Annotated in this window: 39 protein-coding genes, 1 pseudogene and 1 riboswitch; of the genes and pseudogenes, 30 read left to right on the forward strand and 10 right to left on the reverse strand. The window is 34.4% G+C overall.

Annotated elements, in window-relative coordinates:
• Positions 1 to 280: 280 nt before the first annotated feature.
• Positions 281 to 1,165 carry a beta-galactosidase trimerization domain-containing protein gene (locus J2S19_RS20685; protein WP_307345870.1) on the forward strand — a complete coding sequence of 295 codons (885 nt, stop codon included), beginning with the start codon at positions 281 to 283 and terminating at the stop codon, positions 1,163 to 1,165.
• A gap of 505 nt (positions 1,166 to 1,670) precedes the next feature.
• On the opposite strand, the gene J2S19_RS20690 is transcribed toward J2S19_RS20685, so the two are convergent.
• From J2S19_RS20690 to J2S19_RS20700, 3 genes are all read right to left on the reverse strand, one after another.
• The gene (locus J2S19_RS20690; RefSeq protein ID WP_307345873.1) at positions 1,671 to 2,108 is read right to left on the reverse strand and encodes a PIN domain-containing protein; all 438 of its coding nucleotides are present in this window, start codon (positions 2,106 to 2,108) and stop codon (positions 1,671 to 1,673) included.
• 161 nt (positions 2,109 to 2,269) lie between these two features.
• Positions 2,270 to 2,401 (reverse strand): hypothetical protein, encoded by a 132-nt coding sequence (locus J2S19_RS20695; protein ID WP_307345876.1) that lies wholly within the window; start codon positions 2,399 to 2,401, stop codon positions 2,270 to 2,272.
• A complete protein-coding gene (locus J2S19_RS20700) occupies positions 2,401 to 2,604 on the reverse strand; it encodes a hypothetical protein (RefSeq protein ID WP_307345879.1) in 204 nt (67 codons plus the stop codon). The genes J2S19_RS20695 and J2S19_RS20700 overlap by 1 nt, the downstream gene beginning before the upstream one ends.
• A 492-nt stretch (positions 2,605 to 3,096) precedes the next feature.
• On the opposite strand from J2S19_RS20700, the gene J2S19_RS20705 reads away from it, so the two are divergent.
• The 5 genes from J2S19_RS20705 (at position 3,097) to J2S19_RS20725 (ending at position 5,984) form a co-directional block, all read left to right on the forward strand.
• Positions 3,097 to 3,828 carry a nucleotidyltransferase gene (locus J2S19_RS20705; protein WP_307345883.1) on the forward strand — a complete coding sequence of 244 codons (732 nt, stop codon included), beginning with the start codon at positions 3,097 to 3,099 and terminating at the stop codon, positions 3,826 to 3,828.
• A gap of 448 nt (positions 3,829 to 4,276) precedes the next feature.
• The gene (locus tag J2S19_RS20710; protein WP_307345886.1) at positions 4,277 to 4,432 is read left to right on the forward strand and encodes a hypothetical protein; all 156 of its coding nucleotides are present in this window, start codon (positions 4,277 to 4,279) and stop codon (positions 4,430 to 4,432) included.
• A gap of 137 nt (positions 4,433 to 4,569) precedes the next feature.
• On the forward strand, positions 4,570 to 4,731 hold the full coding sequence (locus J2S19_RS20715) for a hypothetical protein (protein ID WP_307345888.1): 162 nt from the start codon (positions 4,570 to 4,572) through the stop codon (positions 4,729 to 4,731).
• A gap of 15 nt (positions 4,732 to 4,746) precedes the next feature.
• The gene (locus J2S19_RS20720) at positions 4,747 to 5,034 is read left to right on the forward strand and encodes a type II toxin-antitoxin system PemK/MazF family toxin (RefSeq protein ID WP_307345968.1); all 288 of its coding nucleotides are present in this window, start codon (positions 4,747 to 4,749) and stop codon (positions 5,032 to 5,034) included.
• Between the two features lie 230 nt (positions 5,035 to 5,264).
• Entirely contained in the window at positions 5,265 to 5,984 is a 720-nt protein-coding gene (locus J2S19_RS20725; RefSeq protein WP_307345891.1) for a GNAT family N-acetyltransferase, read from the forward strand.
• A 264-nt stretch (positions 5,985 to 6,248) separates the two neighbouring features.
• Here the strand turns inward: J2S19_RS20725 and J2S19_RS20730 are convergent, their stop codons facing one another.
• Positions 6,249 to 7,010, reverse strand: coding sequence for a peptidoglycan recognition protein family protein (locus J2S19_RS20730; RefSeq protein ID WP_307345893.1), 762 nt, complete (start codon positions 7,008 to 7,010; stop codon positions 6,249 to 6,251).
• Positions 7,011 to 7,446: 436 nt separating this feature from the next.
• Here J2S19_RS20730 and J2S19_RS20735 point away from each other — a divergent pair.
• Positions 7,447 to 8,157: pseudogene (locus J2S19_RS20735) on the forward strand (PTS transporter subunit EIIC); the annotation flags it as partial.
• A 6-nt stretch (positions 8,158 to 8,163) separates the two neighbouring features.
• On the opposite strand, the gene J2S19_RS23765 reads toward J2S19_RS20735, so the two are convergent.
• Positions 8,164 to 8,373 (reverse strand): excalibur calcium-binding domain-containing protein, encoded by a 210-nt coding sequence (locus J2S19_RS23765; RefSeq protein ID WP_370875187.1) that lies wholly within the window; start codon positions 8,371 to 8,373, stop codon positions 8,164 to 8,166.
• Positions 8,374 to 8,568: 195 nt separating this feature from the next.
• Here J2S19_RS23765 and J2S19_RS20740 point away from each other — a divergent pair, with 195 nt between their 5' ends.
• From J2S19_RS20740 to J2S19_RS20805, 14 genes are all read left to right on the forward strand, one after another.
• On the forward strand, positions 8,569 to 8,724 hold the full coding sequence (locus tag J2S19_RS20740; RefSeq protein ID WP_307345897.1) for a hypothetical protein: 156 nt from the start codon (positions 8,569 to 8,571) through the stop codon (positions 8,722 to 8,724).
• 208 nt (positions 8,725 to 8,932) lie between these two features.
• Positions 8,933 to 9,280 carry a type II toxin-antitoxin system PemK/MazF family toxin gene (locus tag J2S19_RS20745; RefSeq protein ID WP_307345900.1) on the forward strand — a complete coding sequence of 116 codons (348 nt, stop codon included), beginning with the start codon at positions 8,933 to 8,935 and terminating at the stop codon, positions 9,278 to 9,280.
• Positions 9,281 to 10,174: 894 nt separating this feature from the next.
• Positions 10,175 to 11,146 (forward strand): LacI family DNA-binding transcriptional regulator, encoded by a 972-nt coding sequence (locus tag J2S19_RS20750; RefSeq protein ID WP_307345903.1) that lies wholly within the window; start codon positions 10,175 to 10,177, stop codon positions 11,144 to 11,146.
• A gap of 303 nt (positions 11,147 to 11,449) precedes the next feature.
• Positions 11,450 to 12,373 (forward strand): ABC transporter permease, encoded by a 924-nt coding sequence (locus J2S19_RS20755; RefSeq protein WP_307345972.1) that lies wholly within the window; start codon positions 11,450 to 11,452, stop codon positions 12,371 to 12,373.
• Positions 12,374 to 12,389: 16 nt separating this feature from the next.
• The gene (locus J2S19_RS20760) at positions 12,390 to 13,268 is read left to right on the forward strand and encodes a carbohydrate ABC transporter permease (protein WP_307345906.1); all 879 of its coding nucleotides are present in this window, start codon (positions 12,390 to 12,392) and stop codon (positions 13,266 to 13,268) included.
• Between the two features lie 22 nt (positions 13,269 to 13,290).
• Complete coding sequence (locus tag J2S19_RS20765) at positions 13,291 to 14,904, forward strand: ABC transporter substrate-binding protein (RefSeq protein WP_307345909.1); 1,614 nt, start codon at positions 13,291 to 13,293, stop codon at positions 14,902 to 14,904.
• 11 nt (positions 14,905 to 14,915) lie between these two features.
• Positions 14,916 to 16,370 (forward strand): glycoside hydrolase family 32 protein, encoded by a 1,455-nt coding sequence (locus J2S19_RS20770; RefSeq protein WP_307345911.1) that lies wholly within the window; start codon positions 14,916 to 14,918, stop codon positions 16,368 to 16,370.
• A gap of 85 nt (positions 16,371 to 16,455) precedes the next feature.
• Entirely contained in the window at positions 16,456 to 17,424 is a 969-nt protein-coding gene (locus J2S19_RS20775; RefSeq protein ID WP_307345913.1) for a carbohydrate kinase family protein, read from the forward strand.
• Positions 17,425 to 18,119: 695 nt separating this feature from the next.
• Complete coding sequence (locus tag J2S19_RS20780; protein ID WP_307345914.1) at positions 18,120 to 19,175, forward strand: hypothetical protein; 1,056 nt, start codon at positions 18,120 to 18,122, stop codon at positions 19,173 to 19,175.
• A 595-nt stretch (positions 19,176 to 19,770) separates the two neighbouring features.
• On the forward strand, positions 19,771 to 21,543 hold the full coding sequence (locus J2S19_RS20785; protein WP_307345917.1) for an ATP-dependent nuclease: 1,773 nt from the start codon (positions 19,771 to 19,773) through the stop codon (positions 21,541 to 21,543).
• Positions 21,536 to 23,182, forward strand: coding sequence for a UvrD-helicase domain-containing protein (locus J2S19_RS20790; protein ID WP_307345920.1), 1,647 nt, complete (start codon positions 21,536 to 21,538; stop codon positions 23,180 to 23,182). The genes J2S19_RS20785 and J2S19_RS20790 overlap by 8 nt, the downstream gene beginning before the upstream one ends.
• A gap of 954 nt (positions 23,183 to 24,136) precedes the next feature.
• Positions 24,137 to 24,589 carry a YaiI/YqxD family protein gene (locus J2S19_RS20795; protein WP_307345924.1) on the forward strand — a complete coding sequence of 151 codons (453 nt, stop codon included), beginning with the start codon at positions 24,137 to 24,139 and terminating at the stop codon, positions 24,587 to 24,589.
• A gap of 28 nt (positions 24,590 to 24,617) precedes the next feature.
• Positions 24,618 to 24,809 (forward strand): hypothetical protein, encoded by a 192-nt coding sequence (locus J2S19_RS20800; RefSeq protein WP_307345926.1) that lies wholly within the window; start codon positions 24,618 to 24,620, stop codon positions 24,807 to 24,809.
• 309 nt (positions 24,810 to 25,118) lie between these two features.
• A riboswitch (cyclic di-GMP riboswitch) is annotated at positions 25,119 to 25,204 on the forward strand.
• Between the two features lie 84 nt (positions 25,205 to 25,288).
• Positions 25,289 to 26,830: a DUF5667 domain-containing protein gene (locus J2S19_RS20805; protein WP_307345928.1), complete on the forward strand. Its 1,542-nt coding sequence runs from the start codon at positions 25,289 to 25,291 to the stop codon at positions 26,828 to 26,830.
• Between the two features lie 469 nt (positions 26,831 to 27,299).
• Here the strand turns inward: J2S19_RS20805 and J2S19_RS20810 are convergent, their stop codons facing one another.
• The 4 genes from J2S19_RS20810 to J2S19_RS20825 all read right to left on the reverse strand — a co-directional run bounded on the left by J2S19_RS20810 (position 27,300) and on the right by J2S19_RS20825 (position 29,079).
• Complete coding sequence (locus tag J2S19_RS20810; RefSeq protein ID WP_307345932.1) at positions 27,300 to 27,755, reverse strand: DUF3278 domain-containing protein; 456 nt, start codon at positions 27,753 to 27,755, stop codon at positions 27,300 to 27,302.
• On the reverse strand, positions 27,755 to 27,952 hold the full coding sequence (locus J2S19_RS20815; RefSeq protein WP_307345935.1) for a helix-turn-helix transcriptional regulator: 198 nt from the start codon (positions 27,950 to 27,952) through the stop codon (positions 27,755 to 27,757). Before J2S19_RS20815 ends, J2S19_RS20810 begins: the two co-directional genes overlap by 1 nt.
• A 308-nt stretch (positions 27,953 to 28,260) precedes the next feature.
• Positions 28,261 to 28,674: a DUF3139 domain-containing protein gene (locus J2S19_RS20820; protein ID WP_307345938.1), complete on the reverse strand. Its 414-nt coding sequence runs from the start codon at positions 28,672 to 28,674 to the stop codon at positions 28,261 to 28,263.
• A gap of 162 nt (positions 28,675 to 28,836) precedes the next feature.
• Entirely contained in the window at positions 28,837 to 29,079 is a 243-nt protein-coding gene (locus J2S19_RS20825; protein WP_307345940.1) for a hypothetical protein, read from the reverse strand.
• Between the two features lie 630 nt (positions 29,080 to 29,709).
• Here J2S19_RS20825 and J2S19_RS20830 point away from each other — a divergent pair.
• The 9 genes from J2S19_RS20830 (at position 29,710) to J2S19_RS20875 (ending at position 44,486) form a co-directional block, all read left to right on the forward strand.
• Positions 29,710 to 31,008 (forward strand): DUF262 domain-containing protein, encoded by a 1,299-nt coding sequence (locus tag J2S19_RS20830; RefSeq protein WP_307345942.1) that lies wholly within the window; start codon positions 29,710 to 29,712, stop codon positions 31,006 to 31,008.
• Positions 31,009 to 31,011: 3 nt separating this feature from the next.
• On the forward strand, positions 31,012 to 32,790 hold the full coding sequence (locus J2S19_RS20835) for a DUF262 domain-containing protein (protein WP_307345944.1): 1,779 nt from the start codon (positions 31,012 to 31,014) through the stop codon (positions 32,788 to 32,790).
• Between the two features lie 198 nt (positions 32,791 to 32,988).
• The gene (locus J2S19_RS20840) at positions 32,989 to 33,366 is read left to right on the forward strand and encodes an iron chaperone (protein WP_307345946.1); all 378 of its coding nucleotides are present in this window, start codon (positions 32,989 to 32,991) and stop codon (positions 33,364 to 33,366) included.
• A 605-nt stretch (positions 33,367 to 33,971) separates the two neighbouring features.
• The gene (locus tag J2S19_RS20845; RefSeq protein WP_307345947.1) at positions 33,972 to 34,553 is read left to right on the forward strand and encodes a Crp/Fnr family transcriptional regulator; all 582 of its coding nucleotides are present in this window, start codon (positions 33,972 to 33,974) and stop codon (positions 34,551 to 34,553) included.
• A 97-nt stretch (positions 34,554 to 34,650) separates the two neighbouring features.
• Positions 34,651 to 35,619, forward strand: coding sequence for an NAD(P)-dependent alcohol dehydrogenase (locus J2S19_RS20850; RefSeq protein WP_307345950.1), 969 nt, complete (start codon positions 34,651 to 34,653; stop codon positions 35,617 to 35,619).
• A 1,495-nt stretch (positions 35,620 to 37,114) separates the two neighbouring features.
• Positions 37,115 to 39,220: a DUF8426 domain-containing protein gene (locus J2S19_RS20860; protein WP_307345953.1), complete on the forward strand. Its 2,106-nt coding sequence runs from the start codon at positions 37,115 to 37,117 to the stop codon at positions 39,218 to 39,220.
• Positions 39,207 to 40,253, forward strand: coding sequence for a 5-methylcytosine restriction system specificity protein McrC (locus tag J2S19_RS20865; RefSeq protein ID WP_307345955.1), 1,047 nt, complete (start codon positions 39,207 to 39,209; stop codon positions 40,251 to 40,253). The genes J2S19_RS20860 and J2S19_RS20865 overlap by 14 nt, the downstream gene beginning before the upstream one ends.
• Before the next feature lie 218 nt (positions 40,254 to 40,471).
• Positions 40,472 to 41,362: a glycerol kinase gene (locus J2S19_RS20870; protein ID WP_307345958.1), complete on the forward strand. Its 891-nt coding sequence runs from the start codon at positions 40,472 to 40,474 to the stop codon at positions 41,360 to 41,362.
• Between the two features lie 313 nt (positions 41,363 to 41,675).
• Positions 41,676 to 44,486: a DEAD/DEAH box helicase gene (locus J2S19_RS20875; protein WP_307345961.1), complete on the forward strand. Its 2,811-nt coding sequence runs from the start codon at positions 41,676 to 41,678 to the stop codon at positions 44,484 to 44,486.
• A gap of 19 nt (positions 44,487 to 44,505) precedes the next feature.
• On the opposite strand, the gene J2S19_RS20880 is transcribed toward J2S19_RS20875, so the two are convergent.
• Positions 44,506 to 44,901, reverse strand: a complete 396-nt coding sequence (locus tag J2S19_RS20880; protein WP_307345965.1) for a (deoxy)nucleoside triphosphate pyrophosphohydrolase — start codon at positions 44,899 to 44,901, stop codon at positions 44,506 to 44,508.
• Between the last annotated feature and the right edge of the window lie 425 nt (positions 44,902 to 45,326).

Raw genomic sequence — 45,326 nt, forward strand, 5'->3', positions numbered from 1 at the left:
AATGAAATAGCCGTAATTCGATTAAAAAAGTCGGGATTTACGGCTATTTGTAATGCGTACCGAAAGGATGCGCTTATTTTATAATTCGGGCTTACGAAAAAAAGATGAAAATTTACCAATTTCACAGAAAAAATACCATAATCGTGAACGAAAAAGATTTATGATTCTAAATAGGAATCACAGTATGTAAGCGCCTCAAACAGAGTGGGACATAGGGGGGGTAAACTAATTCTATGTAATCGTTTTAAATTAAATGTTCAGCATTAATAAAATGTATTTAATGATGGTAAGTAAAGAGCTTCATCAGCTTGGAAAAATAGCTGGCTCAACCTATCAAGCAGAAATTGCGTATATGACGAATTATGATAATGACTGGGACGGAGAATTTGATGCATGGGTTGGACCGTACGCCTCCAAGAGCAAAGATGCATGGTTTAAGGCCTTACAATATAACCACGTCCCCGTTGATGCGTATAATCTAAATCATGATTCTTCTTTAGAGGATTTAAAAAAATATAAAGTGATCGTTTATCCACATGCAGCAATCATCACAAAGGAACAGGTAGAACTATTTGAAGCATACGTTAAACAAGGTGGTAGGATAATTTTTGGTTGTCGCTCTGGGTATAAGGATGAGACCGGCCAAACGTATATGAAAGCATTCCCTGGATATTTGGCTGATTTAGTAGGTGTGACAGTTGAAGAGTTTACGAGAGAAGCTCCGTTTGAGGCTGTACCGCGGATACAGTTTAAAGGTTTAGATGAAGTGGAGACAAACGATTTTAATGAAGTGTTAAAGCCTCATTGCGATGTTGAGATAGTAGGGACATTTACAAATGCTCACTTTGAAGGAAAGCCTGCGTTAGTAAAACGAAACTACGGGAAGGGCAGCAGCTATTATTTTGGTGGGGTATTTAACCTAGAACTAGCGAATTTATTAATTGAAGAATTACAATTAAATACGTATCAAAATCGATTTGAGTTACCTGAAGAAATTGAGTTAGCGATTCGTCACAAAGATGGTAAGGACTTTATTTTCTTATTGAACTACGCTCATACAGCACAAGAAGTTGTTGTGAAGAAGGAGTACAAGGATGCAATTACAGGTGATCATGTTACGGGGAAAGTTACGTTAGGTCCTTTTGATGTTTTAGTTTTAGAATAATGGAATCTGTTATACCCTTAAAAGTTAGAAAGAATTTTAAATAAATACACAATCAAAAAGAGGTTGGGACAAAGGTTTTAAATATTAGGAAAATACGAACAATTAGATAAGATTTTAATAGTATCTAATTGATGTTTTACAGGGTAGACGTTCTGGTTGATTGCAGCACGAGTACTCGCTTTCAGTGGGGTTCACCTTTCCAACAGGAATCTCGCGTTTTTACTCCAATTAACCTTTAACAATATTTGCAACATAGAACCCACAAAGAAATGTTCGTATTTAACTAAGTTGTTTTTTGTTATGTGCCAGCCTCTTAACGCTCTAAACTTTTCAATTATATATTTAATAACTACTAAGTAATTTGATATCACTTCTTTTCCTCACGTTGTTATCCCTATTGTAAGGCATAGCGTAAACTACCCCTTCATCATGTAAAGAAAGTGGTAAGTCCTGTTTAGTAATGTAAACAAGCCTCAATCAACTGATACAGAAACAAGGAATTATTTTAGGCAACTTTTAGTATTTTAAGCTCCCCAATAATATCTATAGTGTAGTATGTATGAATAAAATCATTATCAAGAGTTGCAAAATAATTACATCCCTGAAGTGAAGAACTAGCAATATGAAACGCATCAAATACATCAAGTTGTTGCATACGCATAATATTTAATGCTAATTCTTTAACATCATAATCATCAAGGTCTGGTGTAGTAACTGTTATTGAAAGATCACTTGATAAATCTCTAATTAAACCTTGGTAGGTATCGACGGCATGATTGTAATATAAATGTAACCCTTCGCGATTCAATTGTTTTTTCTTAAAATCTTTTAATATACTTTCAATACTGTAATAAAGTTCACCATTGCTAACCAACTCGTCCAATTTTGAACTAGGAACATACTTTATAAGATTTCTAGCAGTTGTTACATCTCCAATAATCAATAAATCATCGGGTGTAAGCTTATATCCTTTTTTATTCATTTTATGTGTAAGGTAAAGAACGTCTCTAATAGTATTTTTAAAAAGATTATGGACAACCTCTGCTGCTACCTTATTAGTTATAACTAACTCACTAATTTTTTCATTTGACCACTTATCAAGTATTACAGAAACCCTATCTCCTCTCGGTCATCTGTATCTAAATAAGCCAAAAGAAAACAAGCATCAACAGCGACTGATGCTTGGCTAAAATCTTCGTATATAATATCATTTGAATCAATTATGAATTCTGACATTACTTACCTTCCTTATAAAGTTCAGCCAAACGTTTACCCGCTAATGTTCGAACTCCTCGTTTTTTTCTTATATCCATAGCTGTTTTTCCTGATGAGTGACTTTGCTTTTCATCTTGCTTTAAAGGTGCCACAACTGGTACCAAGTCAATCACTCCCTTAACACTTTTGTTAATATTATACAAGTTCACATTAGCATTGTCCATTATATTCACCACCTTATTTCAAGCATTTTTCATTATCATTATTACCACATATTTCAGTAAATACCCTCTAATTAATTATAAAAACATCCTCACGATACGACACCAGCCATCCTATCGCAAAAATGTATAATTATTGCTTACTATATGTCTCTGTTTCGTCTATAAAGCACCAATGATAAATAATTCTATAATTACTAGTTCTTGAGAATGTCTATTATAGAAAAAAGTATTTGATAATATATACTCATATATAATAGGAAAAATTAACATATTGAGTAGAAATGAGTTTAGGTGGTAAATGTGATTACGAGTAAATGGAAATACATAGGATAATGACACACCTATACTTATAAGACTGAAACCATTTTGGCAAATAACCGTATAGTTAGGAAGAAATATATATAAAGTTCGGGAGGTGTAACTATCCGAAATTTATCGTCTTACTTAATGTTTGTTGGCATTTTTATCGTTGCAATAAGCGGAAACTGGGTCTTGAAAAATTACGACCGCGTTTCTGTCTATCCAAATACTACATACATAGCCTTGGGAATCGGATTAGGGATGGTTGTGCTTGCTTATGTCTTGAAGAAGGTTTCGACCTACAAAGAGATTCAACATGCAGAAAAACGCGATAACAGAGTTTTTATAAATAAATTGGTGCAACAGCGTAAGCTACTCGAAAAATGGCTAATTGGAATTTCTAGTTTAGCATTGATGATTACTGCATTTTACAATTGGTCGCTAGCGTTTCAATTGTTAGAACTATTTCTTTTCATAGGAATTGTCCTCATCGGTTTTGTATTTGTGATGAAAGGCGACAGAGTGGAAGAGCCTGATGATTTGAATTTTAAAGGGAAAGTGAAGAAGTTCCATGAGATGATTGATTATCGACGTCATCCGTTTACGATTTCACTAAATCTCTATCTTCTCGTCGTCGGAAGCTTTTTGTTAAGTAAACAGCTTGATATTCCATTTTACATGGAGGTGAGTGGAGATCCGAGATATGCTACGTCTCTACCAGTTAGTACCTTTGTCATGTCAGCTTTAATGGTAACTAGTGCGTTTATTTATATCATCAATAACGGGGATATTTTTGGTATCCGTAAGTCTGAGCAAAACGGATTGAGGGTGCTGCAAATTCATTTTGCTGAAATTATTAGTTGTGGCGTTACCCTTCTTTTATGGATTGTGATTGTTATTGAGGCGTTTATTGTCCGGTTTTGATGAGAAATTAGTGAAGTGCTATGAATGATGTGTTAACTAATTTGGAATATAGTCAATAAATTGTATGATATCGCTTTTTTATTGATTGTATAGGAGACGAAACTTTCAACATGGTGAAACGTATGAATTATGAAGAAAACGATGTCATAATGAGAGGGATGATCAAAATGAACGATGAAGTTTTAAAGTTTGTCATAATACTTCTTATATTTTCGGTGCTTCTGAATATGTACCAGTATATTCAAATCAAGCGCTATGAATTGAATGAACGTTCTTATAAAAGTTCTTGGCAAGAGGCGATGAATCTCAAGAATCCTATCAGTCTGATACTGTGGTGGATGTTGTGTTCATTTTTGGCAATTGGACTTATTTTTGGTTTTGTTACGTTATTTATATTATAAATATAGAATTGAAAGCCATAATATACTTTTATTTAGGTGGTTTATTTATGAAAAGAATGTTTTCAATATTAATTTTTTCTATTATGTTTGGGGCAATGTTTTATTTATTCGAACCAGAAATTCCAGATGTTATTTTTGTAACAATCGGTGTTTTTATTGTACTTGTAGCTAAAGAATTAATAGTTTCACATATAAGTAATTGAATAAGTGTCACTGTCACCAACCGCAAAATATCAAAATTGACTGAAAACAGGAGGTGACACAATACCCAAATGTTTTATTAAGGCTGCTCTTTAATGTATAATTTAAACAAAATAATTATTTAATGAGGTGGTTATGAATGACTGCTGATGAGATAATGAAAGCAATCGAGGAAATGGATAATGGGGAACGGATTAAGTTATTAAGTAAGTTATTTGATAATTACTTTGATAGCAGACCTCCTAAGGAGCAAATCATAAAAGAAAAAGAAGAAATGTTTTGGGGTAAGGAAGATGAATAAAGTAAACGTGGAGAAATCTGGACTGTTGAGTTAAATGGAAAAAGAAGACCAGTCGTAATTGTAAGTAATGATAATGTTGTTGTAGAATTAGACCACATAATAGCCACAGTTTCAAGTCAACAAACAAGAAATGATTTTGATGTTGCGATTGAATACTGGGAAGAGGCTGGTTTGGATAAACCCTCAATTGTAAGATGTTCTAAATTAAATACTGTACATTTTAAGGAATTACTATTTAAAATCGGAAAGCTACATGAACATGATTTAGAGAGGGTACTAACGACAATTCGAAACTATTTTTAATTTTGTCTTTTTCGACTAATTACGGTCAACTGTATTATGTGATGATAATAACTCAACGTTTCTTACACTTAGTAAGGAACTTTTTTTATTTATAATTTTGCCTATGAATTAGCAATTAGCGTGTAACCGTTCTGGTTGATTAAGATAAGTATTTTTAACCGACAATCAATGCGGTTGGAAATAAATAAGCTATATTTATTATAGACAATAAAAGAACTGAGGTAGTTTAATTGAGAAAAAGAGCAAAATCCAAAAAAATACAAGAAATCGATTATTTTGAGGAGATAGAATCAGACGACACCTTTTATTTTATCGCGGGGTACACAAATGGTGGTGCACCTTTTGGAATCACTTGGGAGGAAGTAATTGCCGATGATCTGAAACTAAGAGGTGCTGTGAAACAGGATGCCAAGAAAGTAGCGGAACTTATACACATCGGCATCACAGACATTGCTGAGCAACTCACAGGACAAACGAAGAAAGAAAATATCCGTAAAACACTTGCTCAATTCTTTCGTGAAGAAAATAACCGTCTTAGCTATCAAAATATCATTGTCGCAGATATATTAAACGAAGTAGCCGGGATAATCATTACCTATCCAGGAGAAGATGCGGCAAGGTTAGACGAACCAATCTTGAAACGATTAAGGAAGAAGAGAAGGGATGAAGAAATTCATTTCGATAAAGAAGCAGACGAAAAGGATTTTTACATCGACACCATATGTGTAGATGACCGGTACAGAGGTAATGGGATAGGTACAATGTTGCTAAACGAAGCAGAAAAAGTGGCAGTACAAAAAGGGTATGCAAGAGTTGCTTTAAATGTTGCACAAAGTAATTCAAGTGCGAGAAATCTGTATGAGCATATTGGTTACGTTAAAGAGAAGGTTATTGAAATTAACAAACATCGCTATGAATATATGGTGAAGCCACTTAAAGATAAGGAGTAAAAGTGAGATTATTGGAGTTTTTTGATGATTTATATGGTTAAGAAAGATGAAGTGACACCGCGAAACAATTTTTAAAATTCTTGGTGTGGGGACAAGTGGTTCCAAAATCGGAATTTAATCATATACACCCCACACCTACTGGATTAATCACTAATAATAATTAGTATGTTTTTCTAAGATCGTGTCGTAGGCGAACACAGGTAAGTATTGGATAATTTAGAAATTCACTGACACGGCTAAGTTATAAAAATGAGCGAGCTTACTTTAATACTGTTTAGAAGCTGAAATTTCTTCCATTTTACGTAATACAAGAGGGTAAAAGTACTTTTTTGCACTTTGTGTTGAATTCCCACCGAAAAAATTAGTGCCTGGGCAAGACTTTACGTCTTTGTCGCTACCTTTATCTAAGATTCTTTGTCCTGTTTTGTAATGCCACCAATGATGATAAGTAATTGTATCAACTGAAGGCTTTAAATTGAATTTAATACAAAGTAATGCTGTAATATAAACAATCGTATCTTTTTGTTCTTTCGTCATTATATCTTGCCCTTTGTCGAAGTTACCTATATTTTCAATTGATATCCCGTGAGCATTTGCATTCCAACCAATTGAACCTTCAGGGGCCATGTTAAAAGGTCTTGAAATAACGATTCTTCCATCAGGGAATGTAGTAATGTTTTGAGCAATCGTCTGCCATCCTTTTTCACTTTTATGGTAATGTTCCATATTTTTTACCAATTGTAGGTGATTGTTCCATTTAAAATGTTTGTATGACGGTGCCCACGTATGGTGATGTTGAATAAGATTTATTTTCCTTTTAACTTGTTGCTTAAATAACCAATTCTTAAATTCCTCTCTTGTCATAAGGATGTATTTTCCATCCTTTGTCATTGTTTCTATTGATGGTTTAGGAGTTGCGGTTAAGGATTGGTCATCGTTATTAACCATAGTACCTTCAAAAGCATGAACAGTTGAAATATTGAATACAAAAGCTAGAAGTAGAGCTAAAGTAATACTTTTTTTCATCTTTTATATCCTTTCTAATAAAATTATCAACACCGATTAAGCGCCTTATTTGTATTATTAGAGTGTGTAAGCAGATCGAGGAATATGACTTTAGAATGTATGGGAAATTATGCATTTCTCATTTTCGTTTTAAATGGAGTTACTTGATGGTAAAAAGGATGCACATAAGTATAGATTTCTATAGAAAAAATAATAAAAATGGCAATGAACTTATCTTTATGAGGTGTATCAAAGAACCCCTATCGCTAAGGAATAAGTAAATCATCTCCTTTTCCTTTTTTATAAAGCGTGTTTTCATAAAAATAGAAACAATTACCTCTTTAAAAATTAACTTTGTCAACTTAGGGGCGACAAAGTTAGCTTTTCACTTCATTGATAGTGTTTCTTTCTTTGGGATACAATAAATAGGAATTTATATTATAAGGAGAGAGAGACTATGGCTCAATCGAATATAAAAGTCGCTGTACAGAAGTTTGGGAACTTCCTTAGCTCGATGGTAATGCCGAATATTTCAGCATTTATCGCTTGGGGTTTAATTACAGCTTTATTTATACCTACTGGCTTCTTCCCAAATGAAAGCCTTGCCAAAATGGTCGACCCAATGGTGACCTACTTATTACCTATCCTAATTGGATACACGGGTGGTAAGCTTGTCCACGAAGAGCGCGGTGCTGTTGTAGGGGCTATCGCGACTGCGGGGGTTATCGTCGGTGCTAATATCCCGATGTTCCTAGGTGCCATGATCATTGGTCCGCTTGGCGGATGGGTCATTAAGAAATTTGATCAATTGATTGAAGGGAAAATTAAAGCAGGATTTGAAATGCTCGTCAACAACTTTTCCGCAGGGATACTTGGCGGACTTATCGCCATTCTTGCGTTTTTAGGAGTTGGCCCTGCGGTTAGTACATTAACAGGCTGGCTTGTAGCTGGGGTTGATTGGCTTGTTGGCGCTGGCTTACTGCCACTGACAAGTATTCTTATCGAACCAGCGAAAGTATTATTCTTGAATAATGCGATTAACCACGGAGTACTATCTCCAATCGGAATTGAACAGGTTCGTGAAGCAGGACATTCGATGTTGTTCCTTCTTGAGGCTAACCCTGGACCTGGTATCGGCGTATTGCTTGCGTATATGATTTTTGGAAAACATTTTTTATTGATTACAAGCAATACCATTACCATCATGATTTAATTTACTACTATAGCTTGGCTCTCCTTTTCTAATCGGTGTTGCACTAGCATCCCTAAACTTCAGAACAGTTTTGTAATAAACTATCTCTTCCGGTTCTTCAATAGGTTCAAGCTCAGTTTCAGGCTCTGGTTCAATGATTTCTTCTTGTTGTTCAAATAAAAAACTTAAGATTTAATTAAGAAGAATGTCATTAAAGTTGATGAAATTCCAAGTAAACTCTAATTATATGTAAAAAACAGTCAAATCATCCTATATTTCCTTAAGAAATGGTGAAAATTCGTATATCATTTAAGTATACAAGGCATACTTAACCTGTTTAACATTAAGTTAAGGGGTGATGGTATGTGTAATAAGGAGGACAAGAAAATGTTCGCCACAAAACGAAAGCCTGCAAAGAAACCAATTATAACTAAAAATAAGTTTGCTAACTTAACAAAAAAAGATTGGGCAGAGTCGAATGAGTCATCTACTGAGAATAGAGATATTTCAGGCTTAACTTATAGGGATGTATATAGGAGGTAAGATGATTGTCTGATTTTTTGTCAAAGGAATCTTGGGGAAGAATTGAGAGAGGTTACGAGTTTCAAGCTGCATTGTTTTATAATAAGAGAAGGCGTTTTCTATTCCAGAGTCTGAAGGTTCTACAAAGGGAGAAATAAAAAGCTCGATCGGCGATTTTAGCCCTATTGAAATTGAAGGAAGATATCGAGCAAAAGAACAATTCGTTGTTATGACATTCAAACCTAGAAATGTTATCATACTTACTTCTAATGAAATAAACCATAGTGAAGAATATCTATATGTGCTTGTAGCACCAATAAATACAATAAAAGAGTACGAAAAAGAGAAAGATTGGTATAGCATACTTAAAGATGACGAACATCCTATTTTTACTTATTTACCAAAAGGTGATAATGAGAGATACGTAGATTTAAGTCAAACTGTTAGTATACATAAAAGTTTGTTACTAAAGAAACTCAATAAAGTACCAGAAGAACGTTGGAACATTGTAGAAGAAAACTTGTTACAATGTCTATCATTAGGGCTTATAGAAGAAGATTTAGAGGATAATAGTTAATCAGACCCATAAGCTATTAGGTCTTTTTTATTTTACCCATTACTGCCCTATCCAATTAAATATTGTACATAGAAAAAGCCACTCTATTATTAGAATGGCTTTTTGTGTTTATGATGTTGGTTATCCTTTTGGTGGATAAGGTTCATTACCATAACTATTCACGGTCTCGTATTTGAACATTAGTTCTATGAATTACAACCTCTGACTCTTGGTTTCACTCACACCATTTTATTTATCTATTCTTTATTTGTTAAAACACTCCTTTAAGCAAGGTATTAAAGCAATATAGGGGTTTTACGAGATCATCTCACTCCAAAGAACACTCAGTGTTTTTTTGTATGTATTTGTAATATTCAGTTAAAAATTGAACTAAGGAGAGTTGATTGATATAAATCTGGATGAGCAAATATTGTCAGGTTAGTCGGTCGGTAAGAGTAATATTTGTATACAAATTTCTATCAGAGTATAATTTTCTAGTTAAGTTAGGTGCAGTATATCCTGACCTAGAGTTGATAATACAATTGTTAATCTCGGTAAAAACCTAGATGTATAAGTACTATTACTCTAAATAACTACCTTATGGAATTAAGTATGTTAACAGATATTGTGAAAAAAGGATGAGGACGATGTCGAAAGGATTAGTTGCTCATGATTCAAATAATGAATGAGGAGATTCACAATAAGACATTTAATCACCGATTATGGAAAAGTATTTTTCTGACATAATAGAGTTGTAAATAAAAATAGCATCTCTCACACCACTAATACCATTAAAAAAATTCCAACATTGAAGACATATAGATGCAAAAACCCCTTCCATATGGTACTCTAAATGAAAGCGGTTGACATAATGTATAATGTAAGAAATATACAGGATTTATAAGGTGATGAAAAATGCAAGTAAAATTAGAAGACGTCGCAAAACTGGCAGGAGTATCAGCAACAACAGTTTCCCGCGTGTTAAACAATCGGGGATATATAAGTGACAAAACGAGAAAAAAAGTAGAAGATGCCATTAAAGAATTAAACTATTATCCAAATGATATTGCACGTTCGCTGTTTAAAAAAAGAACAAACTTTATTGGGCTAATCTTGCCGACAATCAATAATCCCTTTTTTAGTGAATTAGCTTTATATATTGAGAATATCTGTTCAGACTTTGGTTTTAAGGTGATTCTTTGTAATAGTCTCGGGCAAATCGACAAGGAAAAATCGTATGCGGAGATGTTAATTCGACATCAGGTAGATGGAATGATTGTCTGTTCATACAATCGTGGAATTGAAGCATATAAAAATCCAAAGCTCCCGATTGTCGCCATAGACCATTATTTATCACCTACGATTCCAGTAATAGGATCTGATAACTATGAAGGTGGAAGGCTGGCAGTACAACATTTGATAGATTCCGGCTGCAAATCAATTATACATATTAATGGACCATTAGATTTAGAAACCCCAACTCAAAATAGAAGAAAGGCTTATGAAGACTTAGTTGAAAAGCCAATCACATATGAGCTTAATAAACTATTTAATGAGGAAGCAACAACAGCGACGATTCGAAAACTATTTGAGGAACACCCACATACAGATGGGATTTTTGCAAGTGATGATTTAATCGCAGCTACATGTTTAAAAGTTGCTAAAGAATTACATATCAATGTACCAGAACAATTGAAAGTAGTTGGATATGATGGAACTAAGATTGTGGGAAGTTTCTTACCACAATTAACAACGATTAAACAACCAATTGAAGAAATTGCGAAAACGGCCGTAACAACATTAAACGAAATTATTGAAGAAACACAAAAGGATAAAACGATGGAAGTTATTTTACCTGTTCAGCTGATAAAAAGTGGTACGGCATAATTGCAACACTAAATTAGCTATTGTCAGACCCGAGGAAGAACATCTTAACCACGAATTTCTTAGTTAAGATGTTTTTTGTTTAGGTAATTAATCGATAAAAATAATTAGGTCAACCGCTTGACATATAAAAACCGACCGTTTATGATGAAAATATGAAAGCGGTTAACAGAAATATGTCAACCGCTTGACATAAAGTGTTATAGACATAGATATTTCGATTTAAGGGGGGAATATGAACGTATGGCATTACTAGCGCCAAAAAAGAAAGCAAATCACGAGATGAGTAGTTCGCTAGATTTGGAGATGAAAGTGGAAAATAAAAAAGAAAGCTTTCTTCACTATTTTAGACGGAACTACATGCTGTACATGTTTTTAGCTCCAGCCATTATTTTGACGATTATTTTTAAATACGTACCGATGTATGGAGCGATTATTGCATTTAAAGATTTTAGCCCGATGAAAGGAATTCTAGGAAGCGATTGGGTCGGTTTCGAACATTTCAGAGATTTTCTAACCTCTCCAAATTTTGCAGATATTTTTATGAACACACTTAAATTAAGTCTATATGGGCTATTACTAGGGTTCCCGGTTCCTATTATTCTAGCACTTAGTCTGAATCAAGTGCGAAGGGCGGCAATCAAGAAAAACATTCAACTCATCTTGTATGCACCTAACTTCATTTCAGTCGTTGTCATAACAGGGATGCTGTTTATCTTCTTTTCACCGACAGGGCCGGTTAACTCACTTTTAACGACATTTTTAAATGGTCCAATCCCATTTATGACAGACCCTGATTATTTCAGGTCGATTTATATCCTGTCAGGCATCTGGCAAGCAGCAGGCTGGTCCTCGATCATATATGTAGCAGCACTCGCAAACGTAGACCCACAACTGCATGATGCGGCGACAATTGATGGGGCAACACTTTGGCAACGGATTAGACATATTGACCTTCCAACGTTAAAACCGATTATGGCGGTACTGTTCATTTTAGGAGCAGGCGGCATTATGGCAATCGGATTTGAAAAGGCTTACTTAATGCAAACATCGATGAATATCCCAACCTCAGAAATCATTCCAACCTATGTCTACAAAGTCGGCTTACAAGCTGGTGACTATGCATACTCAACAGCTGTAGGATTGTTTAACTCCGTAATTAATGTCGTATTACTCGTATTCGTTAACTTTGTCGTCAAGAAATTAAATGAAGGTGAAGGTTTATATTGATGGAGGTGAACTTCTAATGAGAAACCATAGCAACTCGGATAAAGTACTACTGTTTACGAACAAAATCGTCTTAGTCTTCCTTATTTTAATCGTGTTACTACCATTGCTTTACATTCTATTGGCCTCGTTTTTGGATCCGAATGTCCTGCTAAGTAAAGGAATTTCCTTCAATCCAAAAGATTGGAGCATTGAAGGATATACAAGAATTTTTCAGGATGACTTAATGGTGAAGGGTTTTATTAATTCCATCATTTATTCAGTCGGGTTTACGCTCGTCACGATTATCGTCACAATATTTGCGGCTTACCCATTATCACTAGATGGCTTTAAAGGAAAAAACGTCATCATGATTTTCTTCCTTATCACGATGTTTTTTAATGGTGGATTAATTCCAACATATTTAGTCGTCAAAGACTTAGGGATGCTGAATACGATGTGGTCGATTATTTTACCAGGGGCGATTAGCGTGTGGAATGTGATTTTAGCCCGAACCTTTTTTAAGGGCTTACCGAAGGAGCTTTTTGAAGCAGCGAAAATTGATGGAGCGTCCGAGCTGAAAATCTTTTTAAAAATTGTTCTGCCATTGTCGAAACCGATTATCTTCGTGTTAGCGTTATATGCCTTTGTCGGTCAATGGAATTCTTATTTCGATGCAATGATTTACTTAGAGGATCAAGAGCTCCATCCTTTGCAATTAGTGCTTCGCTCCATTCTCATTCAAAATGAAGTCCAGCCGGGGATGATTAGTGACCAGCTGGCAATGGCAGAGCTCAGTAAAATTGCAGAGAAAATAAAATTTGCGTCTATCGTTGTATCAAGCTTACCACTGCTTATTATGTACCCTTTCTTCCAAAAATACTTTGAAAAAGGTGTCATGGTAGGGTCTTTAAAATAAACACTAAATGGGGGATTGTTAAATGAAAAGGTTCTACAAGCTTGTCTCGTTTTTTCTAATCATTGGTCTCGTGCTTACAGGTTGCAGCGGCGGAAAGAGTAAAAGTGCTTCAACAGAGGATTTGGAACTAACAGATGTGACGTTTCCATTAAAAGAAAAGGCTACCCTTCGTTTTATGACACAAAGCTCACCACTTGCACCAACAGATCCGAATGAAAAACTCATTTTTGAGAGATTAGAAGAGGAAACAGGGGTCCACATTGAATGGAAAAACTACACAAAGGACCAATTTGTTGAAAAGCGCAACTTAGCATTAGCGAGCGGTGAATTACCAGATGCGATTATGGATGCAGCATTTAGTGATTATGATTTATTAAAATATGCGAAGGATGAAACGATTATCCCAGTAGAAGATTTAATCGATCAGCATATGCCAAATTTGAAAAAGGTGTTAGAACAAGCACCTGAATATAAGGCGATGATAACTGCACCAGACGGACATATTTACAGTTTCCCGTGGATTGAGGAGTTAGGTAGCGGGAAAAGCCGGATTCAGGTCGTTGATGGACTACCTTGGATTAATGTTGAATGGCTCAATAAGTTAGGCTTAGAAATGCCGAAAACAACCGATGAATTGAAGGAAGTGTTAATCGCTTTTAAAACACAGGATCCGAACGGAAACGGTGAGGCAGATGAAATCCCTGTTTCATTCATGATTAATCATGGCGGTGAAGACCCAGCATTTTTATTTGCAGCATTTGGCTTAGGTGATAACTATGACCACACAGTTGTATCCGATGACGGTGAAGTAATTTTTACAGCTGCACAAGAAGGCTATAAAGAAGCACTGAAATTTTTTAACGAGCTACATGAAGAAGGATTAATTGATGTAGAAGCGTTTGAACAGGATTGGAACAAATATGTGGCAAAAGGAAAAGAGGAGAAATATGGTCTTTATTTCACATGGGATAAAGGAAATATTTCTGGCATGAATGATAAATATGACTTAATGCCACCTGTCGCAGGACCGTCCGGCGAAGTAAATGTCGCACAAACAAATGGCTTCGGTCTAGACCGCGGCAGAATGGTGATAACAAGCGCGAATAAAAACCTAGAGTTAACAGCGAAATGGATTGATAAGCTATACGAACCGCTGCAATCTGTGCAAAACAACTGGGGCACTTATGGTGATACAGAGCAAGAAAACATTTTTGAACTAGATAAGGAAGCAGGTATGCTCAAGCACCTTCCGTTAGAAGGAACTGCACCTGTCGAATTGAGAGAGAAAACAAATGTAGCTGGACCACTGGCAGTTCTTGATGAATATTACGGTCAATATACAACAAAGCCTGATGATGCAGCATGGAGACTTGATTTGTTAGAAAAGGTCGTTGTCCCACATATTAAAACGAAAAACTTTTACCCACCTGTTTTCTTCTCATTAGATGAAGCAGATGAAAAGGCAAAAATAGAGACAGATTTATTCGATTATGTTCATAGAAAACGTGCCGAATGGATGACAAATGGAAACATCGATGCTGAGTGGGATGATTATCTAAACGAACTCGAAAGACTTGGATTAAGTACTTGGCTCAAAATTAAACAAGATGGCTACGACAGAACGGTTAATCAATAGGAGGATATAAATTGAAAACGACAAAACTAGAGAAATACAGACCAGCATTGCACTTTGCACCACAACAAAATTGGATGAACGACCCGAATGGCTTAGTATTTTTTAAAGGCGAATACCATTTATTTTTTCAGCATAACCCAAATGACAGCGTATGGGGGCCGATGCACTGGGGCCATGCAGTCAGTAAAGATATGATTGAATGGGAGCAATTAGATATCGCATTATCTCCAGATGAGCATGGAACGATTTTTTCCGGCAGTGTCGTCGTAGATTGGCACAATACATCGGGATTTTTCCAAGACGAACCAGGACTTGTCGCGATTTTCACGCATCACTTTGATGGAGCAAATCACACCGAAACAAAACAGATGCAAAGCTTAGCATACAGCAGCGACCAAGGGAGAACATGGGTAAAGTATGAAAATAATCCTGTGTTAACTCATGCTACGAAAATCGACTTTAGAGACCCGAAAGTATTTTGGCATGAAGCAACTCACAAGTGGATCATGGTGTTAGCGACAGGTCAAACAATCTCAATCTACTCATCTCCAAATCTAAAAGATTGGAGCTTTGAAAGTGAGTTTGGTGAAAAAGTCGGCTCACATGACGGTGTATGGGAATGTCCTGACTTATTTGAATTGCCAATCGAGAATTCCAACGAGAAGAAATGGGTGCTGCTTGTCAGTATTGGAGACAATCACAAATTCGATTCTGGCTCACGCACTCAGTACTTTATCGGATCCTTTGACGGCCATACATTTGTCGAGGAGCATGATGACATTAAATGGTTAGACTTCGGTAAAGACAACTATGCAGGCGTTAGTTTTTCTGATATTCCGAAAGAGGATGGACGTAGAATTTATCTCGGCTGGATGAGCAATTGGCGCTATGCCAACCAAGTTCCGACTAAAGGGTGGAGAAGCCAAATGACATTGCCGAGAGTACTCTCACTCATCGAGACTGACGAGGATATCCGTATTGTGCAAAAGGTAGTCAAAGAGCTAGATTCATATTTTACGAAAAAGGAAGAGCTAGCCGATGTTATCGTTTCAACGGATGCGAATTACTATAACGTTAATGCGGAATATGCAGAAATCGATCTGGGATTAGAAAATATTAATGCAACTCAGTATGGCTTAACGATTCATCATACGACGACACAATATACAACAATAACAGTTGATGCGAAAGAAAAGACATTAGTGCTTGAGAGAAAACATTCAGGGGAAGTAGACTTTTCGGATAATTTCCCTAAGCAGCAGGTCGTGAAGCTTAGTAAAACAGATGAGCTTCAGCTTCGTTTAATTGTTGATTCGTCATCGTTAGAATTATTCCTAAACGGCGGTGAGCAAGCGATAACTAGCTTAGTCTATCCAGATAAAGCATGTGAAGGTGTTTCACTGTTTACAACCGAAGGAGAAATAAAAGTCGTACACGGCAAGCTGTCAATTCCTTCGAAAAATTAAAGAGTGTACGATTCAGCCAGAGGATGATGTGCGATGCCTCTGGCTGATTTTAACGCACATAAATTATAAAAGTAGGTGGATAGAAATGAAAGATGTAACAGCATTGGGAGAGCTTTTAATCGATTTTACTCCAAGTGGTAGAGGAGAACAGGATAATCCTATGTTTGAAGCAAATCCAGGTGGAGCTCCTAGTAATGTGCTCGTTGCCCTAGCTTGGTTAGGCCTGGAAACGGCATTCATAGGATGTGTAGGGAAAGACAATTTTGGCCAATTATTAGTTGATGCATTACGTTCAAAAGGAGTCGATACGAGTGGAATTGTATATTCCGATGTAAAAACCACAATAGCATTTGTACATATTGATGAGCATGGTGAACGTTCATTTGATTTTTATCGTCAGCCTGGGGCAGATATGATGCTTGCAAAGGAAGATATAGACCTTAAACTAATCTCTCAATCTCGTATTTTTCATGTGGGATCAATTTCAATGACAGATGAACCGGTAAGAGAGGCAACGTTAATGACGTTAAAGCATGCAAAAGAGAAGGGGAAAGTGATTTCTTTTGACCCTAACCTCCGTCCATTACTATGGGACAATCTGGATCATGCGAAAAGGCAAATCGAGACTGTTATGCAGTATGCAGATATAGTGAAAGTTTCAGAAGAGGAATTAGCATTTTTAACAGGTGAAGAGGATATTTCTCGTGGAGCAGGGCAGCTATTTGAAAAGAATAGTCTATCACTTCTATTTGTTACGGTAGGTGATAAGGGAAGCTATGCGTATAATGCGAATGGATTCGTTTTTGTGCCGGGTATTGCTGTGAAAGCAGTTGATACGACGGGGTGTGGTGATGCGTTTTTTGCAGGGGTTTTATATCAGTTATTAAAAAGTGACCGATTAAGTGAAAGTTTAGCAAAGGATGAGTTGGAGTTTATTTTGCAGTTTGGAAACGCAATGGGAGCCTTTGTCGCTAAACATAAAGGTGGGATTCCGGCGATGCCGACGTTATTGCAAATAGAGGAGTTTATTGCTGAGGTTTATTCAACTGGATGATTTCAAAAAAGAGTAATATCAGAGAGAATTAAAAGTTTCTCGGTTATGGGAACTTTACATAGGTGGGTTTGATTATAATTAGAAATATAGATGGTGCTGAGGATACTCTGTTGAGGCTTTTCGAGAGTGTCGAGAGATATAAAAAAGTTCTTTGAATATTAGATAGTTTTGTTAGTCTCCATGTTAAAATGTTCGACCCCGACCATCGGTATTTTTAAGTAAAAACAAGTAAAATTTTAAAAAAAGGTATACACTCACAAATGTTGATACATCAATATTTGTGGGTGTTTTTGTTTTGCGAGAAAAGGGATGAAAAGGGGAGGACTTGAATTGGTTTTACACGAGAAAATACCTTAAGATTGTGGAGCAACCATTATATTTTAAGCAGGAAAATACTGCACAGTAGACTAAATACTGTGCAGTAAATTATTTCTATTAAATGGAGATTTGTAAAAATAGAGTAGGTTCATATATCAAAAATAATGTCCACGAAAAGGATAGGGTTTGTTGTTTACACCTACTATCAAGGTTTATCTAAGGATCAGCATACATGTACAGCAACTAAATACTGGTATATAATATATATCAAATTTTTAAAAAATATAACATACACACAGAAAGAAGATATTTTGTTAGTTCTGAATGATGAGCATTTTGCCTAAATTTATATTGTAAAAAAGGAGTAGTGGATTTATATGACTATAGATGAATATTTAAAATTGCAAGAACAAGAGTTTCATGAATTTGGTAGAAATATAGAAAAATTAATTTTAGTGGCTGCAGATTCTTTTGATACATTAAAGAATTTTTACGAACCAATGGGGGCAACAGTAAATCCATATAAAGATAATGAATCATATATCGTCGAAAAAAATAATGGGGAATGCCATTTATTTATTAAAGGTTCAAATTTACAATATAGGAAAAGGTTTATAGATTTCTTAAATGTAAAATATAATGTTCCTAAAGATACTGTGCCGAGCTCTTTAAATGTAGATCATGTTTTCAATAAAGAAAGGGCAAAAGATTACTTTATAAGGATGATATTACTTGATGAGAAATCTAATCAAGCATGGGGTAGAGCATATGAAAAGTCTATGACTAGAATTGATAAATATAAAGATTCTGCAAAAAAAGCTATGATATTACTGGATTATTCTGTTTTTCTTAAAATCTTAGAATTACCTAGTTTTAAAAAAGGAAATATTAAAGGTAAAGATGATATACAAAGAATAGCCAATGAAGCTAGGCAAGAATTAGAAAAGTTATTTGGAGCTGATATAATTCCACTGGATGTTGTTGAAACATTTTATAGAGCAGAAGTTAATCAGTTAAAATATGGTTATTGGAATGTTCCATTTTACATAAAAGCCAAACACTTTAATCTAACTGTATTAAAACAACCTTACAAAGGGAGATTCCAATTCATAATGCAAGAAATAAAGAGCATATTTGAAAGTGTTTTAAAAAATCAATTTGTTGTAGATTTTAAAGAAAGTTTATCCGAGCTAGATACTCATAAATATTTAATTATATCTTCGCTTGCAATAAATCGAGGGAATGTTATAGTGAAAGAGATTGGTGATGTTAGTAATCATCTTTTAAGTAATATAGATGAAGCTATTGAACTAGATTGGGAAATAAAAGTTAGAAACAAACTAGTTCAGACAATGATAATTAGAGTTTATAAAGAAGGATATAATGATATTGATACAATCAGATATGAATTCCAGTTGGATTCACCATCTTAATTACCGATAATTGGAACTGCCAACTGAAGGGTTTTAACCTGGCATTAAGCCAGCCAACTGATTATAAAATTGAAATAAGAAGTACTAAAGTACAAGAAAGTCGATTGCTACATAGTACAAATATACTATTCAATAGAAATTGATATTCCACAATTCGCGCGATTGTGAAAGACTAAAAGCCTAATTCCTTGCTAAAGAAAAGGAGGATGAATAGGCTTTTTCACTTAGAATCTTTGACGTTCTTCTATTGGAAACAATTTGACATCGTGGGGTAAATTCCGTGGTAAGCGCTGATAAAAAATAGTTACTCATATTACTGGTAGATGTCTAATAATAATAATAAATGAATTTGTTCACTGCAGGTTGGTATAATTTATTACATTGACTTGTGATAGATTGACATGATTTTAATCTAGTATAAGAATCTCCTTTGTGTTTTCAAATATCTTGCTATGTTTTACCCCTTTGGATAATATTGTCTAAAGGGGTTTTTTTTGTCGGTAGGGAAGTTTGTAAATCTAGTATTCTATGTTTTTGTAGGCAGTTAATAAAAAAATGTTAACTATTTTAAATTAAGTTATCGGGGGTTGGTCTTATGAGAATTGATTGGATAAGGATAAAGGGATTTAGAAATTTTGTTGATGAAAAAATAAATTTTGCTAATCAGACACTAATAATAGGTGCCAATGATGTTGGAAAGACGAATTTAATATATGCCTTAAGGATTCTGTTCGATAGAGGCCTAAGTGATAAAGATTTAGAATTACATAACAGTGATTACAATGTTTATACCAAGACTGAATCAATTGAAATTACAGTTAAAGTAACTGAAGTTAATCAGGACTGTCTAATGAGTACTTTTAAAGGGGACATAAAGGATGGTACAGTATTTATTCAATATAAAAATACAAAGACTGGTGAATTCCAAATCTTAACGGGTCATTCTGAAGAAACGTTAGAAAACAAACTATCACGCTACTATATAAAGAGATTAAATATGGAATACGTTAATACAAACCGCAATTTATCTTCCTTTATGAAAAGAGAAAAAAATCAGATTCTTGAGGATGCGAAATCAATTTTGGGAGAAGAGTTGAAAAAAAACGATGAAGTAGCAGTTTCTACAATGAAGGATGACCTAAAGATTTTAAATGAAAAGATTGATAACTTGAATTACATAAAAAGATCTTTAGAAAGTGTGAATACTGAGTTAGCAAAGTTAGCTATCCATAACGAGAACCAAACTCTAAATTTTAAAAATGCTAATTCTGACATAGACAGCTTACTTGATAATCTAGAATTAACTTATGCATCAGATGGTGAAACGCTTACTTTAGGTGGGGATGGTCGTAATAATCAAATATTCTTAGCTACTTGGGTCGCAAAACAAAAAAATAAAAAGACACTTGAAAAAGTAACCTTTTTTGCAGTTGAAGAGCCTGAAGCTCATTTACACCCACATCAACAAAAGAAACTTTCTAACTATTTACTAGAGAACTTTGAAGAACAGGTATTCATAACAACTCATTCACCACATATTGCTTCGGAATTCAGACCAGATAAAATAGTAAAGTTATATTCTAGAAACAAGAAAACTATGGTAGCAAAAGGTGGATGTAGTGAAGAATTAAAATTGAGTTTTGATGATTTTGGATATAGACTAGATGCAATCACGGCAGATGTGTTTTTTGTTAATGCAGTTTTTCTAGTTGAAGGTCCATCAGAAAAGCTTTTTTACACAGCATTAGCAAAAAAATTGAAAATAGATCTTGATCGTTTAAATGTTTCGATAATTTCTGTCAACGGTGTTGGATTTAAACCCTATATTAAAATTTGTTTAGCGTTAGATATTCCTTTTGTATTAAGAACGGATAACGATATTTTTAATAAGTCCAAAAAGGTATCCGATACAGAGACCATTGAATTATCATATCATGCTGGAGTATCTCGCGTTATGGGGATTTATGAAGAACTTCTAAAAAATGAAGAGACTAACCCTTTAATTGAATATTGGAAAGTGAACGGGAAATACAATGAATGGGACAGTAGAGATAAAGTACCTGCAAAAGCTAACAGCATTTTACAGTATGTTTCTAAAGAAATAGAAAAAGATAATATTTTTTTATCAAGTGTGGACTTAGAACATGATTTAGTAATGAGTAATTTATTCAGCTCTTTAAAAAACTATTATAATACGAGAACAGAAACAAGTACTGTTAAGAAGATGCAACAAGCTAAGGCAGAGAATATGTTAAGTTTTTTAAGTGACAAATTTGATACTCTCGATTGTTTAAAAGAGGATAAGATTGCCGAACCTCTAAAAAGAGTCCAAGCATTGGCTGAAAGGGTTGTGCGTGTGAATGAATAAATTAGTCCAACCCACTAAAGAACAAGTAAGAATTATCGATGAAGTCGGGAATCTAGTAGTAACTGCAAAACCTGGAAGTGGAAAAACCTATACAGTAGTTGAAAAGATTGGAGTTATTTCTGAATGTTTGAAGGAATACCAAGGGGTTATTGCAATCTCTTTTACTAGAAAAGCAAGTCAAGAATTAGAGTTGCGTTGTAAAAGAAAAGGAATATTAAGAAGAAATCATTTTTTTGGAACTATTGATAAATTTTATATATCTGAAATAATAATGCCGTTTTCAAAAATTCTTACTGGGAAGAACATCCCATTAGAAGTAAAAGATTCTTTTAATGACTTTCCAGAGTATGAAGCATTAAAAGGTCTAAAGGTGGATTTCAGGAATAGAGAATTACAGATATTATTAGAGAAATCTTTAATAGATGGCCACATTTTTTTAGAAATATGTGGAGAAACAGCATTTTTTATTATGAATAAGGTTCCAGAATGTTTATTATACTTAAAAGCAAAATATACTCATATTTTTATAGATGAGTATCAAGATTGTGGGGAGATTCAACATGAAATCTTCTTACAACTTGTTGATTTGGGGATTTTTGGTGTTGCTGTTGGGGATTTAAATCAAGCAATTTATGCATTCAGTAATAGATATTCAAAATATTTATTTTCATTAATGTCTGATAAAAGATTTAAGCACCTAGAAATAACACATAATCATAGATGTCATAAGACAGTCTCTGACTACTCACTAGCTCTTATGGGAGTTCGAAACATTAATTTAGAAGGTGAATCAAGGGTATTCAAGGTTAATGTAATAGGTACTGATGAGAATGTAATCAATTCAATTGAGTGTAATTTACCTATTCTGAAAGAAAAATATGGATTTAAAAATAATAGTGACTTTGCCATTTTGTGCAGAGGTAACGAAACTGCTAAAAGAGCTTCACTATTTTTAAAAACTGAAAATAAGTTATTTGTAGATACAGCACTTGATAAAAGTAATTCCTATTGGGGTATATTGTTTAATGATATGTTAACTTCATTCTTTTTATATAAAAAGGGCTTAACAACAATCTTAGATTTTGTAGAGAGCCGCATTAATGAAGAGTATGATAAAAAGAGGTTTGAAAAAGGGTTAGAAATCTTGACTGAAATTTTTTCGTTAGAAGAAAATCAGTTGGGAAATCAAATAGACACATTTATAAAATTCGCTCATTTAATATATCCAGAACATAAGGATGAAAAAATATGTATTGATTTAAAAAGTATAATAGAAGATGAGCAAAAGCTAAATAGTTTTAAACCTGCTACGGAGAATGAAGTAAATATTATGACATTGCATAAATCAAAAGGGCTAGAGTTTAAATGTGTTTTCTTACTTGATGTTTATAAATGGATATTGCCACCTGAAGGTAAATGGGTTACTAATGAAGACTATACACAAGCTCTAAATCTCTTTTATGTGGGGGTTACTAGAGCTATTGAAGCTTGTTATATTATGCAGGGGACTATGAGATACAGAGCTAAGCAAGAGGATTTTTGGACAGCAGAAGAATCTCCTTTTTTATACCTGAACAATACACAGTTGCTGAGGAAAGACCTTCTTTGGAAAGATGAATTATTAGTAAAGCAAAATTGAATAGCAATTGTATAAGAGTTCATGTTATTTTAGTTTTTGCTTTGGTTCGTTTTCAAAGTGGGGGGAATAATACAAGTTTTTGGTTATAATGTATTTAGCAATGACGCTTTGGCCACTGTGTGATATAGGTGATCCACCCGAAATCTACCACAGTGATTTGGGTGGATTTTATTTTGGCATTTTTTATAAGTGACATTGGGTAATGTTTTATTTATTCAAAGGAGTATTTTTATACAGCTGAATTACATCTCCCTAATGTAAATTTGATGCTTCACCAAGTTAACTCTTGGAGAGGTGCATTAAAAATATTGAGATAATAACCATAAATGATAAGTGCAAAAATCCGAATATCAGACCCTACCAATTATGGTGTCTGATATTCTTTTTTATTTAGGGAATTCCAAAATACTTTATAAAAAATTGTGAACCGTTGAACTCAAACTATCGGTTTTTGTTAATTGAACAAGGAGTGCCATTTTTAACAGGATCTTTTTGCTGCGCAGTACAACGATACTGTGAAATTATTAAAAATGTTACCGCTTAGCAAAGTAAATTTGTGAACTATTGTACCTTTACAAACGGGAGCGAGAGTTAATCAAAAAACAATATTGTTGATGTGGTAAATGATGTCTTCTGTTGTATAAAAAGGATAGATGTATACAGGTGATCATCCAAGTCATTTACTCTTTTTCTTTACACCTATAAAATGTGTGACATTCTAATCAAGTATTTAGTTCTAAGATATCCTAGAGATTTAATAAAAGCAGATGATTTAGTACCTAATTTGTAGGCAATTGAACGACCATTTGCCAACAAAATTCTATAAAGTATAATATGAGGATAGAAAAATACAACAAAAGGAAGAACTCTTGATTATTTTTAAACAAAAGTCACCAGTATCTTTTATAGTTGTAAAAGATTAAGTTAAATAGTAAGTCGAACTAGGAGGGAAAGATGAAAATTTATGTGGATGCAGATGCTTGTCCGGTGAAAGATATTATTATTGCAGAAGCAAGGGATTTTGAAATTCCGGTTATCCTTGTTACAAGCTTTTCTCATTTTTCTAATGCAGAGCAGCCATCAGGAGTGAAAACCATTTATGTTGATTCTGGAGCAGATGCTGCAGATTATCGGATTGTGAAGTTAGTGGAAAAAGGAGATATTATCGTGACGCAAGATTACGGTCTTGCATCACTAGGTTTAGCAAAAGGAATTATCGTCCTCCACCATAAAGGATTTAGATATACAAATGAAAATATTGACCAATTATTACAAACACGTTATTTAAGTGCAATGGCAAGAAAAAGCGGACAGCGAACAAAGGGACCAAAGCCTTTTACAGCAGAAGACCGTGAGAAATTTAGGGATCTTTTTAAACAGGTTATTTCTCCTAATAAATTAAGATAAACTTAGAGATTCAGAAAGGAGTTAAATTTTGAAGTATATAAAATCGCAAATGCAACAACTAATTAAGGAAAATAAAGAACTGCATACACGCTTTAAAGAACTGAAGGCTGAGCATAGTCTTGAGAAAAACAATGCCCTCAAGGCCTTGTACCATTCAGAAGTTGCGGATGGAGGAAAGTATCAGGTAGCTTACCAAGCACTTGATCAGCCCAAAAAGTAGACTCCTATATTTTAATTATACTTACTGAAAATTCTGTTATAAATGCTGGATGGTTATAAGAGGATTAAAAGTTAGTGACCAAAATATGAAGTAGGTTGCCGCAGTACAAAAATACTGCGTTTTCAAAAAAAGGACTAGCTACAAAATTGTCATAACAGATTCCTTGCGAATTAATCTAGTTATCGTATTGTGTTTTTTTGGAAATGATAAGAATAGTTTTGGTAAAAAGTACAAATATTCAATTCGCCATTTTTAATGTATATTTTATTTAAATAGTGGTGAACGAATAAATGAGTTCATTCGTTCCTCATTTGAAAAAGGCAAATCTATCGAAAGGTAGAGACCGCAAAGTCACAGGTCTACGGTGAAATCACTATGATGGCTGGGCTACCAAATGAAGAATGGCGAATAGACTCAAGTTTAATAGAGTTAATTCAAGATTCTTCCTTTACAAATAATTGTTATGGAGGGATTTTTTTGTGTCAAAGAAACACTTTTTATTCAACGTTCGTCATGTTCTTGCTACAAGTGTCGTTGCTACTACTTTCGCGTTTTCTTTAGGAACTGGACAAGCTTTTGCTGAAGAGAATGAACTACAATCTGAGACTCAATTAGAAGAATCAGTGCAACAAGACCAAACAGAAGAGCTAGTAGATACAACAACAACTCAAGAGACGACACCAGAAGCGGTTCAAGAAGAAACAACAACAGAACCAGAAACAACTGAATCAGAACCGGAAACAACAACTGAAGAAGACACTTCAGAAGAGACAGATGTAAATCACGAAGTTGAAGATACGTCTACGCTTTTACCAGGAGATTTCTTTTATTTTGCCAAAAAGCTGATGGAAAATGTTCAACTAGCGTTAACATTTGATGAGGTAAAAGAGGCAGAATTACTTGCTACATTTGCAGAAGAGCGCATTAAAGAAGCTGAAGCATTGCTTGCTCAAGGTAATGAAGAGTTAGCCAGTGAAATTCTACAACAAGCCATTGAACAACAAGAATTAGCATTAGCAAAATACGAGCAATCACAATCTCCTGAAGAAGAATCTACTATTGAAGAAACAGTAGAAACAACAGAAACAACAGATATAGTAGAAGCAGTAGAAACAGTAGATAGTGAGATTGCACAGGAACAGACTCCTGTAGATCCGATTCGTGCTGAACTTGAAGCGAAGTTTGTGGCAAACCTAGTTGCTTTACAGGCTGCTTTAGATAAAGTGGAAAACCCAGTCGCAAAAGAGGCATTGGCGAAAAATATTGAAAAATCACTAGAAAAACTTGAAAGAAAAATCAACAAAAAAATAGTAAAACTTCAGGAAAAAGAGTTAAAAGCGGATAAAAAACGTGCTGATTTAGAGGCTAAATTAGCATCAGGTGAAATAGATATAGAAGAATACAACAAAGAACTTGCTGAACAGAATGAAGAATTAGCAGAAGAACAGGCTGGCGTCAACGAAGACATCAATGAAGAGACTGATGAAGCAGTAGAAGATGCAACTGAAGAAGTAAAGAATGAGGAAAAAGAACAACGTAACAATGTCGCTGAAGACAAGGAAATTAAAACAGCTGTGGCCCTTAATAAAGTTGAAGAAAAGCAGCAGGAATCTTTAAAGAAAAACGAAGAAGCTAAGAAAAAAGCCGATGAAAAGCAACGTGAAGAGACTAAAAAAGCTGAAGAAACTAAGCGTGAAGAAATGAAGAAGCAGGAAGAAAGAGCAAAAGAAGAGGAAAAAAAATTAGCAGAACAACAGCGTGAGGCTGCAAAAACAGAACAAGAAGCACGCAAGAAAGCCGAAGAACGTAAGCGTGAAGAAGCAAAGAAGCAGGAAGCAGAAGCGAAAAAAGCTGAAGAACGCAAGCGAGAACAATCTAAGAAGCAGGAAGAGGAAAAGAAGAAAGCCGAAGAACGTAAACGTGAAGAGGCTAAAAAGCAACAAGAAAGAGAGAATTTTAAAAAGGAAGAAAATAACGGTAAAAAAAATAAGGAAGCAGATAAACAGGGCAAAGTGGAGTAATTCCTCTTGTCTTTTTTTGTTATTTATTTATTAGAATCTTTATGTGATTCAATTGGCATATTGGGGGGAACAACAATAATCCATGCTTCTTCATTTTCCTCTGAATATCCTTTTTCTATGACTGTGTAACCATAGCCCAAGTTGATGGTGATAACGAATGTATAAGTAATACGATACTAATGACGATTGCTATTAAAATAAAGACTATTATATTCTTATTTTGTAAGAAGTTCTTTCTTGTCATTTTCTAATCTTCCTTAATACTTTAAGTATGTAGGGTTACCAAAATAATATCATAAATTTTCCTCTTGGAATTTTCAAAATGTCTAAATAGAAGCAGAAAAATAATATGTATTACATTCGAAATCATTTGTAATGCTTCTGCAGCAATACTATACATCTCTACTTCTATTTTTGCATATTCAAGTAAAGCCCCTTTGCTTTAAGTACATTTATTCACAAACTTTGATTATAGCAAATCCTTATTTTTCTTATAGGAACGTTTTAAAGAAATGTAGCTAGTGAAAAACCAAAGTAAACTAACACCTACTAATATTGCGATTATATCAATCCATTCTTTTTGGTTGTTGGGTACACCTGTAAATACTAAATATAACAGTATGTAAATAACTGCAAAACTACTTGTTCTAACAAAAATGTGCCTTAACTCTTTTCTGTAGGCCCTTTCTGTTGCAATATCTGTATATTCCATACCAGACATTGTATATCTTATTGAGACATAAAAGAGGAAAATAGCAATAGATAGTAATAGAGAAGTGTCAGCATCTAAGTTGAAATAATTGTTCAAGATAATCATTCCTATAAGGGTAAGCAAAAGAATTATTGCCCCTTCTGAGTAAAAATACAATATCCTTTTTTCCTTATATTCATCATTCGGTAATAAAAAAGATATCCAAGATTTCATTACAACTCGACCTCCCAAAATAAATCATCTAATGTTTTACTTAATTCTTTGGCAATAGCAATACACAAGTTCAAGCTTGGATTGTATTCTCCGTTTTCAATCAATCCGATCGTTTGTCTTGTAGCATTTACTCGTTTTGCAAGCTGTTCTTGAGTCAATCCTTTTTCTATTCTTGCTAGTTTCATTTTACTCACCATATGCTCACCTACATAATGAAAGATATATTTAACAATATGTTAGATTTATCTTACATTACATATCATTAAAATGCAATATAAATGTTACATTAAAATATAAGGGCCGACTTCTTAAAAAAGAAATCGGCTCTTATATTTACGCATCACAACCTGCCAAGAATATATCCTTCTTGTGATATAAACGAGAGATTTTTCAACTAGCCTGCCCCTTTAATACAATAAGAAAATGCAATACCTCTTTGTTGAAGTATCGCACCCCGTTACTTCAAGAAGGAAAATGACGATTGTCTATAATGACTCCCTAATGCTTAATTTCGATTTTCCAGAGAAGAAATACAATTTTCTTCACTATGCATTGTCCCACCTTCAAAAATATCTGTTACACCATCGGGTAATAACTTATCTTTTTCACAAAATTGCTTAACCTGTTTACCTTTTTTAGTTATTCCATAATAATACGTCACGTCTCGTTCGTCTTTAAAAACAACCTGGTAATGACCATGATAAAAATCTTTATTTGTTCTGTGTTTCGGCTCCACATAATGCGATTCCACTAAGTCGCTTTCTGTGTATCCCTTTTCCTCCAAATAGACTGGTACACTTTTATTTGCCACATATTTTGTATAAGGATTTCCGTTGTTTAACAAGTAAATAAATACAAAAGGAGTTGCTATAACAAGGATTAAAATTACACTTATCGCAATCCATATACTTTTTTTCATATTATTTCCCCCAACGTTTCACAAAATGGTCTATTTGTTGAACTAATCCTAAGTAATTCTCCACCTAAATTTTACCATAAAAATAATTTATCCCTTCATGAATAATGTGCTGTTTGTTGAAGAAGTAAAACATTAAAGCTATTTTTTATTTTTTAAAAGGTATTATGTTTTTGGTTTGTTTTCCTTACCTTTCCTTTTGCTTAATCCCCATCCTACAAACAATCCTAAAAAGGCACCCAAAACACTATAACGAATTATCGACACGATGTAATCGTAAACAGGTACATACTCTGTTGTATAACCACCGTCGAAATGGGTAATTACTTTATAATCAACAAATAAGACCGATAAAGCCAAGGCTATTAAAAATCCATAAATAGACCACTTTTGCATACTTTTTTCCACTTTCTCACCTCTTATAATACACTTTCATTTATATTTTTTTATTGACCAGTTCCTTTAGTTGAAGAACGATAAACAAAAAGACTGCCGTAGCACCCTCGATCCTAAACTCAAGCACCCGAAGTTGAAGACGGTAAACAATCAATCTTTTATTCTCAACTGTGTCTTAAGATTTTTAAATGGTGTAGCTTTCGAATCAATAATAAAGATAGCTATATTATAAACTAGTTAATCCATAATTGGTATTATTCGGAAGTAGTTAAACATCTAAAAAAATGAAACAGAAAAAGGACTGCCGCAGCACCCCACTTTATTCTTTAACTCTCATATCTATAAGAATATCTTTTGAAATTTTTCACAACATATAGAAATTAATGCCCACTAACATTTAATCAAGCTTGTAGATTACGTTATAGAACAAACAACTTTTTGTTCTATTTTCTCTTGTCTAAATAAATCGGGGAACACCACACTTATCCTTAGCATTATTAGGTGTAATGAAGTGTTAGGAATGAATATTGGAACAATGCCAAATGAACTATCGTAAAACAAAATTACCTATATAATTCTCCTGAAACTCAGTTTCAAATGGTATCATTGAACTAATGTTACGTGATATCAGGGGGATTTACGATGGCTTTACTTCAAGAAGAATTAAAAATTACAATGCTTCAGGAACTACTCACTATGAAACTAGCGTTACCATCATATCAACGCCCGTATAGGTGGAGTGTGAAGTCTACGAATACGCTTTTTCACGATACGTTTACGGCTTATCAAGAAGGGATCCAAGAATATAGAATTGGCTCCGTCATTTTACATAAGGAACATGACAAATACAACGTTGTCGATGGCCAACAGCGGCTGACGACCCTATCGATTCTACTCTACTGTCTAGGGAATGAAGACCAAGGGCTGCTGCGCGAAAAATATAATCAATTATCCAATGATGCAATCGTAACGAATTTTCACATTTTATCGAAGCGGATAAGTGAACTTTCGAAAGAGGAGCAAAGCAAATACAAAGACTATTTACTTGAACATTGTAGTGCAGTTCAAATTGTCACAGACAGCGAGCAGGAGGCGTTTCAATTTTTTGATTCCCAAAACTCCCGTGGCAAAGAGTTAGCACCACATGATTTATTGAAGTCCTATCATTTACGCGAGATGGATGAAGCGGACGAGCAGTTGAAGGTAAAAATCATCAATCAATGGGAGAATAAGAACCAGGATGATTTGAATGAGTTATTTGAAAGTTATCTATACCCTTTGACGCAATGGTATAAAGGAAAGCATGGTTTGGGCTATTCTTCAAGTAAGATTGATTTATTCAAAGGGATAAAAACTTCAAACGTATACAATTATGCGATTTATCATAAAGCAAGTAATCTTTTCGTCGAACAGTTTAATGCAAATGGAAGCAGTGAATTACTTGCAACTCGGTCATTAAATCAATTTCAATTAACACAGCCGTTGCTGGCGGGAAAGCGATTTTTTAATTATGCTCTGCACTACGAAAAGCTGCTTGAGCAAGTGCGAAATCGAATAAAGAAGGAGCACACTGATGGACAAATGCCGATTAGACGGTCTGGAGATGTTTACATTAAGCAGCTATATGAATGTGCTTTACTATTTTTTGCTGATCGCTTCGGTGTTGATAGTCTATCAAAAGGTGTCATGCAGCAACTCTATTCATGGAGCTATTCATTACGGCTAACGATGAATGCAGTGTATCCTCAGACGGTTAATAAATATGCACGTGGAAAACATGAACGTTTGAATGAAGGATTGGACCTGTTTTCAGCAATGAGTGAAATGAACGATGCAGAAGATATCAAACTGATTGTTTTAGAGAAACCGAATATTGAGCAAAAAAATAAACAGAAGTACAAAGCAGTCTATGAGTTACTTTGTGAATGGAATAGGTGGTAGGCGATGGATAAAAATTTAAAGGTCATACCGGTGGCAAGCATTTTCTCGAATTGCAGTTATATTGTCCCGATTTATCAACGGAACTATGCTTGGGGGGCAACTCAAATTGAACAGCTGATAGAAGATATTGATAGTTCAATAGACGATTCTGCTAAAAACTATTTTCTTGGCAATCTTATCGTAAATCAAACGGACAATCATTTGTATGAAGTAATAGATGGCCAACAAAGATTGACTACATTATTTCTGTTAGAAAATTACCTTGGAATGAACCTTGCTAGTGATGCTTTGAGATTTGAAGCACGGGAAAAGTCAAACCGTACCCTTCACAAACTAAACAATGGTAACAAAGGTGAATTACGAGAGGACTTACAATCTGCTGAAATTTTAGATGGTTATCAAATCATTGAGAACTATTTTAAAACAAAAGGGATCGACAAAGCAGAGGTAATGACTAAACTACAAAAGGTTTTCCTCGTTCGTGTACAAGTTCCACACGGTATCGACTTAAATCACTACTTTGAAATCATGAATACACGTGGGGAGCAGCTGGAACTTCATGAAATTGCAAAAGCAAAGTTTTTAGAAGTGTTAGAAACAGAACACGATAAAAAAACAGCCGCATTGATTTGGGAAAAATGCTCTGACATGAACTCCTACATTCAAATGAATTTTGACCCAAAAGTGAGAAGGGCTCTGTTTAAGAAAAACTGGTCGAGCATTAGGGATACTATCGACAATTTTGATTCAGTTAAGGCATGTGTTCCAAATGATGAAGAAGATAGTCAGTCAATTCCTTTGCTTGAAATTTTAAAAGGGAACAAGCTTCTGAATAATAGGGGAAGTAAGGATGAAGCTGAGAATGAGCGTTTCGAATCGACCATTTCATTTCCAAATTTTTTATTGCAGGTTAATGCGGTAATAAAAAAGGTAGACGAGGAAGATTCAACACTTGATGATAAGCACTTCTTGAATCATTTATCATGGGCTTGGGAGGATGCGGATAACGCAAAGAATTTTTTATATCATATGCTAACATGCCGCGTGTTGTTTGATAAATATATTTTGAAACGCGAATATGCAGGAGATAGCAAAGAATCCGGAAAATGGTCATTACAACGTTTAGAGAAGTATACAGATGCAAAAGGTGATAAGCCGAAATATGTCGGCACCTTTGGCGATGACGGTAGCCGGAAAAATAAACAAATAAAAGCGTTGCAAGCCTGCCTGCGGATAACGTACACATCACCGAAGACGATGCACTGGATTTCACTCGTCTTAGCGAAGCTGTTGGAGAATGAATCATGCGACCTCATTGAACTTCTCGAAAATTACTGTAAAACAAAAGTGAGCGTTTCACATTTCGAGGATGCGAGTGGGTTCGGTTTTGAACGAATCGTATTTACTTACCTTGATTATCTTTTATATAGAGATGGCTATTCTTACTTAGGGAAGGAAATAATCCCGCCAATGCGTGATGACTGGCAATTTCAATTTAGAAGTTCAATCGAACACTTCCAACCACAAAATCCAGTTGTCGGTGAAGCTTGGAAATCAGAAGACCTGAATAGTTTTGGAAACCTAGCATTAATTACTGTATCAGGAAACTCGAAATTCTCTAATTTACCACCAGTCGGAAAAATCAGCACCTACCCAAGCATTATCAGGCAAAGTTTGAAGCTTATAATTATGAAAGAACTAGTCAGTCTCGATGATGAAGGGTGGACTGAAGCGAAAGCGAGTGAACATAGAGATGAGATGTTTAAGGTTTTGAAGGGGTAGTAAATATGAATGTTTTGAGGTGGAGGGTATGATAATTTTTTGTGAATTTACAAGAACAATAACAATTTGTGAAACAATTAGTATTTAAATTAATACTTAAGGAAATCACAGGCTTAACAACTTTCAGCTTTGATGATTTATTGTGAATTTTCCTCTAAAGCTAGAAGTAAACATAAAAATAGTAGTAGTGAATCCACCATGCAATATGATGCAACGAATTCTGAAGAATATTTAGCATTGCTTGAGGACGATTCGCGAAAAGAGAAGCTGCTCATGCTTCGAGATATGATTTTTGCTTATGCACCTGAAATGGACGAGGTGATTCGCTATAAGATGCTAAATTACGGTAAAGATGATAACTATGTTTTCGCGTTAAACGCACAAAAGCATTATGTCAGCCACTATGTGGGTACAATCGAAAGAATCGAGAACGCAGAAACACTATTAGCGGGCTATAATTATGGAAAAGGTTGTATTCGTGTCAGAAAGACAATAAGGATTGAGGAGACGGGGCTGGAACAATTTATTCATAGGACTGTTGATATGTGGCGGGCTGGGGAGGATATGGATTGTTAGTAAAGCGGTACTACTAAAAAAACAATCACTACGCGAGTAGGTGTTTAAGTAAAATACTGATAGTAGAGAAGATGAAACACTCACAGTTGTGGGTGTTTTTTTGTTTTTTGGAAAATGGATGAAATAGAAAATGCTTAACAGTATATTGGGTTATTGAGGATAATAAAATTCTTATTAAGTAGATTAAATGAGAAGTAAGAAACGAGCCCATTTCTGCAAAGGATGAGGGCCTTCTGCCAATTGAAAAATGCGTGGTAGAAGTCACCATGAACGTCTATGTAATGAGTGAAAAAAGCAGGTACAGTAATAAGAACTCAGTCAAATTCCGATTATGATAGAATTTTTACCCACATTTAAATCTGTAATAAATTGTATAATCGTTTATATAGAGTATGAAAGTTTTTGATTTGTATATCAACTTGCGCGATATATTATTGGGATAACTTAGACTCTGAAGGTAAGTAATCAACATTCATTTAAATTAGCAATAATCGTTACATATAAAGTACTCAACGTATTGGTTCAATAACTCATTGTGGACGAAAATCCAATTTTACGTACAATATTTTTATTTTTATTCTAGAAGTCCAAAGGAGATTAGATAGATGAACGAATTAATAGTACTGAAGAGATATTTAGATAAATATACAGAGTATAGTGAGGAAGAGAAACAAGCAGTTTTGAGAGCTCTTAACATTCAGGAGATTAAGAAGGGGGACTATCTAATTCGCCAAGGTGATATTCCAGTTGAGCAATGTTATTTTGTATTGAAGGGCTGTGTAAGACAGTACGATATTGATGTGGAGGGTAAGGAGGTTACGGTTAATTTTTATACGGAAGAGCAAGCGATTCTGTTGTTTCATATGGACAATCCTTATGAAAAATCTAAATACTCATTCACCTGTCTCGAAGATAGTGTAATGGTTGTTGGAAATCTTGAAACTGAATTAGAAATGTTTGAGCAATATTCCGAACTAGAATCGATGACTCGTCAGTTGACAGAAATGAATCTCCATGAAACGCACCATGAGTTCGCTAAATTTATCCGCGCTTCTCCGGAAGAACGTTATAAAACAATCATCCAAAGTCGACCAGATCTTCTCAAACGAGTACCGCAGCATCAACTAGCTAGTTACCTTGGAATAACACCTGAGTCGTTAAGTCGAATCAAAAAGCGTATTCGATAAAAAAATTTCCGGTTATCTTTAATTCTTAACTAAAGTCAATGCGACCTTATTCTTTATAAAATACAATGATTAAAAAAGAATAAGGAGGAGGATTCCAATGAAAGCTATCCTCTCTGTAAAATATGGTACACCAGAAACGTTGAAACTAACAGAAGTAGCTATACCTAATCTGAAGGGAAACCAAGTACTCGTCAAGGTTCAAGCAGCATCCTTAAATTATAGCAATCTCGTGTTACTCACTGGGAAGCCATGGTTAGCCCGCATAGCATTTGGCGTGACCAAACCGAAATATCGAATTCCTGGTGGTGATATGGCAGGAACAGTTGAGGCGATCGGTGAGAAAGTGACGCAATTTAAGGTTGGAGACGAGGTATTTGGTGATTTATCGGATAGTGGATGGGGGACATTTGCAGAATATGTAGCAGCTGATGAAAAAGCGTTGGCATTAAAACCTCGTAATCTATCATTCGAGGAATCGGCAGCAGTACCGATGGCAGCAGTGACGTCCTTACAAGCATTGCGTGATAAAGGTAATGTGAAAACTGGCCAAGAAGTACTCATTCATGGAGCATCAGGAGGAGTGGGAACATATGCGATTCAAATCGCCAAAGCATTAGGTGCTACTGTGACTGCCATCGTAAGTACACGAAACGTTGCCATCGCTAAATCACTTGGTGCTGACCATGTCATTGATTATAAAAAGCAGAATCTAGAGGAACTGAGTCAGAACTATGATTTAATACTCGGCGTAAATGGCGGGCAGCCACTATCGATATATAAAAGAAAACTAAAAGACACCGGTACATTCATTCATGTTGGTGGAGCGGAAAGTCAAATGTATCAAACGATGCTACAAAGGCCTTGGTTATCCATGTTTGGAAAAAAGAAATTTGTCTCCTTACTAATGAAAGTAGAAAAAGAAGATTTGATTGCAATAAAAGAGCTAATTGAAGCAGGAAAAGTCAGACCAATCATTGATAAAACCTATACTTTAAACGAGGTTCCACATGCATTTCAATACTTTCAACAGGGGCATGCACAGGGGAAGGTTGTTATAACAATTTGATTGGTTAGAGGGAATGGGGTTAATTACGCATTCCAAAAATTGGGGTCGCATCAAAAAACAGTCTCTTCTCTACATTGAATATACGGCGGTGCAGTCAAGTGATAAGGCAGAGAGGTTTGCAAAAGCTTTATCATCGGTTCAACTCCGACCACCGGATCTTTAGGTGAAAACGAGTTGAATTATGAAATGGAAGAACACCTAAAAATGTTGGTGCATCAATGTTTGTAGGTGTTTTTTGTTTTTGGAAAACGGGTTGAAATAGGTTGAATCTTAAATATTCTTTTGTCCTGCTTTATGTTCCATTATTTAACGTTTTGCTACAATGTCAATATAGATAATCGAGAATAGGAGACGAGTAATTTATGGATTTGAGAGGAATGCAAGAGGTAATAGACCGAGCAATAAAGGAAGTCTGGGTTTCAAATATACCAAATATTCCTAATGGTTGTCTTCTGCTTTTTTACTAATGAAAGGAGGAAATCAAAATCAGTATTATCATTAATCACATCAAGCAATTTGAAAATATTATCAACGCTATTCCAAACTGCTACACAACTCCTAACGAATCAGGTTTTACTTTAAATAATAAACTAGGTGTACAGTGGGGCAAAACAAATCGCAAGAAAAAGTGGGGACAGGCCTTCCATGATTCAAATAGATTCTTATGTGCCATTGATTTTCTCGTAGATAGTTACGGTATTGAAGATTTGTCACAAAGGTTTAGTCTTTCTATTAGAAAAGAAGGAGAAGAAATTTCTGGTATTAGGAAAATTTCTTGTCCGGATTATGATACTGTTCACATCTCCTTGTATAATGATAGTACCGGGAGTAATTATAGTTTTAATAATGATTTATTTATTCGTTGGATACAAGAAGTGGCTAGAGATAATCAGAGGTAGAAGTATATTAACACTTATAGGTCGATAAGATTCATTTCAACTCCTTTATTTATTACAAAATGCAGTTGCTCCTTAAAAGGTAACTCACACTACTTTGCTGGTAGGGTGGAGTTACCTTTTTGTATTGATTTAAATTATCAACTAATGGAATTCTCAGAGGATTTTTCGACTAAAGACTACACATTTAAATCTTAGCCTGCATTTTTGTGAAGTTTTTACACCAACTAGATTTCCCACTCTGATTATCGTCCTTGTGTATAATGGCTCTAATGGTAACGGTTTTTGTGAGAAGCAACGTTTAGCCTGTATTTATTTTCCCTCTTTATATCAGTTTTCTAGGTAAATAGTTTTTGGTATATGAAGGACACATGAATAGTTTTGCACTAACAACTTGGAATTGTAAGTGCTACATTGTGTTTCCACGAAAATACATAAGACAGATTATTTATGGGAAAAATGATTTCCTCTGAAACGATTTGACCCGACCATATTGTCATCTAGTATATGCTAGAAATTCAATATTGAAGAAAATGTATTTTAAATGTAGTACAATGTTATAAATTAAGGCAATAAATTCCTTTTTGGAGGTGCGCGCTATGAATGATGTTGTGAATATTCGAAGAGAAAAATATAAAGCTTGGGTTACGGAAAATTTAGGCGAAAAAACAGGTATATGGTACACGCCATATCTTGAAAAACTTGGTCAACTGTTAGAAAAATTTGAATTAGTTTACGGCTATAAGGAAAACTTCTTTGATTATCAATCATATTCGGAATATAAAAATATCTATCAACAAATAACGGAACAAAGTGATGAGGATATTGAGAGATTAGTAACTGGTAAAGGTACACCTCGATATCCAGAAAAGTTTGGTACTACTAGAATTCAATTTAGAAAAAAATATGCGGAAGATGAATATAATCGCGGTTTAAGAAGTAAGCCTGATAATCTTGGTGGGATACCCGACTGGGGCGTTTTAATGCGATCATATTTAATATTTTTATATTATGATGAAAATCCTACTTTAACATATCCTAAAAAAGAGAAGAAAATTGCAAATCAAGAAGATGAAATTGATAACAGCATTAATTATTGGGTAATTTCGCCAGGCGAATATTCAAGATTATGGGATCAATTCCACGCGGAAAATATGATTGCACTTGGTTGGGACTATTTAGGGGATTTAAAACACTATGATTCAAAGGAAGCTGTTGAACGAAAAATAGCTGAGCAAAGAGTGGATGGGGTGCGTCCTGTCAATGATACAAAGGCTGTGTGGGATTTCTATCGTGAAATTAAAATAGGCGATGTTGTATATGTGAAAGAAGGAATTAAGAAAATACTCGCACGTGGAGTTGTTACGGGAGATTACTACTTCGATAATGAAGCATCAGAGTATAAACATAGAAGAAAAGTAGATTGGCTTCAAGTTGGAAAGTGGGAACTACATCAAACTTTTGCTCAAAAAACTTTAACATGTCTAAATCCTTATCCGAATTTAATCCAAGAAATTGATCAAGTAATGAATGAAGATTTTATTGATCCAGGAATTGCTGAAGTAAATGAATTTCGAAATTGGTTATCCACTCAAGTTACTGATACAGGGGTTAGCTTGAATGATAAAACAGTTACGCAAAAAGTAAGTGCGTTAAAGGACTTAGAGCGCCATTTTGATGCTTCAATTTTTGGTGAAACAGATATTGAACAACTAAAACGGTTGAAAGATGTCATTTTATCTGATGAATCCTACAAAAAATATAAAGGTGTATCGGGAAGTTCAATTGACTATTACATTCGTTTTATTGAGTCTAAGCCAATTGTACAAGATAATGAATCCTTTACAATGGATAAATTTCTTTCCGATGTTTTTATCGAGAAGAAGGAGCTTCTACGTCTAGTTTCTCTAGTTGAAAATAAGAAGAATCTTATTTTGAAAGGTGCACCGGGAGTAGGTAAAACATTTATTGCCAAACGTTTAGCGTATGTAATGATGGGAGAAAAAGATGAAACACGTATCCATATGGTTCAGTTCCACCAAAGCTATAGTTATGAGGACTTTATTGAAGGGTTCCGTCCAAAAGCTGAAGGAGATGGGTTTGAGCTGAAACAAGGTCCGTTTGTGAAGTTTGCTAGAAAAGCTGCGCGAGATCCAGAACGAGACTACTTCTTTATTATTGATGAAATTAATCGTGGGAATATGAGTAAAATATTTGGAGAATTAATGATGCTTATCGAGGCAGATAAGCGGGACTTACAAATCAATCTCCTTTATTCTAATGACAAATTTTCTGTTCCACCGAATTTATACATCATTGGAATGATGAATACGGCAGATAGAAGTTTAGCTTTATTAGACTACGCACTTAGAAGAAGATTTTCGTTCTTTGAAATTAAACCGGCGTTTCAAAATGAGACATTTAAGTCATATGTAAACGAATTAAATAATCCAGAAGCTTTAAATCGTATTATTGATGAAATTATAAGATTAAATAATCAAATTGTTGAAGAGCTAGGAACAGGCTTTCAAATTGGGCATAGCTACTTTGTAGGTGAAGCTTATAAAGTAAATACTACAAATCGTGTAGAGGAAGTAATCGAATATGAAATCATTCCACAGCTATTTGAGTATTGGTTTGATGATGAACAGAAGGCAAACGATTGGGCTGAACGACTAAGAGGTTGTTACGATGGAGAGAAATAATAATATTCCAATTCGTAATTTATATTATATGCTTTCCTATGCATATAAAACCTTAAGTCTTAACGAGTATAAACAAGTCGGAACAGAAGAGTTTGAGAACGTCAAAGAGCTTTACTCAGAAATTTTATCGATTGGTATACCAGTTTTGATTCGCGGAGGTTTAAGTAAAGATTATATAAGTGTTGAAGAGACTTCCAATGTTATTAAGGGAAAAATAGATATTAATTCTACGATAAAGAAAAATGCATTGGTAAATAAGAAAGTTGCAGTAGTTTATGATGAGTTCTCTGAAAACATATTGCTGAATCAAATCATTAAAGCTACACTCGTTTACCTATCACGCTCAAATAAAATAAGTCAAAAAATGCGAAGAGTGTTTTACGGCTTGCTGCCTTATTTTACAGATGTATCAGATGTAGAGCTAGATTTGAAGCTATGGAAAAACGTTAGATATAACCGCCAAAACATTCGCTATCAATTTATTGTAGACGTGTGTAGGTATCTTTATGAGCAGTTATTATTTGATGAAAGCTCTACATCTCAAATTATGAAAAACGCTCAAGATGAACAAAGATTATCATCTTTATATGAAAAGTTCATCTATGCATTTTTTAAACGTGAAACGAAATATAATGTATCCCATCCTCAAATTCAGTGGAGTGTTGATGATGATTTCGTAGATGCATTACCGATTATGCAAACAGACCTTGTTCTTCAAAAAGATAAAAAAACATTGATAGTGGATGCGAAATTTTATTCTGAGAATATGGTAGCAAGGTTTGAAGGAGGAACTGCAAAACAAAAATCCGGTAACCTTTATCAAATATTTACATATATAAATAATTGGAAAAAAGAGCCTGACGAAACGGTTGCAGGTATGTTACTTTATGCGAAAACAACCGCATTAAATCAACCTAACCATATTTATCACATTAAAGGTAATCAAATTTTTGTTGTATCTCTTGATTTACAACAAGATTTTAGCAGCATAAAGGAAAACCTACTAACATATGCAAATCAATTTTTTGCATAGTTATATAAAATCTCTTAATCTGGTACGAAATATCCCTCGAATCGTCATACGGGGGGATTTTTCATTTAACCTCTCCAAATGACCACTATGTTTAAATTTAATCTATAACTAAAATCCCCTTCTGCGAGGATGCTGTTAATGTGGTATTATTTACCTAGGATTATATAAGTATCTAAATAGGTACATATTGCTAACAATCGTAAAAGGGAGCAGTAGTTATGACCACAAAATATATATCAACAACAGCACTTTCAAAGGAAATAAAAATAGCTGCAAAAGAGGTTTTTAATTTATTATCCGAGAATGGATTGATAAGTAGAGAGGATAATAATTGGGTTTTAACAGAGAAAGGAAAGGCTAAGGGTGGAATCGTTAAATCGCATCCCATGTATGGAAGTTATATTGCGTGGAGTGAAGAGTTTAAGAATGACGAAATCTTTTCTACTGTTGAGACAAATAGCAATCTATTAACTTCGACAGCGTTAGGGAAACATTTTGGAATATCAAAATTTAGAATCAATCCTATTCTATCTGAATTAGGTTTACTTCAAAAAGGCGTAAAGGGTTGGACAGTAACACCATTAGGTAAACTAATGGGTGGTAAGCAACTTGAATATGACAAAACGGGTATACCATATGTTTGTTGGAATTCTAGTATTCTTACTAAAAAGAGCTTAATCAATTCTCTTGAAGAAATAAAAGGTGAATCAAAGGTAGAAGAAAAAGAAGAACAGAATAACGAGTCACCAATTGGATTTAGAGACAAATTTGTAGCAAAACATAGAGCAGCTGACGGACATTATGTACGTTCTAGAGCTGAGATGCTAATCGACAATTGGCTCTATATGTCTGAAATCGTCCATGCTTATGAACGAAAGTTACCAATTGAAGAGGAAGTATACTGTGACTTTTATCTACCTGTAGGCAAGGTATACATTGAATTTTGGGGACTCGAAAATGATGCTAAGTATGTTGAGAGGAAGCAAAAGAAACTAAGTATTTATGAAAAGTATGGCTTTAATTTAATTGAAATTAATGACGAAGATATTCAAAACCTTGATGATATATTGCCGAAAAGGCTTTTGAAGTTTGGGATTCAGACATACTAGAGATATCTTAATCTGTATTACTTTGCCACAAATACAAGTAACATAGGTGAAAAAGAGAGTTAATTGAAGGAGCGATAGAACACTGTAAATGTTATCTTCATTGTTTTGCGGGTGTTTTTGTAAGATGCGTTTTAAGAAGACTAGCGATTACAGGATTTGTAAGCGATTAACCGTAAGTGTTAATATATTTTTTATAGCTAAAGGGCCTTTCTTTATATGACCATTAATCTTAATGTTAGAGTAAAATATCCTTAATAATCAAATGTTTATAAACTGATGAAGTTTAAAAAGAGTAAATATGTAGGAGTACAAAATGAATCAAGAAAAGAAACTAATAACAAATTCCAACAACACAAATCTACTCAACGAACTCACTAAATCCATGAAAGAATGTGTTAGTTTTTATTTTAGTGTCGCTTTTATTAACTTTAGTGGGCTTCAGCTATTACTAGATTCATTTAAAGAAGCAGAGTTAAACAAGAAAATGGGGAAGATTATAACATCGACATATCTTAATTTTACTGAAGCAAAGGCATTAGATAAAATTAAAGAGTTTAACAATATTGACCTGAAGGTATTTGTAACAGATAGAGAAATCGGCTTTCATACGAAGGTTTACATATTCGAATATGAGGACTACTACAAAGTAATAATTGGTTCGTCAAATATTACCCAAAGCGCATTAAAAAGCAACATTGAATGGAATCTAGAGACTATATCAAAGAGCGACAGTGGTTTTATTAAAGATGTTATTAAAGAGTACGAGCATTTGTGGAGCATTAGTGAAGATGCAAGCTCAGAATTTATTGAACAATATCAGGAATTCTTAAAATCATTAAAGAAGAATGAGCAATCGAATAATGTTATTTATGAAAAGCAGAAATACATTGTTCCAAATCGGATGCAAAAGAGAGCGATGGAGAACCTAGAACGGTTACGTACATATGGGGAAAAGAAAGCATTAGTTATCGCTGCAACCGGAACTGGTAAAACGTTTATGTCAGCTTTTGATGTGAAGAATGTAAATCCTGCGAAACTATTATTTATTGTCCATAGAGAGGAAATTTTAAGGAAAGCAAAAGAGACCTTTGAAACGTTGATAACGAATACTGGTAAGACCTTTGGGTTGTTAACAGGTAATCATAAGGGGAAACATGAGGACTATGTGTTTTCGACTATTCAAACATTGTCTAGGTGCTATGAGGAATTCGATAGAAAAGAATTTGATTATATTATTTACGATGAAGCTCATCATGCGACAAGTCCATCCTATCAAATAGTAATGAATTATTTTGAACCAAAGTTCACACTGGGAATGACAGCGACACCAGAACGTAGTGACCATTATAATGTATTTGACCTTTTTGATAATAATGTTGCGTTAGAGGTCCGTTTGCATGATGCATTAGAAGATGAGCTTGTAATCCCATTTCATTACTTTGGGATTACTGATATTGAAGGTGTCAACTTAAGTGATATCTCGATTGATGATATAGCGGAAGTAACAAAACGACTTAAGCTTAATGAACGTGTGGACTACATCATAGAGAAGATGAATTTTTATGGGTATGATGGGGAGAAGAGAAAATGCTTAGGGTTCTGTGCGAGTAGAGAGCATGCAGAATACATGGCAGCTGAGTTTAACAAAAGAGGCTATAACAGCGTTTGTCTGCATGGTGGTCATTCCGTAGAAGAGCGTGGGAAATCTATTACACAGCTAGAAGATGATGAAGCTGAATTAGAAGTTATCTTTACTGTAGATATTTTTAACGAGGGTGTCGATATTCCCTCGATTAATTCTGTGCTTATGCTGCGCCCAACCAATTCACCAATTATTTTTATTCAACAGCTTGGAAGAGGTCTACGAAAGCATGGCAGCAAAAGCTTTCTAACGGTATTAGACTTCATCGGAAATCATAGCAAAGTCTTCCTGATTGCGATAGCCCTAAATGGAAGTAGGTACTATGATAAAGAAAGCTTAAAAGTAGCAATCGCTACTGGCTTTGCTAATATACCTGGAGCTACACATATTCAAATGGATGAAATAGCTCAGGAACGTATTTTAGAACAAATCGATAGAGAAAACTTTAATTCAATGAAATACTTAAAGGAAGAGTATTTTGAATTTAAAAAGCTTAATCAAGGTCGTGTTCCTTTATATTTAGTTGATTATATCAAATTTGATGGGGCACCGGACCCAGTTAAATTTATTGACCGTGAAAAAACGTATCTTAAGTTTGTAGGGAAGGTTGAAAAAGACGATCACTTAAGGGGACTACTTATTAATGATACATTTGAAAGTATTTTAAAGGAACTCTCAAGCAAGCTTCCACTTAAAAGAAGTTATGAATTCATTATCTTAAAATACCTGTTAACACATGAGGAAATTACACATGCACTGGCAAAGCATGAAATATTAAAATTAATCAATGATGTTGATGATGATAGTATTCATCATGCGTTTGAATACCTTAATCAAAATTATTATGATAGTACACAGTTAAAAGCAAAACAAAAATTAGTAGATTATCAAGGAGACAAGCTAGTTAAAACAGACGCTTTTAAACGTGTGTTAGCTAATCCAGAGTTGAGGTCATATATTGAAGATGTGCTTAACTATGGCATCTATCGATATGAACAGGAATATAAACATAATTATTACGGTGTTCCTCACTTTAAGCTATATGAGCAGTATCAAATGATCGATACAGCTTTATTATCTAATTACCGGAAAATACATACTGCTTTTAGAGGGTCTGGTCTGCTAGCAAATGGTAACGATTATTTTCTCTTTATTGACCTTCATAAGGAAGAAGATATTAAAGATAGCATTAATTATCAAGACAAGTTTATTAATGAAGAATATTTCCAATGGCAAACACAAAACAGTACAAGTCAATCATCGGAAAGAGGGAAAAATATTATCTTTAATAAAGATAGAGGAATAAACCTGCATCTTTTTGTAAGGAAATACAAAGAAATTGATGGAAAGACCGAACCTTATATTTATATTGGAAAAGGGGATTCTGTCGCATTTGAAGGTGAGAAGCCAATTACGGTAAGAATAAAATTACATCGCGAAGTTCCTAGTAATTTGTATACAGAGTTCACGAAAAAAGTGTAGTCTTCTCAAGTTGAGAAGACTACTTTTCACTTATTAATTGCTCCACAGCTGGTATATCAGCTGGCGCCCATTTCAAAGAGTCTAGATTTTCTCTCTTTAGCCAAATGAGAGTGGAATGCTCACTTGGAGTTGGAGTCCCAGCAACAATTCTACATTTAATCGAAATAAGATTAATAATAAAGGTATCGTACTCATGCGTATTATCGTTGAATAAATCTACAGTTTCAACTGTACAATTGAGCTCTTCTTTAATCTCCCTAACTAAAGCTGAATAGATGTCTTCATCCTTTTCAACCTTTCCACCAGGAAACTCCCACATATTTGGAATTGACATTTCAGGAGACCGTAATGCACAAAGAATTTCATTATTGTCATTTTCAATAATCGCAGCAACTACTTTAACAGTTTTTTTCATAGTATCCTCCAAATAATATTCTACTAGTTATGATAACATTTCAAAAATAAGTTCAAAACTATTAATTGAGAAAGTAAGTCTAATTATTAAAATCTATATTAATCCTAATGCCTAGGGGTTGCAGATGAGCCTTTAATAACTCTTAAAGATAATGTCAGTTGATAATTAATGGTGTTTGAAAAAAATAGTGTAGGTAAGCTATTTGTCGTCAAAAATAAAATTACTAAATCTTAACATTGAGTTAACAATTAGTTTACTAGAGCATGAAAAAATTGTAATAGTAAAGTTTATAGAAGTACTTCAAAATAAGAAGAATAGTGTAATCGAGCTCATTATTCCAGATACTTGTTTTCACATTAATCCAGGAGAAAATCTGAAATAATGTGCTACTTTTTCCACTATATTTCGGAATGTGCAAAAATTTG

This window comes from Metabacillus malikii, assembly GCF_030813355.1.
GTDB lineage: Bacteria > Bacillota > Bacilli > Bacillales > Bacillaceae > Metabacillus > Metabacillus malikii.

Bases quoted from the DNA above. Each gene is read 5' to 3' on its own strand.
- J2S19_RS20685 (WP_307345870.1), top strand. From the start codon at position 281: ATGATGGTAAGTAAAGAGCTTCATCAGCTTGGAAAAATAGCTGGCTCA.
- J2S19_RS20695 (WP_307345876.1), bottom strand. From the start codon at position 2,401: ATGTCAGAATTCATAATTGATTCAAATGATATTATATACGAAGATTTT.
- J2S19_RS20700 (WP_307345879.1), bottom strand. From the start codon at position 2,604: ATGGACAATGCTAATGTGAACTTGTATAATATTAACAAAAGTGTTAAG.
- J2S19_RS20710 (WP_307345886.1), top strand. From the start codon at position 4,277: ATGAAAAGAATGTTTTCAATATTAATTTTTTCTATTATGTTTGGGGCA.
- J2S19_RS20715 (WP_307345888.1), top strand. From the start codon at position 4,570: ATGACTGCTGATGAGATAATGAAAGCAATCGAGGAAATGGATAATGGG.
- J2S19_RS20730 (WP_307345893.1), bottom strand. From the start codon at position 7,010: ATGAAAAAAAGTATTACTTTAGCTCTACTTCTAGCTTTTGTATTCAAT.
- J2S19_RS20740 (WP_307345897.1), top strand. From the start codon at position 8,569: ATGTTCGCCACAAAACGAAAGCCTGCAAAGAAACCAATTATAACTAAA.
- J2S19_RS20745 (WP_307345900.1), top strand. From the start codon at position 8,933: ATGACATTCAAACCTAGAAATGTTATCATACTTACTTCTAATGAAATA.
- J2S19_RS20750 (WP_307345903.1), top strand. From the start codon at position 10,175: ATGCAAGTAAAATTAGAAGACGTCGCAAAACTGGCAGGAGTATCAGCA.
- J2S19_RS20755 (WP_307345972.1), top strand. From the start codon at position 11,450: ATGAAAGTGGAAAATAAAAAAGAAAGCTTTCTTCACTATTTTAGACGG.
- J2S19_RS20760 (WP_307345906.1), top strand. From the start codon at position 12,390: ATGAGAAACCATAGCAACTCGGATAAAGTACTACTGTTTACGAACAAA.
- J2S19_RS20765 (WP_307345909.1), top strand. From the start codon at position 13,291: ATGAAAAGGTTCTACAAGCTTGTCTCGTTTTTTCTAATCATTGGTCTC.
- J2S19_RS20775 (WP_307345913.1), top strand. From the start codon at position 16,456: ATGAAAGATGTAACAGCATTGGGAGAGCTTTTAATCGATTTTACTCCA.
- J2S19_RS20780 (WP_307345914.1), top strand. From the start codon at position 18,120: ATGACTATAGATGAATATTTAAAATTGCAAGAACAAGAGTTTCATGAA.
- J2S19_RS20785 (WP_307345917.1), top strand. From the start codon at position 19,771: ATGAGAATTGATTGGATAAGGATAAAGGGATTTAGAAATTTTGTTGAT.
- J2S19_RS20790 (WP_307345920.1), top strand. From the start codon at position 21,536: ATGAATAAATTAGTCCAACCCACTAAAGAACAAGTAAGAATTATCGAT.
- J2S19_RS20795 (WP_307345924.1), top strand. From the start codon at position 24,137: ATGAAAATTTATGTGGATGCAGATGCTTGTCCGGTGAAAGATATTATT.
- J2S19_RS20810 (WP_307345932.1), bottom strand. From the start codon at position 27,755: ATGAAATCTTGGATATCTTTTTTATTACCGAATGATGAATATAAGGAA.
- J2S19_RS20815 (WP_307345935.1), bottom strand. From the start codon at position 27,952: ATGGTGAGTAAAATGAAACTAGCAAGAATAGAAAAAGGATTGACTCAA.
- J2S19_RS20820 (WP_307345938.1), bottom strand. From the start codon at position 28,674: ATGAAAAAAAGTATATGGATTGCGATAAGTGTAATTTTAATCCTTGTT.
- J2S19_RS20830 (WP_307345942.1), top strand. From the start codon at position 29,710: ATGGCTTTACTTCAAGAAGAATTAAAAATTACAATGCTTCAGGAACTA.
- J2S19_RS20835 (WP_307345944.1), top strand. From the start codon at position 31,012: ATGGATAAAAATTTAAAGGTCATACCGGTGGCAAGCATTTTCTCGAAT.
- J2S19_RS20840 (WP_307345946.1), top strand. From the start codon at position 32,989: ATGCAATATGATGCAACGAATTCTGAAGAATATTTAGCATTGCTTGAG.
- J2S19_RS20845 (WP_307345947.1), top strand. From the start codon at position 33,972: ATGAACGAATTAATAGTACTGAAGAGATATTTAGATAAATATACAGAG.
- J2S19_RS20850 (WP_307345950.1), top strand. From the start codon at position 34,651: ATGAAAGCTATCCTCTCTGTAAAATATGGTACACCAGAAACGTTGAAA.
- J2S19_RS20860 (WP_307345953.1), top strand. From the start codon at position 37,115: ATGAATGATGTTGTGAATATTCGAAGAGAAAAATATAAAGCTTGGGTT.
- J2S19_RS20865 (WP_307345955.1), top strand. From the start codon at position 39,207: ATGGAGAGAAATAATAATATTCCAATTCGTAATTTATATTATATGCTT.
- J2S19_RS20870 (WP_307345958.1), top strand. From the start codon at position 40,472: ATGACCACAAAATATATATCAACAACAGCACTTTCAAAGGAAATAAAA.
- J2S19_RS20875 (WP_307345961.1), top strand. From the start codon at position 41,676: ATGAATCAAGAAAAGAAACTAATAACAAATTCCAACAACACAAATCTA.
- J2S19_RS20880 (WP_307345965.1), bottom strand. From the start codon at position 44,901: ATGAAAAAAACTGTTAAAGTAGTTGCTGCGATTATTGAAAATGACAAT.